General features: G+C 45.6%; 57 protein-coding genes (1 of these 57 running past the window's edge). 33 read left to right on the top strand and 24 right to left on the bottom strand.

Going from position 1 to position 56,403, the window contains the following annotated elements; all coding sequences use genetic code 11:
- Positions 1 to 158 precede the first annotated feature (158 nt).
- The gene (locus NDJ01_RS04955) at positions 159 to 404 is read left to right on the top strand and encodes a Rho-binding antiterminator (RefSeq protein ID WP_005460845.1); all 246 of its coding nucleotides are present in this window, start codon (positions 159 to 161) and stop codon (positions 402 to 404) included.
- A gap of 96 nt (positions 405 to 500) precedes the next feature.
- Here the strand turns inward: NDJ01_RS04955 and NDJ01_RS04950 are convergent, their stop codons facing one another.
- From NDJ01_RS04950 to ompW, 3 genes are all read right to left on the bottom strand, one after another.
- Positions 501 to 1,991 carry an MDR family MFS transporter gene (locus tag NDJ01_RS04950; protein WP_258586364.1) on the bottom strand — a complete coding sequence of 497 codons (1,491 nt, stop codon included), beginning with the start codon at positions 1,989 to 1,991 and terminating at the stop codon, positions 501 to 503.
- Positions 1,988 to 3,013: an HlyD family secretion protein gene (locus NDJ01_RS04945; protein WP_258586363.1), complete on the bottom strand. Its 1,026-nt coding sequence runs from the start codon at positions 3,011 to 3,013 to the stop codon at positions 1,988 to 1,990. The genes NDJ01_RS04950 and NDJ01_RS04945 overlap by 4 nt, the downstream gene beginning before the upstream one ends.
- A gap of 214 nt (positions 3,014 to 3,227) precedes the next feature.
- Positions 3,228 to 3,872, bottom strand: a complete 645-nt coding sequence (gene ompW / locus NDJ01_RS04940) for an outer membrane protein OmpW (protein WP_258586362.1) — start codon at positions 3,870 to 3,872, stop codon at positions 3,228 to 3,230.
- A 496-nt stretch (positions 3,873 to 4,368) separates the two neighbouring features.
- Between ompW and NDJ01_RS04935 the strand changes: the two genes are divergently transcribed.
- Genes NDJ01_RS04935 through NDJ01_RS04925 form a run of 3 tightly spaced genes read left to right on the top strand, consistent with a single transcriptional unit; the run spans position 4,369 to position 5,999 of the window.
- Positions 4,369 to 5,019, top strand: a complete 651-nt coding sequence (locus NDJ01_RS04935) for a Qnr family pentapeptide repeat protein (protein ID WP_005391967.1) — start codon at positions 4,369 to 4,371, stop codon at positions 5,017 to 5,019.
- Positions 5,020 to 5,028: 9 nt separating this feature from the next.
- On the top strand, positions 5,029 to 5,340 hold the full coding sequence (locus tag NDJ01_RS04930; RefSeq protein ID WP_029865421.1) for a cupin domain-containing protein: 312 nt from the start codon (positions 5,029 to 5,031) through the stop codon (positions 5,338 to 5,340).
- A 38-nt stretch (positions 5,341 to 5,378) separates the two neighbouring features.
- Positions 5,379 to 5,999: an HAD-IB family hydrolase gene (locus NDJ01_RS04925; RefSeq protein WP_046875594.1), complete on the top strand. Its 621-nt coding sequence runs from the start codon at positions 5,379 to 5,381 to the stop codon at positions 5,997 to 5,999.
- Positions 6,000 to 6,115: 116 nt separating this feature from the next.
- Here the strand turns inward: NDJ01_RS04925 and NDJ01_RS04920 are convergent, their stop codons facing one another.
- Both NDJ01_RS04920 and NDJ01_RS04915 read right to left on the bottom strand, forming a co-directional pair.
- Entirely contained in the window at positions 6,116 to 7,294 is a 1,179-nt protein-coding gene (locus NDJ01_RS04920) for a lytic polysaccharide monooxygenase (RefSeq protein WP_145534104.1), read from the bottom strand.
- 215 nt (positions 7,295 to 7,509) lie between these two features.
- Positions 7,510 to 7,950, bottom strand: a complete 441-nt coding sequence (locus NDJ01_RS04915; protein ID WP_031813570.1) for an Lrp/AsnC family transcriptional regulator — start codon at positions 7,948 to 7,950, stop codon at positions 7,510 to 7,512.
- A 114-nt stretch (positions 7,951 to 8,064) separates the two neighbouring features.
- Between NDJ01_RS04915 and NDJ01_RS04910 the strand changes: the two genes are divergently transcribed.
- From NDJ01_RS04910 to NDJ01_RS04900, 3 genes are all read left to right on the top strand, one after another.
- Positions 8,065 to 8,649: a LysE family translocator gene (locus NDJ01_RS04910; RefSeq protein ID WP_145534101.1), complete on the top strand. Its 585-nt coding sequence runs from the start codon at positions 8,065 to 8,067 to the stop codon at positions 8,647 to 8,649.
- 256 nt (positions 8,650 to 8,905) lie between these two features.
- Positions 8,906 to 10,828: a S9 family peptidase gene (locus NDJ01_RS04905; protein ID WP_150334805.1), complete on the top strand. Its 1,923-nt coding sequence runs from the start codon at positions 8,906 to 8,908 to the stop codon at positions 10,826 to 10,828.
- A 211-nt stretch (positions 10,829 to 11,039) separates the two neighbouring features.
- Positions 11,040 to 11,813 carry a siderophore-interacting protein gene (locus NDJ01_RS04900; protein ID WP_258586361.1) on the top strand — a complete coding sequence of 258 codons (774 nt, stop codon included), beginning with the start codon at positions 11,040 to 11,042 and terminating at the stop codon, positions 11,811 to 11,813.
- Positions 11,814 to 11,912: 99 nt separating this feature from the next.
- Here the strand turns inward: NDJ01_RS04900 and NDJ01_RS04895 are convergent, their stop codons facing one another.
- Both NDJ01_RS04895 and NDJ01_RS04890 read right to left on the bottom strand, forming a co-directional pair.
- The gene (locus tag NDJ01_RS04895) at positions 11,913 to 12,785 is read right to left on the bottom strand and encodes a LysR family transcriptional regulator (protein ID WP_005391982.1); all 873 of its coding nucleotides are present in this window, start codon (positions 12,783 to 12,785) and stop codon (positions 11,913 to 11,915) included.
- 80 nt (positions 12,786 to 12,865) lie between these two features.
- A complete protein-coding gene (locus tag NDJ01_RS04890; RefSeq protein ID WP_258586360.1) occupies positions 12,866 to 13,672 on the bottom strand; it encodes an arylamine N-acetyltransferase in 807 nt (268 codons plus the stop codon).
- Positions 13,673 to 13,965: 293 nt separating this feature from the next.
- Here NDJ01_RS04890 and NDJ01_RS04885 point away from each other — a divergent pair, with 293 nt between their 5' ends.
- From NDJ01_RS04885 to NDJ01_RS04865, 5 genes are all read left to right on the top strand, one after another.
- Positions 13,966 to 15,114, top strand: a complete 1,149-nt coding sequence (locus NDJ01_RS04885; protein ID WP_005391984.1) for an S-(hydroxymethyl)glutathione dehydrogenase/class III alcohol dehydrogenase — start codon at positions 13,966 to 13,968, stop codon at positions 15,112 to 15,114.
- A gap of 61 nt (positions 15,115 to 15,175) precedes the next feature.
- Positions 15,176 to 16,015 (top strand): S-formylglutathione hydrolase, encoded by an 840-nt coding sequence (gene fghA, locus NDJ01_RS04880; protein ID WP_258586359.1) that lies wholly within the window; start codon positions 15,176 to 15,178, stop codon positions 16,013 to 16,015.
- Positions 16,016 to 16,466: 451 nt separating this feature from the next.
- The gene (locus tag NDJ01_RS04875; RefSeq protein WP_005391987.1) at positions 16,467 to 16,922 is read left to right on the top strand and encodes a hypothetical protein; all 456 of its coding nucleotides are present in this window, start codon (positions 16,467 to 16,469) and stop codon (positions 16,920 to 16,922) included.
- Positions 16,923 to 16,927: 5 nt separating this feature from the next.
- Complete coding sequence (locus NDJ01_RS04870; RefSeq protein WP_258586358.1) at positions 16,928 to 18,025, top strand: GGDEF domain-containing protein; 1,098 nt, start codon at positions 16,928 to 16,930, stop codon at positions 18,023 to 18,025.
- 24 nt (positions 18,026 to 18,049) lie between these two features.
- Positions 18,050 to 18,439 carry a hypothetical protein gene (locus NDJ01_RS04865; protein WP_242446587.1) on the top strand — a complete coding sequence of 130 codons (390 nt, stop codon included), beginning with the start codon at positions 18,050 to 18,052 and terminating at the stop codon, positions 18,437 to 18,439.
- 105 nt (positions 18,440 to 18,544) lie between these two features.
- Here the strand turns inward: NDJ01_RS04865 and NDJ01_RS04860 are convergent, their stop codons facing one another.
- Entirely contained in the window at positions 18,545 to 19,348 is an 804-nt protein-coding gene (locus NDJ01_RS04860) for an HAD family hydrolase (protein WP_225461468.1), read from the bottom strand.
- Between the two features lie 95 nt (positions 19,349 to 19,443).
- Positions 19,444 to 20,331, bottom strand: coding sequence for a LysR family transcriptional regulator (locus tag NDJ01_RS04855; protein ID WP_258586357.1), 888 nt, complete (start codon positions 20,329 to 20,331; stop codon positions 19,444 to 19,446).
- A 126-nt stretch (positions 20,332 to 20,457) separates the two neighbouring features.
- Here NDJ01_RS04855 and NDJ01_RS04850 point away from each other — a divergent pair, with 126 nt between their 5' ends.
- The 3 genes from NDJ01_RS04850 to NDJ01_RS04840 all read left to right on the top strand — a co-directional run bounded on the left by NDJ01_RS04850 (position 20,458) and on the right by NDJ01_RS04840 (position 23,735).
- On the top strand, positions 20,458 to 21,324 hold the full coding sequence (locus NDJ01_RS04850) for an MBL fold metallo-hydrolase (RefSeq protein ID WP_006740944.1): 867 nt from the start codon (positions 20,458 to 20,460) through the stop codon (positions 21,322 to 21,324).
- Complete coding sequence (locus tag NDJ01_RS04845) at positions 21,318 to 21,938, top strand: DsbA family protein (protein ID WP_258586356.1); 621 nt, start codon at positions 21,318 to 21,320, stop codon at positions 21,936 to 21,938. The genes NDJ01_RS04850 and NDJ01_RS04845 overlap by 7 nt, the downstream gene beginning before the upstream one ends.
- A 117-nt stretch (positions 21,939 to 22,055) precedes the next feature.
- Entirely contained in the window at positions 22,056 to 23,735 is a 1,680-nt protein-coding gene (locus tag NDJ01_RS04840; RefSeq protein WP_258586355.1) for an RluA family pseudouridine synthase, read from the top strand.
- A gap of 97 nt (positions 23,736 to 23,832) precedes the next feature.
- Here NDJ01_RS04840 and NDJ01_RS04835 read toward each other — a convergent pair whose 3' ends face one another.
- Positions 23,833 to 25,173, bottom strand: coding sequence for an MATE family efflux transporter (locus NDJ01_RS04835; RefSeq protein ID WP_258586354.1), 1,341 nt, complete (start codon positions 25,171 to 25,173; stop codon positions 23,833 to 23,835).
- A gap of 533 nt (positions 25,174 to 25,706) precedes the next feature.
- On the opposite strand from NDJ01_RS04835, the gene NDJ01_RS04830 reads away from it, so the two are divergent.
- The gene (locus tag NDJ01_RS04830) at positions 25,707 to 26,855 is read left to right on the top strand and encodes a GGDEF domain-containing protein (protein ID WP_104973238.1); all 1,149 of its coding nucleotides are present in this window, start codon (positions 25,707 to 25,709) and stop codon (positions 26,853 to 26,855) included.
- Positions 26,856 to 26,858: 3 nt separating this feature from the next.
- Here NDJ01_RS04830 and NDJ01_RS04825 read toward each other — a convergent pair whose 3' ends face one another.
- A complete protein-coding gene (locus tag NDJ01_RS04825; RefSeq protein ID WP_005392005.1) occupies positions 26,859 to 27,140 on the bottom strand; it encodes a hypothetical protein in 282 nt (93 codons plus the stop codon).
- A gap of 132 nt (positions 27,141 to 27,272) precedes the next feature.
- On the bottom strand, positions 27,273 to 27,557 hold the full coding sequence (locus NDJ01_RS04820) for a pyrimidine/purine nucleoside phosphorylase (RefSeq protein WP_047009740.1): 285 nt from the start codon (positions 27,555 to 27,557) through the stop codon (positions 27,273 to 27,275).
- Positions 27,558 to 27,882: 325 nt separating this feature from the next.
- Here NDJ01_RS04820 and NDJ01_RS04815 point away from each other — a divergent pair, with 325 nt between their 5' ends.
- Together NDJ01_RS04815 and NDJ01_RS04810 are read left to right on the top strand one after the other, a co-directional pair.
- A complete protein-coding gene (locus NDJ01_RS04815) occupies positions 27,883 to 28,386 on the top strand; it encodes a DUF2850 domain-containing protein (protein ID WP_258586353.1) in 504 nt (167 codons plus the stop codon).
- 369 nt (positions 28,387 to 28,755) lie between these two features.
- The gene (locus tag NDJ01_RS04810) at positions 28,756 to 31,302 is read left to right on the top strand and encodes a glycosyl hydrolase family 18 protein (RefSeq protein WP_161444181.1); all 2,547 of its coding nucleotides are present in this window, start codon (positions 28,756 to 28,758) and stop codon (positions 31,300 to 31,302) included.
- Between the two features lie 174 nt (positions 31,303 to 31,476).
- On the opposite strand, the gene NDJ01_RS04805 is transcribed toward NDJ01_RS04810, so the two are convergent.
- Positions 31,477 to 32,334 carry an alpha/beta fold hydrolase gene (locus tag NDJ01_RS04805; RefSeq protein WP_258586352.1) on the bottom strand — a complete coding sequence of 286 codons (858 nt, stop codon included), beginning with the start codon at positions 32,332 to 32,334 and terminating at the stop codon, positions 31,477 to 31,479.
- Positions 32,335 to 32,464: 130 nt separating this feature from the next.
- Positions 32,465 to 33,055, bottom strand: coding sequence for a TetR/AcrR family transcriptional regulator (locus NDJ01_RS04800; RefSeq protein ID WP_005392013.1), 591 nt, complete (start codon positions 33,053 to 33,055; stop codon positions 32,465 to 32,467).
- A gap of 251 nt (positions 33,056 to 33,306) precedes the next feature.
- Between NDJ01_RS04800 and NDJ01_RS04795 the strand changes: the two genes are divergently transcribed.
- Both NDJ01_RS04795 and nhaD read left to right on the top strand, forming a co-directional pair.
- Complete coding sequence (locus NDJ01_RS04795) at positions 33,307 to 34,332, top strand: acyltransferase (protein ID WP_258586351.1); 1,026 nt, start codon at positions 33,307 to 33,309, stop codon at positions 34,330 to 34,332.
- A 420-nt stretch (positions 34,333 to 34,752) separates the two neighbouring features.
- Positions 34,753 to 36,183, top strand: a complete 1,431-nt coding sequence (nhaD, locus tag NDJ01_RS04790) for a sodium:proton antiporter NhaD (protein WP_005392020.1) — start codon at positions 34,753 to 34,755, stop codon at positions 36,181 to 36,183.
- 37 nt (positions 36,184 to 36,220) lie between these two features.
- Here nhaD and NDJ01_RS04785 read toward each other — a convergent pair whose 3' ends face one another.
- Positions 36,221 to 36,616 (bottom strand): GFA family protein, encoded by a 396-nt coding sequence (locus tag NDJ01_RS04785; protein WP_053809316.1) that lies wholly within the window; start codon positions 36,614 to 36,616, stop codon positions 36,221 to 36,223.
- Positions 36,617 to 36,817: 201 nt separating this feature from the next.
- Here NDJ01_RS04785 and NDJ01_RS04780 point away from each other — a divergent pair, with 201 nt between their 5' ends.
- Positions 36,818 to 37,426 carry a YitT family protein gene (locus NDJ01_RS04780; RefSeq protein ID WP_006740933.1) on the top strand — a complete coding sequence of 203 codons (609 nt, stop codon included), beginning with the start codon at positions 36,818 to 36,820 and terminating at the stop codon, positions 37,424 to 37,426.
- A gap of 79 nt (positions 37,427 to 37,505) precedes the next feature.
- On the opposite strand, the gene NDJ01_RS04775 is transcribed toward NDJ01_RS04780, so the two are convergent.
- The 3 genes from NDJ01_RS04775 to NDJ01_RS04765 all read right to left on the bottom strand — a co-directional run bounded on the left by NDJ01_RS04775 (position 37,506) and on the right by NDJ01_RS04765 (position 40,271).
- Complete coding sequence (locus NDJ01_RS04775) at positions 37,506 to 38,324, bottom strand: hypothetical protein (protein WP_258586350.1); 819 nt, start codon at positions 38,322 to 38,324, stop codon at positions 37,506 to 37,508.
- A 100-nt stretch (positions 38,325 to 38,424) separates the two neighbouring features.
- The gene (locus tag NDJ01_RS04770; RefSeq protein ID WP_005392035.1) at positions 38,425 to 38,907 is read right to left on the bottom strand and encodes a methylated-DNA--[protein]-cysteine S-methyltransferase; all 483 of its coding nucleotides are present in this window, start codon (positions 38,905 to 38,907) and stop codon (positions 38,425 to 38,427) included.
- Positions 38,904 to 40,271: an AlkA N-terminal domain-containing protein gene (locus tag NDJ01_RS04765; protein WP_258586349.1), complete on the bottom strand. Its 1,368-nt coding sequence runs from the start codon at positions 40,269 to 40,271 to the stop codon at positions 38,904 to 38,906. Before NDJ01_RS04765 ends, NDJ01_RS04770 begins: the two co-directional genes overlap by 4 nt.
- A 194-nt stretch (positions 40,272 to 40,465) precedes the next feature.
- Here NDJ01_RS04765 and NDJ01_RS04760 point away from each other — a divergent pair, with 194 nt between their 5' ends.
- From NDJ01_RS04760 to NDJ01_RS04750, 3 genes are all read left to right on the top strand, one after another.
- Positions 40,466 to 40,669 (top strand): hypothetical protein, encoded by a 204-nt coding sequence (locus tag NDJ01_RS04760; RefSeq protein WP_017633816.1) that lies wholly within the window; start codon positions 40,466 to 40,468, stop codon positions 40,667 to 40,669.
- Between the two features lie 325 nt (positions 40,670 to 40,994).
- Entirely contained in the window at positions 40,995 to 41,438 is a 444-nt protein-coding gene (locus NDJ01_RS04755) for a DoxX family protein (protein WP_006740929.1), read from the top strand.
- A 9-nt stretch (positions 41,439 to 41,447) separates the two neighbouring features.
- Positions 41,448 to 42,143 (top strand): pirin family protein, encoded by a 696-nt coding sequence (locus NDJ01_RS04750; protein WP_161445532.1) that lies wholly within the window; start codon positions 41,448 to 41,450, stop codon positions 42,141 to 42,143.
- Positions 42,144 to 42,224: 81 nt separating this feature from the next.
- Here NDJ01_RS04750 and NDJ01_RS04745 read toward each other — a convergent pair whose 3' ends face one another.
- Positions 42,225 to 43,118: a LysR family transcriptional regulator gene (locus NDJ01_RS04745; RefSeq protein ID WP_005374436.1), complete on the bottom strand. Its 894-nt coding sequence runs from the start codon at positions 43,116 to 43,118 to the stop codon at positions 42,225 to 42,227.
- A 148-nt stretch (positions 43,119 to 43,266) separates the two neighbouring features.
- Between NDJ01_RS04745 and NDJ01_RS04740 the strand changes: the two genes are divergently transcribed.
- The gene (locus tag NDJ01_RS04740) at positions 43,267 to 43,620 is read left to right on the top strand and encodes a DUF413 domain-containing protein (RefSeq protein WP_005392041.1); all 354 of its coding nucleotides are present in this window, start codon (positions 43,267 to 43,269) and stop codon (positions 43,618 to 43,620) included.
- A 152-nt stretch (positions 43,621 to 43,772) separates the two neighbouring features.
- On the opposite strand, the gene NDJ01_RS04735 is transcribed toward NDJ01_RS04740, so the two are convergent.
- On the bottom strand, positions 43,773 to 44,024 hold the full coding sequence (locus NDJ01_RS04735) for a DUF3081 domain-containing protein (protein WP_005392042.1): 252 nt from the start codon (positions 44,022 to 44,024) through the stop codon (positions 43,773 to 43,775).
- Between the two features lie 374 nt (positions 44,025 to 44,398).
- On the opposite strand from NDJ01_RS04735, the gene nagB reads away from it, so the two are divergent.
- Positions 44,399 to 45,199, top strand: coding sequence for a glucosamine-6-phosphate deaminase (nagB, locus tag NDJ01_RS04730; protein WP_006740926.1), 801 nt, complete (start codon positions 44,399 to 44,401; stop codon positions 45,197 to 45,199).
- 91 nt (positions 45,200 to 45,290) lie between these two features.
- On the opposite strand, the gene NDJ01_RS04725 is transcribed toward nagB, so the two are convergent.
- Complete coding sequence (locus NDJ01_RS04725) at positions 45,291 to 46,157, bottom strand: glycerol kinase (RefSeq protein WP_139059720.1); 867 nt, start codon at positions 46,155 to 46,157, stop codon at positions 45,291 to 45,293.
- Positions 46,158 to 46,314: 157 nt separating this feature from the next.
- Complete coding sequence (gltS, locus tag NDJ01_RS04720; protein ID WP_006740924.1) at positions 46,315 to 47,541, bottom strand: sodium/glutamate symporter; 1,227 nt, start codon at positions 47,539 to 47,541, stop codon at positions 46,315 to 46,317.
- Positions 47,542 to 47,956: 415 nt separating this feature from the next.
- Between gltS (NDJ01_RS04720) and NDJ01_RS04715 the strand changes: the two genes are divergently transcribed.
- The 3 genes from NDJ01_RS04715 to NDJ01_RS04705 are packed head-to-tail and all read left to right on the top strand — an operon-like array spanning position 47,957 to position 50,012.
- Positions 47,957 to 48,328, top strand: a complete 372-nt coding sequence (locus NDJ01_RS04715) for a GntR family transcriptional regulator (RefSeq protein ID WP_005392046.1) — start codon at positions 47,957 to 47,959, stop codon at positions 48,326 to 48,328.
- A complete protein-coding gene (locus NDJ01_RS04710) occupies positions 48,325 to 49,182 on the top strand; it encodes an ABC transporter ATP-binding protein (RefSeq protein WP_258586348.1) in 858 nt (285 codons plus the stop codon). The genes NDJ01_RS04715 and NDJ01_RS04710 overlap by 4 nt, the downstream gene beginning before the upstream one ends.
- Positions 49,182 to 50,012: a hypothetical protein gene (locus tag NDJ01_RS04705; protein WP_145472476.1), complete on the top strand. Its 831-nt coding sequence runs from the start codon at positions 49,182 to 49,184 to the stop codon at positions 50,010 to 50,012. The genes NDJ01_RS04710 and NDJ01_RS04705 overlap by 1 nt, the downstream gene beginning before the upstream one ends.
- A 100-nt stretch (positions 50,013 to 50,112) precedes the next feature.
- Here NDJ01_RS04705 and gltS (NDJ01_RS04700) read toward each other — a convergent pair whose 3' ends face one another.
- Entirely contained in the window at positions 50,113 to 51,348 is a 1,236-nt protein-coding gene (gene gltS, locus NDJ01_RS04700) for a sodium/glutamate symporter (protein WP_258586347.1), read from the bottom strand.
- 865 nt (positions 51,349 to 52,213) lie between these two features.
- On the opposite strand from gltS (NDJ01_RS04700), the gene NDJ01_RS04695 reads away from it, so the two are divergent.
- The 4 genes from NDJ01_RS04695 (at position 52,214) to NDJ01_RS04680 (ending at position 55,877) form a co-directional block, all read left to right on the top strand.
- Positions 52,214 to 53,008 carry a DUF4344 domain-containing metallopeptidase gene (locus tag NDJ01_RS04695; protein WP_258586346.1) on the top strand — a complete coding sequence of 265 codons (795 nt, stop codon included), beginning with the start codon at positions 52,214 to 52,216 and terminating at the stop codon, positions 53,006 to 53,008.
- 24 nt (positions 53,009 to 53,032) lie between these two features.
- Positions 53,033 to 53,419 (top strand): thiol-disulfide oxidoreductase DCC family protein, encoded by a 387-nt coding sequence (locus NDJ01_RS04690; RefSeq protein ID WP_258586345.1) that lies wholly within the window; start codon positions 53,033 to 53,035, stop codon positions 53,417 to 53,419.
- Between the two features lie 180 nt (positions 53,420 to 53,599).
- A complete protein-coding gene (locus NDJ01_RS04685; RefSeq protein WP_258586344.1) occupies positions 53,600 to 55,261 on the top strand; it encodes a methyl-accepting chemotaxis protein in 1,662 nt (553 codons plus the stop codon).
- Positions 55,262 to 55,382: 121 nt separating this feature from the next.
- Positions 55,383 to 55,877 carry a peptidylprolyl isomerase gene (locus NDJ01_RS04680; RefSeq protein WP_020195057.1) on the top strand — a complete coding sequence of 165 codons (495 nt, stop codon included), beginning with the start codon at positions 55,383 to 55,385 and terminating at the stop codon, positions 55,875 to 55,877.
- Positions 55,878 to 55,994: 117 nt separating this feature from the next.
- Here the strand turns inward: NDJ01_RS04680 and NDJ01_RS04675 are convergent, their stop codons facing one another.
- Positions 55,995 to 56,403, bottom strand: partial view of a DUF2268 domain-containing putative Zn-dependent protease gene (locus NDJ01_RS04675; RefSeq protein WP_046875626.1) — the 3' portion only. It continues 227 nt past the right edge of the window; only the last 409 of its 636 coding nucleotides appear in the window; its start codon lies off the right edge, out of view; its stop codon occupies positions 55,995 to 55,997.

The raw sequence follows: 56,403 nt of genomic DNA, 5'->3' as shown, positions 1-56,403 counted from the left end.
GAACGCTTAACAGTAGGTTTATTAAAACGTGCGTGTATGTCTATTTCGTGACCAAAATGAGGTGTAAGATGAAGATTCAGTTTCAATCAAACGTCTTCTATTTAAGGAAACGGTTCTCAAACCTTCTGAATACTGCGTCGGTTTGAAAGGAGAAAACTATGGTGACTTGCAGCCAATACGATTTTATTGAAATCGCCTGTATGTTTAAGCTCCCTATCGAGATCACACTAAAAAATGGTGAAACTCATCAGGGCAACGCGTTCGACACAGGCTACGACATGCAGCGACAAGAGTGCTTGTTTTTAGATATGGATGGTGAGCACACCGCCTTCCCGACTGAACAATTAGTCGCAATGCGCGCGCTCAAAGCCAATCCGCATTTTGATGAAGTGACGTTTGAGTAAACGTCCTTCTTTCACTGATACCGTCCAATAAAAAACGCCTCTCAAGCTGACACAACTTGAGAGGCGTTCTCTTACACGGTTCACCTGAACTTGTTGTTATTCACGCGACCGGATGAAAACCAGCATCGGCATCATGATCACGAACATCACTCCCACAAGCTGGAAGGTGTGCACAAACGCGACCATTTGCGATTGCTGCTGCAACATTTGTTGGTATTGGTCTAACGCAACCGGGTCGGTAATGGAAAGCCCCTGATTGGCCGCCCAGTCATGCAAGTTGGGGTTATAAGGATTAATACCCTCTCCCAGCGCATGCCATTGCTGCTGACTATCTCGATATTGGAACGTGGTGGCGATAGAGATACCAAACGAACTACCAATGGTACGGAACAGATTGTAAATACTCGCAGCCGCAACAGATTGCTCTTTCGGAATCGTTAAATACGCCAAGGTGGACAACGTCGAGAAGGTTAAGCCAAGCCCCATCCCCTGAATCATACTCGGCATCACAATCCAAAATGTATCGATCTGCAGTGAGTATTGCGTCATCAAATAACTACCAATCCCGATGCAGCTCAAGCCAAAGACTATTTTGATTCTGGGATCGAATTGCGGATTGAGCGTAATCACCAAAATCAACATCGCCGCTGACGCCAACCCACGCGGTGCCATTAATAAGCCAGTGGTTGAGACCGGATAATCCAGCAAGCTTTCCAACAGCATCGGTTGTTGAGTCGTCAGACCAAACATCGCCATCGACACCACGGCAATCATCAATGACGAGACCATAAGGTTTCGGTCTTTCAGTAGCCACAATGGCGCTATTGGACTTTTGGTTTTCCAGCTGCGATAGATCCACATCACCAATCCCATTACTGCGAGCAATATCGCCGTCTGAATCATGCGTGAGTCGAGCCAGTCGTCTTCATTCCCTTTATCCAACACAAACTGCAACGCGCCCACACCTAACGCCATGTAACCGATGATCCACCAGTCAAAGTTAGGTTTGGATTTGTTGTCGATGTGGATATAGCGATAAATCAAAGAGGTACAGATCAAACCGAATGGCAAGTTAATGTAAAAAATCCAGCGCCAATTGATATTGTCGGTGATCACGCCACCCACGACTGGGCCCAAAATAGGACCAAGCAAAATACCGATGGAGAAAATCGCCATCGCTTTGCCTTTTTGCTCATACGGATAAATCTGTACTAACGTCGACTGCGCCAATGGAATCACCGACGCGCCGAAAGCGCCTTGGATAATGCGAAATAGCACCATCTCTTCAAGAGACTGTGCTTGCCCACAAAGCGCACTGGCAATCACAAAACCGATCACAGCAACCAGCATGACTTTGCGTTCACCAAAGCGCGACACCCAGAAACTGGTCATCGGAATGAAGATCGCTTCCGCCATGCTGTAACCCGTCAGCACCCACGTAATTTGGTCTGCCGTTGCGCCCAACGCGCCCATCATGTGCGATAGCGACACGTTCGCAACGGTCATATCGATTAACACCATGATGGCAGAAAGCATCACGGCGACGGTGGCAATCCCCCGTTTGTCTGCCGTAATTTGATGGCTCATTGCACGCTACTTTGCAAATCAATGGTGACTTCTGAGCTCGCACCCACGCGAAGTTGCGGCGCATCGGCCGGTACTTCTAATGCCAAACGTACAGGGAAACGCTGTTTAATTTTAACCCAGTTACCCGTTGCGTTTTCTGGTGGCATCAAGGAGAACGATGTACCACTCGCTGGCGACAGCTGTTCTACCGTTGCTTTCCACACCACGTCTGGGTACATATCAATCACCACATCCGCATGCATGCCAGGTTTAATATGAGTAAGATCGGTTTCTTTAAAGTTCGCGCGTACCCAATAGCTGTCTTTTAAAATCACAGGGAACAGCGTTTGACCCACGCTAACGACCGAGCCTACGTGCGTATTGATTTCACCGGCAATGCCATCCACTGGTGACGTAATGTCGGTGTAGCTCAAGTTCAGCTCCGCTTGCGCTAACTGTGCGGCCGCTTGTTGAACAACCGCAGCCTCTGCGCCTTCTTCACCACGGTTCGCAATGGCTTTTTCTACCGTCGCACGCGCTTGCTCTAGGCTCGCTTGGGCATTGGCTAGTTTGTTTTTCGCCGTATCTAAATCTTGGTCCGACGCCAGTTTGCGTTTCACTAGAGAATCCGTACGTTTGTACTCCACTTGCGCTTCTGTCAGGTTAGAGCGCGCCGCATCTAAGCCCGCCACAGCTTCAGTTACCTGCTTATCGGCAACGTCATGTTGCTGGACCGCAAATTGGTATGCCGCTTTTGCTTGCTTCACTGCCAACAGATATGGGCGTGAATCTATCTTCAGCAGTAGGTCACCTTTGTTAACAGATTGGAAGTCTTTGACATCTACAGAAACCACTTGGCCTTTTACTTGAGGCGCTACCGACAAAATTTTTGCCCTAACGTAGGCATCTTCCGTGCTTGGATGACTGTCTGAATACTGCCAAGACCAATACATCGCACCAAATGCGATAACACAGAGAGTAAAGAAAAGAGTTTTTACCAGCTTAGATCTGGAGGAAGAATGCTTCGCGATGTCGCCGCTCATTTATATTGTCCACTTGTTCAATTATGTGATCAGTGTAGGACTTTTCGATCTTCCGACAATAAAATGATCTGCAAGGTAAAGATCCAATTTTGCATGTTGCTAAGTGGAGTAAATGATGTGCAATCAAAACGAGGATAAAAAAGAGGGGCAGTCCCCGTAACCGCCCCCAAAGTCATGCCAATAATAGTAATGTGCGTGTAACTACTGGTTTTTCTTAGAACTTGTAACCGCCGCTGATCATAAATACCCAAGGGTTAATTTTGACGTCGGTTTTTTGCTTCGCTCCACCTGCTTTGTAAGTTGCTTCTGTTTCAATGTTTGCGTACCACGCAGCAGCGTTGAGGAACCATTGATCGTTGATCATGTAGTCCACACCAATATTCGCTGCTAGACCGAATGAGTCATCCAACTTAAGATCTGAAAGACCAGCGCCTTTACCCGTGCTATTGAAACCCTCATCAAAGAACATGGTGTAGTTGAGACCTGCACCAACATATGGACGGAATTTACTTTGTGGCTCGCCAAAGTAGTACTGAACCATAAGCGTTGGTGGAAGATGTTTGGTGTCCGCGATATCACCAAGACCTAACAAATCTGTTGAGATATCGTGGCTGAATGGTGTTGCTGCTAGAAGCTCTAGGCTGATGTTATCTGTGAACATGTAGCCAAACGTCAAACCAAGCTGCGTATTTGAATCCACTTTCAATTCTTCTTGAGAACCAAGAATCTTATCGCTGCTGTCATTTGGAACGACAGACGCCGCACCAACACGAAGAACGAAGTCACCTTGTTTATGAGCGAAAACACTTGGTGACACGAGTGCAGCAACCACTGCTAGACTGCAGATTGCTTTTTTCATTTTTTATTTCCTTTTATAGGGCTTCGTTATGTCGTACCCAAAGGTGTGCCTGCTGACTGGCCTTAGATTTCAAGTAAACTCAGCGCCTTGAAGCACACGGGCATCTATATTTTTTTGAGCTGCGCGCAATCTAGCACATAGAAACCCTACTATTTTGATGGAAATCAATTTGTGAAAAATATAGGTTTTTTGTATAGAGAAACGCCATACCGATCAACAAATTATGCAAATCGGATACAATTCTGTAATGCAAACTGTGCGTGTGAGAAGCCATGCCTACTCAAAAACACGAATCCTCTCGCTAGGGCTCGTAGCCAGCAAAAACTTTTTTCTTCCTCTACGTCTTCTATTTTCAAAAAACAACCCACTTAAAACGCTCGTTTGACCCCTTAAAATCGCGATTTGAGGGGTTTGTAAAACACTGAAATACAAGAAGTTATTTTTCTGGAAAATCAGTCACTTGAAGTGCTAGTCTGCTCGCAGCTAAGGAGAAGACATGTTAAAAACCGATCTCATTTTTGAACGAGAAAACTTTTCTCACCACGATTTTCAGAATGCCACCTTTAAAAACTGCCACTTTTATATGTGCAGTTTCGACCATGCCGATCTGCGCGATGCTAAGTTCATCGACTGTCGCTTTATCGAATCCAAAGCGCTAGAAGGGTGTAGTTTTCGCTTCGCGAACTTAAAAGATGCCAGCTTCACGAACTGTATGTTGGCGATGAGCCTGTTTAACGGCGCAAATTGTATGGGCTTGGAGCTGCGTAAGTGCGATCTCAAAGGGGCAAACTTCCAAGGTGCGAACTTTGCTAATCGCGTCAGTAACACCATGTTTTTCTGTTCTGCTTTTATTACTGGCTGCAACCTCACCTACTGTAACTTCGAGCGAGTGTTACTAGAAAAATGTGACCTCTTTGAAAACCGTTGGAACGGAGCGAACCTCGCGGGGGCAACTCTTAAAGGCTCGGATTTATCTCGCTGCGAATTCTCGCCAGAACAATGGGGAACCTTTAACGTTGAGCAATGTGATCTGACTCATGTCGAACTAGACGGGCTGGATGTTCGCCGCGTTTCTCTGTTTGGTGTTAAAATTTGTGATTGGCAACAAGAGCAATTGCTTGCGCCTTTTGGACTGATCATTATCTAAGGAAAGGCCATGAACCTGTTTAAAGACTTACCGAATAACCTCGACGAGGAAGTGTTCGAAGACCTGCTGACCCACAAAAACCTGCGTATAGAACGCATTGTCTCAACAGGGCAAACCTCGCCCAAAAGTGGCTGGTACGATCAAGAAGAACATGAATGGGTATTGGTTCTTAAAGGAACTGGAGAGCTGACTTTTGAATCAGGTGTAGTGAAACGACTTGAGGCAGGCGATCACGTTACGATTCCAGCTCATACCAAACACAAAGTGAGCTGGACTGACCCAACGCAAGAAACCATTTGGTTGGCAGTGTTTTATCAATAAACACAAAACGATCTTAAATCGAAAAATAGGCGCTGAATTTGCTCGATACTACCAAGCCGTCACTGGCACTGTTTGATTTTGATGGCACCATTACCCGAGAGGATATGTTTAGCCTTTTCCTCCACTATTCTGCTTATGGCCTGCGCAAGCGAGTAGGAAAGGTCGCTATCATGCCATTTTATGCGCTGTACAAACTCGGAGTGTTACCCGCTCGTCTTATGCGTCCGCTCAGCAGTTTTATTGCATTTTCAGGGAAAGAAAAGCAGCAAATTGAAGCGATTGGCGCTCAGTTTGCCCATGAAGTGATCCCGCTGTACTTACGGCCAGAAGCGATGGAAAGGTTGGCGTGGCATCAACACAGAGGCGATACCATTGTGGTGGTGTCGGCATCACTCAATGCGTATCTCAAGCCTTGGTGTGAAGCGAACGGTTACCGCTTGCTGTGCAGTGAACTGATCTCAGAACAGCCAAAACTGAGTGGCTTTTACCAGCAAGGTGATTGCAGTTTAGAAAGAAAAGTCTCGCGCGTTAAGGCGGCGTTTTCGCTCGACGAGTTTGAGTCTATTTATGCCTACGGTGATACACACGAAGACATTCCGATGCTCAAACTGGCAGACTACGCGATGCTCAACTGGATCGAGTGGAGAGCAAGCGAATAACGATATGTGCTCTGATTTTCAAGACAACCACTCCACCAAAGTGGTCGTTTTAGACTGAAAAAACAAACCCTTCTCACATGAGAAGGGTTTTATTGATCAGGGCCCGAATAAATGGCTTAACGCCATACCCCCCATTGACCCGTTGTGCCTGGTTCCTCACCAGACGTCCACCACTGAGCGGTCCATTCTTTACCGTTGTGCGTCACCACATCACCTTGGTCGTAAACAGCCGTCTTGTCCCACAAGTTGGTTGGTTCAACTGGTGGCGGTACATCCGCTTTGATCAGTGACAACGCATAACTGAAGTCTGCGCTTGGCGCTAATACTTGGTTCGCATTCACGTTCTTACTATCAAACATGTAGTGGTTCATCTCTTGATGCCAAATGCCCACATACCAATCGCCCGTTTGCTGCGCGTTAAATTGATCCGCAATTTCTGCCGCCCAAGTAGCCGTATTGTTTGTGCTGATTGGTAGTGAAATATCAACAATTTCATTGCCTGTCGCATTAAACGTACGAAAACGGATGGTGTCACCCGCTTCTACTGGTCCAAAACCTTGCTGAACAAAGTAGCCCAGAGATGTCAGATTGTTGCCCGGTTCGGTTGGATCAACAGGGTCAGTCGGTGGCGTCGTGCCCGTTCCGTTTAACGTAATGTCACTACAGTTGTAGAAACCTTCACCAGCGACATCAATGCGCTGCCAACGAGTATAAAGCACCGCGTCGCCGGAACGATCAGCAGGGAAAGTCACCTGAATACGGTAGCGTTTTTCCGCATCAACATACACATCACCTGCGGTGTCGATCAGTTCTAAATCACTCCAAGTAAGCGGTTTTGAATCATCATAAGTCGGCTTGGTAAGATAGAATTCCCAGTACGATGGGTTGTGCGGCGCCTTGCCGTAAAACACCAATTCAATCTGGTTATTTGCATCTGGCGTAACATTGGTGCGCTGCCAGTTTGGAGAAGGAATGTTCAAACCTTTTTTAGCCGCGTCTCCAGCAGAACACAGTTCGCCATCTCGGACTACGGCTTTAACATGCTCCATATCTCGGTAATTTGGTACGTTTGCTGCAATTTCACTGCGCTGCACAAACGGGTAAGCACCAGATTCTTCAAAAGCCGCTTTACACGCTTGGTTGGGGATCTCATTAGTCCAAAAGCCACCGTCTAAATAACACGTATTTTGACGAGCGCTTGGAAATTCTACCCAGCCGTGGGCATTGACGTTAAATGAGCTCAATGCGGCAACAGCGCTTAAGCTCAAAAGAGGAAGTGTTACATGTGATTTCATCGTTCATCCTTAAATTTGCTGACTCGCCGCTCATGAACACAAGCGGTTTAAGCAAAACTAGCAGGATGAGATTATTTCGAAGGTGAGAATAAAGGTGGAAATTGTAAGAGTGCCATCTGCTTTCCAGCATTTGTTGTGTACTTATCTCATACTCGACTGACTCTTTCGAGTCACTTCAAATTCATGTGCCACAAAACCATGCCACTCTTGACCGACTAACGTTCGTCTTTCGGTGTGTCCATTACCACCATGGTTGTGATCGACTTAACGTGCTCACACTCACCCAGTACATCGGCATGGAACGCTTTATATGCGGCCAAATTTTGCGTTTCTACGCGTATTAAATATTCATTGGCTCCCGTAATATTGTGACATTCCACCACTTCATCTACAAAGCGCACGTGTTCTTCAAAACCAAGCTGTGCTTGCTTAGAGTGCGAGGCCAAACCAATAGACACGTAAGCGACAAAACCCACACCAAGTTGCTGATTATCCAGCACCGCTCGGTAGCCTTTTATCACGCCTTTACGCTCTAAATCTTGCACTCGACGTAAGGTTGCAGACGGAGATAAACCAACGCGTTCCGACAGCTCTACATTGGAGATTCTTCCGTCTCGCTTGAGCACTTGCAATATTCTTTCGTCAAATCTATCCATGATGATGTTTCATTGCTTATTTAGTTTCTAATCATCAAATAAAAGCACAATATTGACCTCAGTTCTACTTATAGTTGTTCTCAACTTATCGAGAACTGATTCAAGGAAAAATCTATGGAATATCATCAACTGGGCGCTTTGGCGTTGTTCGCTTTTGTCTCCACTTTTACGCCGGGTCCCAATAACATTATGTTGATGACCTCAGGGGCAAATGTTGGATTTAAACGCACCATTCCACACATGTTGGGCATTACCTTCGGTTTTGGTGCCATGCTGATTTTAGTAGGCATTGGTTTGATGAGTCTCTTCAACGCTTACCCGATTACTCACTCCATTTTGAAAGTATTGAGCTTGAGTTATTTGCTGTACTTGACGTACAAAATCGCCACGAGCGGCAAAACCGAAGCAAAACACGATTTTCGCCCGATGTCTTTTTTAGGGGCGGTGGCATTCCAGTGGGTGAACCCAAAAGGTTGGTCGATGGCGTTGACGGCCATTACGGTATACACCAGTGGCGGTTCTTGGCTTGAACTGACTTTTATCGCCGGTATCTTCTGTTTAGCCAACTTGCCATCGGTAACATTTTGGACCGCAGCAGGCATACAACTTCAACGCTGGTTGACCACATCTAGGCGTGTAAAAGGGTTTAACTATGGGATGGCAGCGCTTTTACTGCTGTCGACTATCCCAATGATATAGAAGACAAAATAGCCGTAAAACCGTGATCTAATACAAAGTTCAGGTAGATACTGAATCAATAATCACAATCTAACGCCACTTTTGGACAATGCCAGGGTCATAGTAGCGAAGCAATGCGCTATTTATTAAAGACACACTAATCATAAGTCACAGCTATTTTTAATGTTCGTTGCTTGCTCGCAGTAACTGCGATGAATCTATCACCCTAGCCAAAAGCTCATGAGCTTAAGGTCTTTTACACAAGGAGCGTTACACAATGCACACTCGCAAGCTTATTCTTGCTGCCACTTTTGGATTATTATTGGCGGGTTGCAGTCAAACATCCACCACAACCAATGCTGAAGTCATTCCACCCGAGTATCCAGTGGATTATTTCTTTAAAAACAGCGAAGTTTCTAGCTATCAAATCTCTCCTGCTGGTGACTACATCTCAATGATGAAGCCATGGCAAGACCGTAAGAACGTCTTTGTTTATCCCACAGATAACCCCGATCAGATAAAACGCGTCACATCCGTAACAGGGCGCGACATTGCATACTACTACTGGGTTGGCGAAGACACCGTAATTTACTCTCGTGATACGGGAGGAGATGAGAACTTTTATCTCGTGACGGTTAATGTCAAAACAGGCGAAGAGAAAACCATCACACCGACATCCGGTGTTGTGGCATACGTTATCGACACACTAGACAATCAACCCGATGACATTTTGATTTCGAGTAACGAGCGTAACCCGCAAGTTTTTGATGTCTATCGACATAATCTAAAAACAGGCGAAAATACTCTCGTCGCGCAAAACCCGGGCAATGTGCGCTCATGGGGTACCGATCACGATGGCAACATTCGTGTCATCACCACATCAGATGGTGTTAATACCTCCGTTTTATATCGCGATACGGTTGAAGATGAATTTAAGCCGCTAAAGAATCTCACTTTCAAAGAGAGCTTTAGCCCCATTTCATTCACGCCGGACAACAAAAACTTATATGTGGCATCACGAATTACGCGTGATAAATCAGCCATCGTTGAATACGATGTAAAAGCCAATAAAGAAATACGAGAAATCTTCTCTCACCCGGAAGTTGACGTGAATAGCGCTCACTACTCTGAAGCGCTTAATAAGCTGGTTTCAGTCTCTTACGTGACAGATAAAAACCACTATCACTTCTTAGATGATTCTTACCAACAAACCTTCGAGCGCCTCTCAGAGAAACTGCCAAATGTAGAAATTTCTGTAACTAGTGCGACGCGAGATGAAAGTAAAATGATTGTCGTCACCTACAGCGATGTCGATCGACCAAATTACTACTTCTACGATCGTAAAGCAGACAAATTGGAGAAATTGGCAGAAAACGCTCCATGGCATAAGCCAGAACATATGGCGAAGATGACGCCTATCCAATACACCGCTCGCGATGGAGAAACCATTCATGGGTACCTAACGCTGCCGAAGGGTCGAGAAGCCAAAGATCTGCCTTTGCTTGTGCTCCCACACGGTGGTCCATGGGCTCGTGATCACTGGGGATTTCAGCCTGAGGTACAATTATTCGCTAACCGCGGTATCGCGGTGCTGCAAATGAACTTCAGGGGCTCAACTGGTTATGGTCGCGAGTTTTGGGAGAAGTCGTTCAAGCAATGGGGACAATCCATGCAGGATGACATTACCGACGGTGTCAAATGGGCTACCGAACAAGGTTACGCACAAGATGGCAACGTATGTATTTATGGTGCCTCTTATGGCGGCTACGCAACTCTGGCGGGGGTGACATTCACTCCTGATTTATATAAGTGCGGAATCGACTACGTTGGCGTATCTAACTTATTTACCTTTATGGACTCCATTCCACCTTATTGGGCACCATTCCTTGCAATGTTACACGAGCAAGTAGGCAATCCGAATGATCCTGAAGATGCGAAAATGATGAAAGCCTACTCACCAGTGTTCCATGTCGACCAAATTAAGGCACCCTTATTGGTTCTACAGGGAGCACAAGATCCACGCGTGGTGAAGAGCGAGTCAGACCAAATCGTTGATGCACTGCGCGAACGAGGCGTCGAGGTCGAATACATCGTGAAGGAAAATGAGGGGCACGGATTCCGCTCTTTGGAGAACCGTCTTGATGGTTACCAAGCGATGGATAGATTCCTAAAAACACATTTACTTGAGCAGACTCAGTAAGCCTCTACATCGTTAAGTTCGAAAGGGCATGTTGGCGTGCCCTTTCTTATTTTTTCTACGTATTTTGCTCGCCCCAGTCCCCAGTACCACTGCAATACTCCAATAATCTAGCTCAATTCACAGTGTAAATTTATATAAAGACACTACCCTCTTATGAGAGATCTTGATAATCTTAAATGAGAAAGAGAATAATTATCGAGTAGAGTCAAAGATGAAGAAGAAGCCTCAACCTAAAACGATTGTTGTCACAGATACAGAGACAATTACCCCAAATATGCAGCGTATTACTTTGCAAGGTGAAGCGCTAAGCCAGTTCCCACACGACTGCGAAGGTAGCTACATCAAGCTATTGTTCAATGAGATGGGCGGTACCGATTTGAGCATGCTAAGCGACGATGACCGACCATTAATGCGAACCTATACTATTCGTCGTTTCCATCCGGAAACACACACCATCGAAGTCGATTTTGTCCGCCACACCACACAAGATTTACAGTGTGGCTTTGCCGCGCGTTGGGCGATGGCCGCACAAAAAGGCGATACGATTAATATCGTAGGTCCAGGCAGTATCTCTAATTTGAATACCGAGGCTGACTGGTTCTTTATGGCCGCCGATATGACAGCACTTCCTGCTCTTTCAGCGAAAATTCGTACGCTACCAGAAGATGCAAAAGGCTACGCCGTGATCAGTGTGATGTCTGCGGCCGACATCCAGCCTCTGCACGCGCCAGTTGGTATAGAGCTAATTTGGCTTACAGAAGGTCAAACCCTAGCAGAAGCGGTACGCGAACAAAAATGGCTAGATGGGGACGCCGCAGTATGGTGTGCCTGTGAGTTCGATTCAATGCGCGCGCTGCGCCAATATTTCCGCAATGAGAAAGAAGTCGAACGCGAAAATATCTACATCAGCAGCTATTGGAAACAAGGCGTGTCGGAAGACGGGCACAAAGTGATTAAACGTGAAGACGCGGAATCCAATCAATAGTGGTTCATGTCTTTTCGATTCCAGCTCTCATCCCAATAAAAACGCCCGGCATTACCGGGCGTTTTAGCAACATACCTTGTAATGAGGCACTTTAAACCGCTAATCAACAAGCTCTTGCGCCAAAAAGTCGATCAATAACCGCACTTTTGGCGACAAATTGCGACTTTGCGGATACAGCGCCCAAATGCCTTCGCGATCATCACGGTAATCGGTCAGCACCTCGACCAACTCACCACTGTCTAACGCTTCTTGAACGTAATAATCCGGCAGCTGCACTAAACCCAGACCGCGTTTCGCTGCGTCCACCAAAGCAAAACCGCTGTTGCATTTAATCCGTCCCGACACGCGCAAAGACTTATCGCGTTTATTTTCTTTAAAGTGCCAATAGTCGACAGAGCCAACCAAGCACTGATGCCGTCCCAATTCCGACAACGTATGTGGCTCACCAAAACGCTCCAAATACATCGGACTGGCACACACATAGTTTTGGCGCGACGAAAGACGTTTAGCAATCATGCTGGAATCTTGCAAGCGGCCAAGACGAATCGCCACGTCCACACCTTGCTCAATCAAATCCAGCTTTTGGTTGGTCAGCACTAAATCGAGATCCACACGCGGGTACTTTTCCAAAAACTGATGCAAAAGCGGCGCGAGGTTCATTTCCCCATACGTCACAGGAGCCGTCACGCGCAGTAAACCGCGCGGTTCGGTCTGCATTTGCGTTACGGCAAGCTCGGCCAGTTCTAACCCTTCCACCAAATGTTTACACTGCTGGTAATAGAGTTGTCCGGCTTCAGACAGGGAGACTTTTCGCGTCGTGCGATGCAGCAATTTCACCGCAAGTCGTTCTTCAAGTGCCGATACCCGACGACTGATTTGTGCCACCGATGTTTTCAGCTTAGCTGCTGCTCCGGTAAAACTGTTGGTTTCCGCCACAGCAACAAATTCGCTGACCCCTTCCCAATTCGCCATGCTGTATTCCTGTCGACCTCTTTTAGACAAATAGTGATGAAAATATTCTCGTCGCGCTACGCTTTGAAAACGGGAGAACTTTACGCGTCAGGCAACGGACGAAGATCGCCGTACTGCGCATCAAGCTCAATGCCGAAGTATTCTTTCAATGCATCCAGATAGGCTTGGCCCGGCTCTAACTCCAATTCTGTCTGCTCACCTTGGCTAGTGTATTTGAGTGTGTAGTTAAGCAATGTCACCAACCCACTTTCTGTTGCTTTCGCCGCGACTCTTGCGCTGGTAAAACGCGAGTGAGGAGAAGTGGAAGTAAAAAAGTTGCCACACGCGATATCACCGGCAAACACAAACTCTAAATCGAAGCTATAAAGGTTGTTCCATGTGTCCGTCCCATCCGTTGACAACACTTGAAGGAAGTAACCAAACTGAGCATCTTCGACAAAGCGGAAGGTTTGTAAATCCGTCTGAATCACTTGGTTGAGGATAAACGGCAATGGCGCGCGCGGCGTATTGGAGCCAAAGCCCACATCGACAATCCATGCTTGTTCATCCAGCGTCACCAACGTGATTTGATGACTACGGCCCGTTGGTGTGCCCGACACATGCACACGTCCTAGTAAACTGCGTGCTTCAAATCCGAGAGTATTGAGTACCTCAAGCATTAAGCCATTCAATTCAAAGCAGTAACCACCGCGAGAGTGATACACCGTTTTTTGAATGATGTCTTCAATCTCAACAGAGATGCCGCGCTGCAACGCAATATCAAAGTTCTCAAACGGTAGGCTGCGGTGCTGCGCCACGTGTATTTTATGTAATGTTTCTAAATCGGCAGGTAGCTCTCTTGGCAAACCGAGCTTGGTTAAATAGGCATTCAGATCCGTCTTGTTCATAATCACTCTTACTTCGCTGATGGGTTGATTGCGTTCTACTCTAGCCCCTCTACCTAACTTCAGGTCAACTGCCTTTTCCGCTTTCCCTTCCGCGTTGAGGAGGCATCACACTCTTATAATCTGCTTACCTTACCATTATTACGTATATGTAAAAATCATTTTCAAAATGGACGGATTATCATTTTTATTGAAACACCTAGAATGGATACCAGCAAAACGACGCAGCGCAGTAAGCAAACCTTAACTACGCTTATTACGTCACTCCATATACTGAGAATATAAAGGAAAATCCAATGACTGTTGAAATCAAACCTGGTCAAACTCACATCAAATCCAAGGCAATGGTTGCATGGGCCGCTGGCGAACCACTGAAAATGGAAGAAGTGGATGTACAGCTTCCTAAAGCGGGTGAAGTGCTAGTGCGCATCGTCGCAACAGGTGTTTGTCATACTGATGCGTTCACTCTGTCAGGCGACGATCCAGAAGGCATCTTCCCTTCTATTCTTGGTCACGAAGGTGGCGGTATTGTTGAAATGGTGGGCGAAGGCGTTACCAGCGTTGAGGTTGGCGACCACGTGATTCCTCTTTACACCGCAGAATGTGGCGAGTGTAAGTTCTGTAAATCGGGCAAAACCAACCTTTGTCAGGCCGTGCGTGAAACACAAGGTAAAGGTCTGATGCCCGATGGTACAAGTCGTTTTTCTATCAACGGTGAAACCATCTTCCACTACATGGGTTGTTCTACTTTCTCTGAGTACACGGTACTCCCTGAAATCTCGCTAGCGAAAGTAAACAAAGATGCACCACTTGAAGAAGTGTGTCTGTTAGGTTGTGGCGTAACAACCGGTATGGGCGCAGTTATGAATACGGCAAAAGTTGAAAAAGGCGACACGGTTGCGATCTTTGGTCTGGGCGGCATCGGTCTTTCAGCGATCATCGGTGCACGCATGGTGGGTGCAAGCCGCATCATCGGTATCGATATCAACGAAAGCAAATTCGATCTTGCAAAACAGCTAGGCGCAACCGATGTGATTAACCCACAGAAATTCGACAAGCCTATCCAAGAAGTGATTGTTGAAATGACTGACGGTGGTGTTGACTACTCATTCGAATGTATCGGTAACGTAAACGTGATGCGTCAGGCACTTGAGTGTTGTCACAAAGGTTGGGGTGAGTCGGTGATCATCGGTGTTGCGGGTGCAGGTCAGGAGATCTCAACTCGTCCATTCCAGCTCGTAACTGGTCGTGTATGGCGTGGCTCGGCTTTCGGTGGTGTTAAAGGCCGCTCTGAGCTTCCAGAAATCGTAAACCGTTACATGGCTGGTGAGTTTGGCTTGCAAGAGTTCATTACTCATACAATGGGATTGGCTGACGTAAACAAAGCGTTTGATCTGATGCACGAAGGTAAGAGCATCCGTACTGTTATTCATATGGATCAATAATGCTGCCTCAGGCTCTCCTTTTGGGGAGCCTGAATTCATTCTGTTGTTAGAGAGTTTATTCATGACCATTGAAAATGTAAGCCAAACCAAAGTGTTTGGCGGTTGGCACAAACAATATACACACGAATCCAAAGCCCTAAACTGCACGATGCGCTTTGCGATTTTCTTACCACCGAATGCCACTAAATCGAACCCCGTACCCGCTTTGTACTGGCTATCTGGTTTAACCTGCACCGATGAAAACTTTATGCAGAAAGCCGGCGCATTTCGTATGGCGGCAGAGCTTGGCATTGCGATCATTGCTCCGGACACGAGTCCAAGAGGCGAAGGTATCGCTGACGATGAAAACTATGACCTGGGTAAAGGAGCTGGCTTTTACCTTAATGCGACTCAAGCACCTTGGTCACTGCATTACTTCATGTACGATTACGTGACTAAAGAGTTACCAGAGATCATTGAAAGCAATTTCCCTGTCTCAGAAGTAAAATCCATTTCTGGGCACAGCATGGGAGGTCACGGAGCATTAACCATTGGTCTGAAAAACACAGAACAATATCGCTCAATATCGGCGTTTAGCCCTATCTGTAACCCAGTCCAATGCCCTTGGGGACAAAAAGCCTTTACTGCTTACTTAGGCAAAGATATTGAGAGCTGGAAGCAATACGATGCAAGTGAGCTTCTCAAGCAAAAACCATCACCACTTCCTATTTTGGTTGATCAAGGTGATGCTGATGGCTTCCTTAACGAGCAACTTAGGCCAGAAGCGCTGGTTGCTGCAGCAAAAGTGCATGATTCAAACCTGAACTTAAGAATGCAATCTGGTTACGACCATAGCTATTATTTCATCTCAAGCTTTATTGACGATCATCTCAACTTCCATGCGAAGTATTTGTTTGCCTAATTCATAGAAGTAACTTGATGAATTAAAAAATAAAGTCACCTACCTAGGTGGCTTTATTTTTGGTGCGTATTAACATACCAATCTTAAATAACATTGGAATAAAGATAGAGAACAATGTAAGGATGAAATCGGATTCGCTTATACCTCAATCATTAACCCTTCTAATTCTCATTCACAATACAATTCATCGGTTGAAAATAGGATTAATTTCCATTAAAAATCTGCGAACTGACACGAATTCGTTATAGAGAGAAATAATAACGCATATTTCTGACCTTTTAATTAAGAAGTCACTTAATAACCTTGACGTACAGTAAACCGACAGTTACTTTTCAAACATAACATATTATAAAATCTCATCCGGTTGGCTCTATTATTACAATTACAAATAAAGTACCGCTAGCACCTTTGTCCTAGCTCAGCAAAAAGAATAAAACTCAAAGGGCATATGATGAAAAAGATAGTCGCGCTAGGTCTGTTTTTTGTTGCGCCATTCTTATCTGCAAGTACGATCGTATTTAGCAGTAGCCAACAACCTAGTGTCACATTAAAACTGGAAGAGATTCAATCTTTACCAACCACCAGCTACACAACCACGCTGCCTTGGATCCCTGCTTCTTCTGAATTTCTTGGGGTCAAACTTAGCACGCTCCTCACCCACGTCTATGGCAAAGTGCCAGAACAAGTTGATGTCAGTAGCTTGAATGACTATCACTCGACACTGTCTCGACAAGACATTCTTAGATACCAACCAATACTGGCTTACCAACAAGATCAACACTATATAAAAGTCAGGAATAAGGGGCCATTTTGGGTAATATACTCTCTTAGTCTCTATCCTGAGCTCAACTACAATAAATATCACGCGCAAATGGTCTGGCAAGTAAATGAGATGAAAGCAAAATAATAAGAATGAAGTTATCAGAACCCACCTATCAAAAGCAGAGAGCACCACAATACTCTACAACCAGTAAAATGTTGCTTGTGGTGTTTGCCACTTCTTTGCTTCTCGCAAATGTATTGCTTCTGCAACAGACACGCGCACTGTCACAAAACTTTAATAATGAGCAAAAACAAGCAACCTGGTTTTTATTCCAACTCTCTAAAGAGCTTTCGGAGCTTGTCGGAGAAGCGAGACGAGTCGATGAAAATGTATTAAATATCGAAGGTGCAGAGCTGCAATATGAATTGGCCTGGAGTAGATTCGATTTATTAATTAGTAGTAATGAAGCCTACACTTTTTTCTCTCGAAATAATATGCATCAGTATTTCATTGATCTTTTTGAGGAATTTCAGGGGCTGGAAGCGCAATTAGTTGAAGCAAGAACTGGCGATAGCCAAGCTGCGGCTCAATTTTATCGATCCACTCAAACACTGTACTTAAGCTTGGTCGATTTCGTTAATCAGAACTTTCGCCTAAGCAGCAAAGTCTATGAGGCACAGAAAGGAGAAACGCAACGGTTAATGCAAGCGCAGTATATGCTGTTTGCTACATTCGTTTTGTCGATCCTGTCTCTGACTTATTTCTTTTATCGTGAATCCCATTTCCATAGAAAACTGGCGCTCAGCGACCCACTGACTCATCTTGGAAATCGCAATGCACTATTTATCAACCTGAATGAGCTCACTCAAGAGAAAAGGCCTTTTTCTCTGTGGATTTTAGATTTAAATGGTTTTAAAAGCATCAACGATACACACGGTCATCAAGTGGGAGACACCGTACTGCGTGAAATTGCTAGACGGCTTAAATCTATGGCGTTGAATGATTTTACCGTCTATCGCATGGGAGGCGATGAGTTCGCCGTCATCCTCGAAGGGGAGCATGTTGATGAAGAAGGCGTTCGTGAGCATATCAATGCGGTATTTGATGCGCCAATACTAAACTCCGACAACGTCGCAACACTATCAACCAGCATGGGCTTAGCGCAATACCCAAAAGACAGTAACAATGTTGACTTTCTTATCAGCATAGCGGATAAGCGCATGTACAAAATGAAATTTCAACGTTAAAAGGTATTTATGATGAGAAAGTTCATGCAAATACTGCTTCTACTGGCAGTCATTGCGGCAGGTGTGTTGGCTTGGGTATTTATTCCATCGCACGAAACCATCGGGCAAAAAACGCTTGAGCAGGCACTCAACGACGACTACAGCCTCGTTGGGCATCGAATCTACTCAACCGATCCGGATGCTGGCAACCGATTCGGCTACTTCGTATTGGCAACTGGCCAGAGCATTGAAGAGCAAGAGCCGTTTTTGGTCACTTCGGATCAGTTTATTCGCATGGAACAAACGGGTGATAACACCTTGTCTGTGACCGTCAATGGCCATATCTACCAATACCACAACGACTTGTGGGTACCAAAATCGGATGGAAAGTTGCAGCACTTTTTGGTCAGCGCAACTGCCAACTACGTGCGCTAAAAAACGGGAACATTACTACCCCCTCCCACCACACAAAAAAACAAAGCCCCGCATGCACTGCCGGGCTTTTTACGTTAACAAGAAAAGAACATCGAAAGGGGGGCGTTACTTCGCTAACACTTTCTCTTTAATCACTTTGAGTACCCCAGCCTCTTGGTTGCTTGGCGCAGAATAACGAGCGATTTTCTTAATCTCTTCATGCGCATTGGCAACCGCGTACGAATGCTCACTGACTTGCAGCATTTCGAGGTCATTGAGGTAATCACCAAACGTCATGGTTTCTGCCGGAGTAAAATTCATCGTCTCTTGAAGATGCTTAATGGCCGCGCCTTTAGACGCCTCGGCATTCATCACATCCAGCCAAATTTTTGCGCTCACCACAACTTTATGCGTTGCGCCAAACTTCGCGTTCATGGTCGGGAACAAGAGCTCTTCCGAACCGTCAAAGTGACAAATTGCTACCTTAATAAACTCGTCTTCGACCTCAAGTAAATCCGGCACGTATTCACAGCGGTGGTAATACTTTTGAAACTCTTCCAGTGATTGCTGATCATGCGTTTCGATGTACGCCGAGCGCTTGCCACACAATACGATGTTCGCCCCGTCAATTTCACGAGCCGCTTTCACAATCTCCGCCACTTCCGCTTTAGGAATGGTGCAACTGTAGAGCTCTTTGTCTTGGTACATCACCAAGGTGCCGTTTTCGGCCACATACAACACTCGATCTTTGATTGGCGCGAACGTGTCTCGCAGGCTGTAATACTGACGACCAGACGCAGCGGAGAACAAAATACCTTGCTCTTCCAATTGCAAAAACAGGTCGAAAAACTCTGGATCCAAACGACCATATTGGTCAAGCAAAGTGCCATCCATATCGGAAGCAATAAATTTGATGCGAACTTGTGACATTAACTAAAACTCTAAATGACGCTGCGAAAAATATATCCATGTAAGGTACAGGATCTTGTATGAATCTCAAGTCGGGATGACGAGGCCTTTCGCGATTACCAATGGTGCTGTTTAAAGTAATCTTCACTGTGATCGATGAAGGCTCTCACCGCCGGAGACAAGTGTTTACGCGATGAATATAGCGCGTAAATGTTGAGATCATTTGGCTTCCAATCCGGCAACACCGACTCAAGCTGACCCGATTGCAGATAGATATTGCTCAAATAGGTTGGCAGCATCGAAATACCCATGCCTTGCAAAGCACCATGCAATAACGCCGTGGCCTCATTGCTGGTTAGGCGACACTCAATTCCCACCGATTCGAACTGGTAGCCCTGAGACAAATGCCACACGTGACGCTCAAAGTTTTTGTAACCCAAACAGTCGTGTGAAGATAAATCTCGCGGATGCGCGATCGCGCGATGAGTTTGCAAGTATTGCGGTGATGCCACCAACACCGATTCACACACCGCAATCGGCTTACCAATCAAAGAAGGATCGGGATCTGACGCAATTCGGATTGCCAGATCGATGCGTTGCTCGGTTAGGTCACTCACTGAATCTTGCAGATCAATGTCGATATGCACTTTGGGGTGCTTTTGCATAAAGCTGTTTACTGCTGGGATCAACTGTGAGAACCCAAATGAAGTGCTAGACGCGAGACGGATTTTTCCGGACAGCTCACCATCAACGGCAATGTTCGACGTCAACGTATCGGCCTGTTTTAACCAGCGCTCAATCTGAGGCAAGCTGCGCTCCCCTGCGGTGGTGAGTGACACCTTGCGCGTAGTGCGGTGCAACAAACGAGTTTGTAGCCAGTTCTCCATCGCCTCTACATAACGAGTCACCATTGGCCGAGACATGTTTAACCGCTCGGCGGTAGCGGTAAAACTGCCAGAATACACCACATCCACAAATACTTTTGCTGCCGTTACTCTGTCCATACATTTGCTCGAAATAAGAAATAGTGATGCACATTATTGTGTATTTTTCCGAGCGTATCAATTTCCTAATATAGCTCCCGTTCCCAAGCCATGGTCGCTTGGCCCCAAATTCTTTAGGAGCTTATTATGAAAAAATTCACTTTGATTGCTGCATCCATTTTAATGGCAAGCCCTGTTCTAGCGGCAAACCACTCTCCCCTTACTCTTGAGGTTTACAACGCCGACGGTAACAGCTTCCACGTAAACTCAACCTTGGTATACGGTGAGACTGACGCCATGGTTATCGACACTGGCTTCACCAAAGCTGACGCGATGCGCATTGCCGCTAAAGTGCTGGACTCAGGCAAAACACTTAAAACCATTTTTATCAGCCAAGCGGACCCAGATTACTACTTTGGCGCAGAGGCCTTACACCAACAGTTCCCTGATGCGCAGATCATCACAACGCCTGCGGTTCAAAAAATTATTAAAGAGAAATTGGCTGGAAAGCTGGCGTACTGGGGGCCAAAGCTTGGCGCAAACGCACCGGTAAAACCAGTGATCCCTGTCGCGTACGATAAAGCATCATTAGAGCTAGAAGGTCATAAGATTGAAATCCGTGGTAACCATGGCACATCAGCACACCGCCCTTACCTATGGATTCCAGATAACAAAGCGATTCTAGGTAACGTAGCCGTGTACTCAAACGTACATTTGTGGATGGCAGATGCCGCTGACCAAACCGCCATCAATGCTTGGGAGCAGCAACTTAGCGAGATGCTTGCGCTTAAACCTCAAGTGGTCATTCCTGGTCACATGAAAGCAGGCACAAAGCTGAACGCAGACACCATTCGCTACTCGCAACAATACTTGCAGGATTTTCAGCAAGCGAAAAAACACAGCAATAACAGCGCTCAACTCATTGACACCATGTCTGCGAAATACCCAGAAGCTCAATTGCCAATCGCGCTAGAAATCGGTGCGAAAGTGCATACTGGTGAAATGTCATGGTGACCTTGCATTACTTCTTCGATCCCATGTGTGGTTGGTGCTACGGGGCATCACCACTCATCGAAGCCTTGATGGACACCTCTCAATTTAAGGTAGAGCTTCATCCCGGCGGTATGATTGAGAAACGCGCGATTGAATCTGAATTTCGTCAGCACATCATCAACAGTGACGCTCGTATCGCAACCGAAACCGGAGCAACGTTTGGTGAAGCATATCTGCAACGCGTGAAAAGCGAAGATGCGTTTGTTCTTGATTCTTATCTACCCACACAAGCGATCTTGAGTGCGGAGAAAATGGGGCTGAATCCATGGCACATGCTAAAGGCCATCCAATCTGCGCATTATCAGCTCGGGTTAAAAGTGAATGAAGCATCGACGCTCAAAGCCATTGCAGAATCGCTAGGTTTAGCAAGTGATGCGTGGGAGCAAAACATGACGTTAAGCGAAGCCGAACTAGATGAGAGAATTCACTCCAGCCGACAGTTGATGCGACAGTTACACGTTGGTGGTTATCCAACCCTGATTGCAGAAGTAAATGGCGAGTACTTGACCTTGCCGCACTCGACCTACTACGACAAACCGGCACAGTGGAAGCTTGCATTACGAAAACTGCAATAAACTCTTCCCCACTCGCTCTTGTCCTTAATCCAAGAGCGAGTGCCAACACCGACATGGCAATCCTGACTCAAACAGGTACAATCCTCGCTTGATTTTTTACTCGCGCGGATACCCACCATGCACTCGCCTGAACATTGTTTTACTCGTTTTACTGCTGATACTTCTGGTTATGAATTACCAACGCAGTTTACGTTTCCGTTCTACTACACGCCGCATCCTCTTTGCGTTATAGCCGCAAAGCAATTGCAACAGCATTTATTAGCGCAAACCGACTTCGAACACGATTTTGGTTTGGTTAATGAAGAAACGGGGCGAGGCAAAATGTTTGGCATATTGCTGGTAAAAAGCCCTCAAGGCGAGCTCGGCTTTTTAAGTGCATTTTCTGGCAAAATTGCTGACCAAAACTTGATTCCAGGATTTGTCCCTCCTGTGTACGACATGCTGACCGATGAAGGCTTCTTCCGCGCAGAAACGGATGCCATCAACGCCGCCAATGCGGAGTACAAAACCTGTGCCGCGAATCCGGAATTAGCGGATCTTAAAGCGCAAATACAAGCCGACCGAGCCGCTTATCAACAAGAAGAGCAAACACAGCGCCAAGTGATGATTGACGGCCGCGCCGCGCGCAAACGACAGCGTCAACAGGGCGAGCAAACACTCAATGCCGATGACCTCAAAATCTTATTGGATGAATTGGGTAAACAAAGTGTCGCCGAGAAAAACGTTCTCAAATACTTAAAGCAAGCGTGGGATGAAAAGCTTGCAATCAAAGAAGCGCGCTTGGCCGAGTTAGAGCAGCAACTTGCTCACCTTAAAGAGCAGCGCAAAACGCTCTCCAACGCTTTGCAGCACAAATTGCATAAACAATACCGCTTCCTAAACAACCATGGCGAAGCACGCGACTTGGTGGACATTTTTGCGGACACCACAAACCCAATCCCACCAGCAGGTGCGGGGGAATGTGCTGCGCCAAAACTGCTTCAATACGCGTTTAAACACGGATTCAAACCGCTGGCGCTGGCAGAGTTTTGGTGGGGTGTGTCGCCAAAGTCTGAAGTTCGCCAACACAAAAAATTCTACCCATCGTGCAACAGCAAATGTCAGCCGATTTTGGGCCATATGATGCAAGGGCTGGATGTCGAACCTAACCCATTGGCGGAGAATTGGGCAGAAGACAAAGAGCTAGAGATAATCTACCAAGACGACGCTATGGTCGTCGTCAACAAGCCCTCGGGCTTACTTTCAGTACCAGGTAAAACTATCAAGGACTCTGCTTATACGCGCCTACAAGCGATGTTCCCTGATGTGGAAGGGCCGTTTGTGATTCATCGCCTCGACATGGCGACCTCTGGCATTTTGGTGTTTGCCTTAACTAAGCGCGCGAACAAAAGTCTGCAAAAACAGTTTATGGCTCGCGGCGTACAAAAACGTTATATGGCACTGCTCGAAGGCGTATTGAACGAGCCGGAAGGGGAAATTTCACTGCCAATGCGTGGCGACCCAGACGACCGCCCACGTCAACTGGTGTGTTTTGAACACGGGAAACATGCAGAAACCTACTGGCAACTGATTGAAGTCAAAGATGGACGCAGCAAGGTATACATGTATCCGAAAACCGGGCGAACTCACCAACTACGTGTACACAGTGCTCATCACATGGGGTTAAATATGCCGATGGTTGGTGATGGTTTATACGGCGAAAAAGCGAATCGCTTACACCTGCATGCTGAGATGCTAGAGCTGGCTCATCCATACAGCAAAGAGCGCATGGTGTTCAAAGCTGAGTGCGAATTCTAACGTCTTCCAGATTTTAAATAACAAAAAGGCACTGACTAACAGTGCCTTTTGGGGCTTCTAACAACAGAATAAGCGTGATGCGTGATACAGCAAACTGTTAGCTCACCTTAAACTTGGTCCACACCTGAGAGCGCCAACGCCTTGCCATGATGATACCACGCACCCATTCATCGAGAGCGATTGCCATCCAAGCCCCTAAAACGCCATAACCCATGTGGATGCCAAAGATGTAAGAGAAAAGCACGCCTAGTCCCCACATACTCAAAATCCCCATTTGCACTGGGAACTTGATGTCACCCGCGCCTTTGAGCCCCGCGATAAAAATCAGGTTAAACACACGTCCGGCTTCGAGCAAAATTGAGCCCATGACTAACGAGCTTGCCAATGCGAGTATTTCCGGTTGATCGGTAAACACACGTAGAATCTCTTCTCTAAACAGGTAAATCAGTGTGGTTGCCGCCGTTGATGCCACAAACCCCACTAAGAAGTAGATTTGTACGCGTTTTAAAATGCTGCTCACCCAACCTTTACCGATGTAGTAACCAGTCTGAATTTGCGCAGCCTGACCAATTGCCAACGCGAAAGCAAACGAGAAACGGGCAATGTTTTGCGCATAAGTGAAAGCTGCCAACGATGCCGTCCCCATTTGCACCACAAAGTACACAATGCAGATTTGCGCCACGTTGTAAGACAGCACTTCACCCGCGTTCATACCGCCGATTTTTAAGATTTTTTTATAAATCTCTGCGGGTACTTGTTTCATGGTCGACATTGGTAGTTCAATGCTACTGCGTGCGAGAATAAACCATAACATTAACGTACCGATGACTTGGCTGACGACGGTTGCTATTGCTACACCCTGCACACCATACACAGGTAAACCGAATGGCTGGTAAAGCGCAATATAGTTACCAATGATGTTAAACACACCCGAGATCAAGTTCACCACCATTGGAGAGCGTGAATAGCCATGGCTACGCAGAATGGTCGTAAAAACAACGCCAATCGTAACGTTAAACGTCATCGCACCGCTGATCAGCAGATATTCACGTGCGTATTGCTCGACTTGTGCCTCCAAACCGTAATACGGGAGCAGGAATATCGCGCCAAGCACGGCAATCACACTCAAGAACGCACCGACAATCACGGACAGCGCAATACTTGCAACGCCGACGTTCACAAACTCTTGCTCGCGCCCTGCGCCATTGTATTGGGCAATCAAAATCCCCGTTCCGCTGCTGACAAACGTCGAAACGATGATTAAGAAAAAGGTAATCTGCGTGATCACACCAACAGCGGATACGGCTTTGTCCGAGTAGCCACTCAGCATGAACACGTCACTGGTTCCTAAAGCCGTCCGTAGCAAAATTTCGACAAGAATCGGCCAAGCTAACGCCACAATGGACATTCGCTGGTTGATGTTCTGGCTTTTAGGCATGTTTGTAACCTTTCCTACAACTATAAACTGCCTCACAAAATGTGTGAGGCAGTTTGGAAAAAGAGTAACTAGAACGAAGCTCGAGATGAGGTCGTGATTTAGCGCGGATTCTAGTCGCATATTGGTCACAACGACAACAATATTTCGCTCTGTTTCGGAAAAATATTTCTAATGCTTTTTCACAACGAAAAACTCATTGACGGAACTTAGAGATCATCGATTGACGAACAATGACCTCAATAGGTAGAAGGCGCAGTTCATGCTAGTCCCAACAGAGTTGAGTCAGGATAGATCCTGCAAATACGGCGGTGGAAATGCATTACTTGAAATTATTAATCGGACCATCTGAAACCATAAAGATCCGCCATGGAAAACTTTATAAGCCTTTGTTGTGCTTTGAGCACTCTCACCAAACCACACTTCTAGGCCCATACTAAAAATGACTGACATCACATTTGGAAACTTTGTTGTTCTATTCATCGCTAAAATACCGCCTAGAATAAGCGTACACGTTAATTAAGCAAGGATACGTAATGTCGACATTGGCTGGAGCACGCTTAGAGGAAATGGCGGATATCCGCTCAACAAGAAAAAAGAAAATTGTCTTTTTATGCTCCAGTATCGCCGCGGCATGTTTAACTTATGGCTCCATTGCTCAATTGTTTGAGGATAATTGGGGATTAAGCTTTTTCCATGCTCTGTGTGCCTTAGCCTGTTTAGGTATCAGTTATGTGATAAAGGTTCAACGACATCATCAATATGCCGACCTATGGCTGAGTGCAGTTTTGATGTTCGAAGGGTTATTGCTACTTCTGTATAACGATGCCCCCTCAGGCAAACTGCTATGGCTATACCCTATTGTCGCCACTCTGGTGCTGATCAATGAGTTTAAAGTCGGTCTGCTGTTTAGTGGCACCTATATCTTACTGATCTTTTTTGGCGTCGTTTTTTTAGATCGGCTACCAACAGCCAGTGACATCATAGAACGACGATTTATGCTGACCCTGATAGCAACTGCATTTGTGTGTCACACATTCTCGTACTACTACACAAAAGTCCTCAACTACATTCAAACACTTTATCGTGAAGGGATTGAAGAGTTGGCGTATTTTGACCAACTCACAGGGCTTGCCAACCGCTGGAGCTTTGAAACTTGGGCACGTGCAAAGCTCGATGAGATCAACCATTCATCTGATGACAGTATCACTGCTCTGGTCTTCCTAGATATTGATAACTTCAAACACATTAACGATACCTACGGACACGATATTGGTGACCAAGTGCTTCAAGCCTTTGCAACTCGATTAAAAAACAATGTTCGCCATAAAGACAGAAAAACCGACAAACACGACTACTCCATCGCTCGATTTGCGGGCGACGAGTTTGTGCTCATGCTGTACGACATAAACAGTAAAGATGACCTAGACAGCATTTTGAAACGTATTGTGAATCTATTCCCAAAAGGCTACCGAAGCTACGATATGATTAACGAGTTAACAATGAGTGTGGGCGCTGCTATCTACAAACAAGATGCGAAGGATTTATCTGAATTGACTCGGTGCGCAGATAAAGCAATGTATGCGGCTAAACACACAGGGAAAAACCAATACGCGTATTACGAGCACTGCAATACCGAAGAGAAGTCAGCCTCTGAAACACCGACTGTATCAGAAGCTTGCTAATGGTTAGGCGAATACATGCATCACCCATAGCCCCAGCACCAGAAATACGATTAGCCACACAGCTTGCAGCACTCTGCTCGGCTTATCTTGCTGGCGACTGAATTGGCCTTTAAACGCACGGTCCTTCACTTTGCCCATTAAGCCTTTCCCTAGGGCACGTCGATAGAATTCACGTCTCTTATGGGCTGCATTGGCGACCTCGGTAAAACGATGTCTTTGCTCATTGGTGAGATCTTTGTCCTCGTAACGAGGAGGGAGATCAGAATGCTTGCGTTGTACTGCCATCACTTCCTCCCTGGTCGATGGGTACATTTTTATTAAGTATATACCCAAATAACCAAAAAGATGCGTTATAAGTGAAGCACATAGCCGAAAAAACCACCCGAAGGTGGCTTTATCACAGGCAAAAAGTGCGCTTTAGAAGTACTCACATAAATACGCGGTCGCGTCTTTCACATGAAGCTCAAATGAGGAGTTCCCTTCCACTTCAAAAAACTCACCACTTTGGTAAGTCGTCCAATCACTTTCGCCGACACGCTTGACCACAAGCGCACCTTTTACAACCGTCATACGCTCAGGCGCTTGAGTGCCGAACGTGTATTCACCAGGAAGCATTACACCAACGCTAACGTCCTGATCATTCTGGTTAAAGCCTAGTGATTTTACACTACCTGCAAAATAGCTATTTTCCTTAATACTCATTATTGGTTTCCTTATCAAAAGTCCGCTCTTTTTTACCTTGTTTCTTCCTGTTACTCAAGCTCTGAAAGCCATTAAGCTCAACGTTATAAAGCACATCCTTTGCTACTGAGCGAGGCCACCTTTTTCTAGGCTTAACCAGACGACGTAATTAGTGAGATAAAGTCGGTGAATTAGTTAACGCTAGCAAACAATAAACCATCAATAAGAGTGTATCCGAATGTAAAAGTGGACATTAGATCATAATTTCTTAGTCTTAATGGCGGGATTGTTTGTTTTTGAGAAGGAAGGTTTCCACCATATTAAAAAAGGGAAGAAAAGTAGACCAATGACGGACTCAACTCGCCGAAGGCGGAAAACAAGACAGGAACCAAAACTTTCATTTTGGGCTCGCCACCAATCCAAAGTCCTCAAAAGCACATTTGCCGTTTTTGGGGTGGGTCTTTTGACGTTTTTCAGCTATCAAATCCACCTATCCTATCAAGACCATATTGACCCGGAAAAAGTCTACGGCGAGTGGATTGAGATCGGCGCGCCACCCTACCAAACAGAACGTCTGACTTTCACGGAGGATGGGGTATATCGAAACCATCGACTCATCACGACAGAATTTGAATTCGATGGAAAGGTCATCACGTTGAACACCGGATTAGGAAAAACCGCGTACCAGATCTCGGGCTCTCACCTTTCACCTCAGATTCGCCGTATTGAGCCTCTTATTCCAGACCAACGATTCATCCGTAAGGGATTTGAGCATACCGTTCAAGGCTCAGAAACCGGAGCGGCTTCAAAACGTCGTGCTGCATTAAGTGAACATTTTAGCCGTGACTAGCACGTCTTCACGGCTATTTCTCCTTTCAATTCTCTTTCTACTTCGATGAAACAAAACCTTAATAAACAATGAAATAAGGTATTCATCGCATTTATCCCACCCGATACTGAGTAAACAATAATTTTAGTTTCTGCTGAGATTTTATAAATTATTGACTCAGTCTGACACTTTCTGTGTAACAGAGTGCGAGTTTTAGTTAAGTTCTCTCAAGTGCCTCGAAAACCGTCTTAATTTTTTTTGACGAAAAAAAACTCTCTGAAATGCTGAGTGTGATGCTTTTGCACATGGAGTAAATCCAATCATCTTATCTGGTGCAAGAGCAGCCTATGTTCTAGGTAGAACATGAATCCAAGGATTGAGAGAGAAGTTATGATTCGATTTAACCTATGTGCAGCTGGCGTTGCTTTAGCACTATCAGGTGCTGCAGTTGCAGCTCCAACCGCACCAAGTATCGATATGTACGGTTCCAACAACCTTCAGTTTTCTAAAATTGAACTCGCGATGGAAACCACGTCAGGCTACTACGACATGGTGAAATACCATGAGCAAGCGAAGATCACTGTTAAGTTTAACCAGTGGAGTGGCACGCCAGGTGATACTTACAACGTCTATTTTGATGGTGCAAAAGTAGCAACCGGCCCAATCACTGGTAGCCAAACAACAGCGACATTTGAATATGGTCAGGGCGGCCTATACCAAATGGAAATCGAGGCGTGTGATGCGACAGGTTGTGCGAAAAGCGCACCATCTGAAATCACGATTGCAGATACCGATGGTTCTCACTTGAAGCCACTGACGATGAATGTTGATCCAAACAACAAAACGTACAATACCGATCCAAGTGTCGTGATGGGTACGTATTTTGTTGAGTGGGGCATCTATGGTCGTGACTACACGGTCGATAACATGCCAGTCGACAACTTGACTCACATCCTTTACGGTTTTATCCCAATTTGTGGCCCAAATGAGTCTGTGAAGTCTGTTGGCGGCAACAGCTTCAATGCACTACAAACCGCTTGTACAGGCGTGCCTGACTACGAAGTCGTGATCCACGACCCTTGGGCCGCTTATCAGAAGAGCTTCCCACAAGCTGGTCATGAATACAGCACACCTATCAAGGGTAACTACGCAATGCTAATGGCATTGAAACAACGTAACCCTGATCTAAAAATCATCCCATCTATCGGTGGCTGGACGCTGTCTGACCCATTCTTCGATTTCGTAGACAAGAAAAACCGAGACACATTCGTCGCATCGGTTAAGAAGTTCCTGAAAACTTGGAAATTCTACGACGGTGTTGATATCGACTGGGAATTCCCTGGTGGCGGCGGTGCAGCCGCGGATAAGGGCGACCCTGTAAACGATGGCCCAGCTTACATCGCACTGATGCGCGAACTGCGCGTAATGCTTGATGAATTAGAAGCTGAGACAGGCCGTACTTACGAGCTAACGTCAGCTATCGGTGTCGGTTACGATAAGATTGAAGACGTAGACTATGCAGATGCGGTTCAATACATGGACTACATCTTCGCGATGACTTACGACTTCTATGGCGGTTGGAACAACGTTCCTGGTCACCAAACTGCGCTTTACTGTGGTTCATTCATGCGCCCTGGTCAGTGTGACGGTAGTGGCGTTGATGAGAACGGCGAACCGTACAAAGGTCCTGCTTACACAGCAGATAACGGCATCCAGCTTCTTCTTGCTCAAGGCGTTCCTGCGAACAAGCTAGTACTTGGTACAGCAATGTACGGTCGTGGCTGGGAAGGCGTAACTCCAGATACGCTAACCGATCCAAATGACCCAATGACAGGTACTGCTACAGGTAAACTGAAGGGCAGTACAGCGCAAGGTGTTTGGGAAGATGGCGTAATCGACTACAAAGGCATTAAGTCATTCATGCTAGGTGCAAACAACACTGGCATTAACGGCTTCGAGTACGGCTATGATGCACAAGCAGAAGCACCATGGGTGTGGAACCGTACTACGGGCGAGTTGATCACATTTGATGACCATCGCTCAGTGCTAGCAAAAGGTAGCTACGCGAAGTCTCTAGGTCTTGCGGGTCTATTCTCTTGGGAAATCGACGCGGATAACGGCGACATTCTCAACGCAATGCACGAAGGTATGGCTGGTGGTGTAGTTCCTCAACCAAACCGTAAACCAACCGCAGCTGCTGGCGCAGATCAATCTGTAACTGGCCCAGCAAGTGTGGTTCTAGATGGTAGCCTATCGAAAGACTCTGACGGTACTATTGCGAGTTACGCGTGGGAACAAGTCTCTGGCACTGCAGTGGTACTAGCAGGCGCAGACACAGCGAAAGCAAGCTTTGATGCAGCAGAAGTTACTGTTGAGGAGCAATTAACTTTCAAGCTGACAGTGACTGACAACGAAGGTGCAACGGCATCTGACCTTGTTGTAGTAACTGTGAAGCCAGCAGGTGTGGTTGACCCAGCGAACAATGCGCCAGTAGCGCAAGTTGTTGCTCCAGCAACAGCAAACGCTGGTGACGTTGTGGTTGTAGATGCGTCAGCCTCTAGCGATGCAGACAACGATACTCTTACTTTCAACTGGACGCTGCCTCAAGGTTTGAACGCAACGGTTGAAGGTTCTAAAGTAACTTTCACTGCTGCTGAATATCCGCAAGACACTAGCCTAAGCTTTACCGTAAGTGTGAGCGACGGCAAAGCGTCTTCAACAGCAAGCGCAACTGTGGTTGTTGCACAGCATACCACCGATCCAAACCCAGGCACCTGTGACAACGCATGGGATGCAAGCGCGGTGTACACAGGCGGCAACCAAGTCACGCATGCGGGTAAAACTTGGGAAGCGAAATGGTGGACTCAGGGTGACGATCCTAGCCAATCTGGCGAATGGGGCGTTTGGAAAGAAGTTGGCGTAGCTAACTGTAACTAAGCCCAACCTTGCAGACTTTCTGTAAAGTTAACGATCAAAGGACAGCTTCGGCTGTCCTTTTTTGTTTTTATCTCATAATGAGAAAAGCGATACCACTGACGAAAAACAGTCCGAGGTATTGCTTTCAAATCGAATTAGCCCAAAACGGATCGAGCCGATTAGTAAGAATGAAGATTACCAAGAACGATCGAGTAAACGGTCAAAACTACTGAAGACTTGTCCACACTTCATCACTCGGCCATGGCCTTGACCTTGCGTTGTCACTAACTCAACATTTTCAATCTCTTCAGCGGCTTGTGCAGAGATACTGTACTTAGTGAACTTATCCTGCTCATCATGAACAATGATGGCTGGAGACGAGCGCTCAGCCAAACGCTTCAGCGGATCAATTGACTGTAATGGGTAACCAAATTGATCTTCAACTTCAGAAACTACGGCATTAAAAAGCTTCATCGAATAACCTGAACGCGCAATGCTACCGAATAGGTTCTCTACGTAATTCAATACCGGTGCAATAAGCAGTAAAGGCTTGTTTTCTAATTTGCTATGTCTGCACTCAAGAGCAGAAGCGGTGCCCATGCTGTGCCCAACTAGACCAACAATATCGTCTACCGTATCTAACACATCTTCTAACCCTTTGACAAAACCCGGAATGTGCCCATACTGCCCTTCACTCTCACCATGTGCTGGATGATCGTATGCCAAAGCGGTGAACCCTTTCGACGCAATATGTTCCATCAACGGATAAAACTGACTTGCGGTGCCAGACCAACCATGAGTTAGCACCCAAATAGGTCCAGAGCCCAAAGTGTAGGTTTTGATAATGCCTGCATGCCCTTTAATTTCACCCTTGGCAAGTCCTTGAGGTTCGGTGTTTTTAGGTGCTGTGCGAGCAGGTGTCAGGAGCAACTTACGCGCGGTATTCTTTGCATGGGAAGGGGCCAGCGTATGGTGTAAACGCGTACTGATGTTCACCAAACTGCGCTTAATACTGAAACGTTGCGATGTATTAAAGTAAATTTTTTCACTCATGATTATGTCCTTAACTATCAGCTTCGCACAAAAAATAGAACGGTCGTGCTTTTTATACTGATAAGAAAGAGCGAACTCAGCCGCTCTTTATGATTTTATGTCTACAAATCTGGAAAGCGAATAACTGGTATCAGCCTTTCCAGCGAGAAAATAAGTTGTCGATCCCTTGCCAAAACAGGCGCAAGCTTTCTTCCTCACCTTTAATTGAGTAAAAAACATGCGCACTCAAATAAAGACCGTATAAATCAAACGTTGCTTGGCGTGTATCTAAGTCTGCTGCAAATTCTTGCTTCTCTTTGCCTTTCGTTATTTGGATCTCCAAATAGCTCAGCCAAGTGTCTATGGATTTACGCAGTCCGGCCTGAAGTGGGCAATCTTTATCTGCCGTGTCATTCCAAGCGTCTAGAAACATACAACTTCCTTGAAATGCGTGGTTCCAAGTCATCCAAGAGTCGAGCAACCCTCGAATTTTACGTTCGATATTGCCATCCCCTGCTTCACGAACAGGCTCAATAACTCGGGCGGCGAACACTTTATTGGCGTGCTCCAATACCGATAGTTGTAAATTCAACTTCGAATTGAAGTGGGCAAACAGACCACTTTTCGACATACCGCATTGCTTGGCTAACTCACCAATCGTAAGACTTTCTAATCCGTCTTCGCTGGCGATCTCAAAAGCCCGTTGCAGAATAAACTCTTTTGTCACTTTTCCTTTTTGCATAATCTTATTTTTAGCACGATCGTTCTTTTTTGCAATCTAGAGTTAACTGGTCTAACCATACATTAGTGCTATTTTCGACTCGCTAATCACGTATTGAGTTGGTTAATGGGTTAATAATTAAGAAGTTTGAAGTAAGTCTTAAATTTAAACACAGCTTCAGTGTAAGCGCGAGTCTGTTGACTTTTTCACGCATTAATTCAGCCACAACCTGCTACTTTCACCTAAGTTTTTTTATTTAGGTAAGTAATGTAATGGCAAAGAAACAAAAAATAGCCAGCTTAGAGTTTGCGCGTATTATTGCGATGTTTGCAATTATAGGATTGCACTGCCAGATGGCCCTGACATACTGGCAATGGGATGGAATACCGTGGGTTGGCTATATGCTCAACCAATTGGCTCGTTTTGCTGTGCCACTGTTTTTTCTCATTTCTGGTTATCTTATCCAGCCCAAGCTAAGCCGCGCACCTATCGAAACACTAAAAAACTACGCCAAACCACTGATGAAGGTTTGGCTCATTTGGAGCGTGATCAGTTTATTGATGCCATTCCAGTGGCAAACTGTCGCTGAGGCGGGGTATCTCACCGAAAGGCAGGGCTACTGGGGCTACTTAATGTCGACCCCGTTCAATTCACTCGTCGAAGGCGGGCTCGTTCACCTGTGGTTTATTCCAGCTCTGGTCATTGCCGTTGCCTTAATTGCCTTCCTCGTGCATATCAATATGGCTCAATTGGTACTGCCAACCGCCGTATTGCTATACATATACGGCGTGTTTGCTGGCAGTTATTCGACCATTACCGATCTGCCAGCGCCTTTCTTTACTCGTAATGGGCCGTTTTTCAGTACTTTGCTGGTAACACTGGGTTATCTAGCACGAGAAGAACAGTGGCGATGGTCGCGAAACAATACGATTCGATGCATTCTTCTTGGTATGGCGCTGCATTTTGGTGAAGCTTATTGGCTAATGCAACACGAGGTCGCTTTTAATTCTCACGACTTCCTGTTTGGTACTGTTATCTGGGCCCTGGGTGTCTTCATGTGGCTCTTAGTCCACCCACATTTTGGCGATATGCCTTGGGTATTCAAACTATCTCCTAGCGTGTTAGGCATTTATGTTAGCCATCTGCTTGTGATAATTATTATGATGAATGTCGCTGGATTTATCGGGTTGCAACACCTCGCGAAAGACGCATTTATTTATCCTGCAACGATTGTCGCAACCATAATACTTGTGAAAGCAATTGAGGCTTCACCGTTGAGAAAATGGCTGCTGCGCTAAATCCATTCAGCGCTCGATATAGCTAGCTCTAACTCAAAAGGGTTAGAGCTAGCCAGTTAAAAATGAGATTTCTCTCTCACTGACCAATTTTTGACTTTCTAATCCTTCAGAATTTGCCGTCACTCACAAAAAACATTGTTCATTTCCTTTAAATTGGCTCGACTATTACAACATTGCTCATTAAACGGAGGCTGTATGTGGGCAGGTCAAGGACTCGTTCCTTTTTTAGAGATTAGCCATTGGTTAACTTACGGTTTGTATGCCGCTGTGGTTTTATTTGGCGCAGCAAGCATTGCGTCACTCAGAAAATAGTGGCGCACACTATCATTTCCTAACTCCTACTGTTAATTCGAGCTCTCTCACAACTAACTCATTAATTTGTGGCTAATATTTCTCCAACCAGACAAAGGAGAAATGTCTATGCCAATCTATCCAATTGTGGCTTTCTGCTGTTTGTTATTCTCTAGCGCCACCTTTGCTGCCCCCACCAATGAACTGAACCTTGTTAATTCTGGTGTCGGTTACGCGGCTCTGATTATCTTTTCGATTGCTTACATACTGGTTATGTTGGAAGAGTATCTGAAAATGAGAAAATCCAAGCCTGTGCTGCTCGCTGCAGGGTTAATTTGGATTCTAATTGGCTACACCTTTGCTCAACACAACCAGCCAGAAATCGCCAAATCCGCACTAGAGCACAACTTGTTGGAATACGCGGAACTGCTGCTGTTTTTGTTAGTAGCGATGACTTACATCAATGCTATGGAAGAGCGCAAACTCTTCGATGCCTTACAGGCGTGGATGGTCGGCAAAGGCTTTGGCTTCAAAAAGCTGTTTTGGCTGACGGGGTTTCTCGCCTTTATTATTTCACCGATTGCCGATAACTTAACCACAGCCCTCTTGATGTGCGCTGTAGTGATGAAAGTCTCTGGTGATAATCCTAGATTCGTGAATCTTGCTTGTATCAACATTGTTATCGCTGCCAACGCTGGCGGTGCATTCAGCCCATTTGGTGACATTACGACCCTGATGGTGTGGCAAGCCGGGCATGTCAGCTTTGCTGAATTCATCCCGTTATTCGTCCCGTCACTGGTGAACTACTTGGTTCCTGCATTTTTGATGTCACTCTTTGTTCCAAACACCAAACCGAATACGATTCACCAACACGTAGAACTGAAACGCGGCGCGAGACGCATTGTCGCACTATTCATTCTGACGATTGCCACCGCAGTCTCTTTCCACGCTTTGCTGCACTTCCCACCCGTTATGGGCATGATGATGGGCTTGGCCTACTTACAATTTTTCGGCTACTTCTTACGCCAAACACTCAAACATTCCTTGGCAAAAAAAGCGGCCATGGCAATTGCCAATGGCGACGATCACGCATTAAAACGCTTAGGTTCAGTCGTTCCGTTTGACGTGTTCCACCGTGTATCTCGCGCAGAATGGGATACCTTGCTGTTCTTCTACGGCGTAGTGATGTGTGTCGGCGGTTTGAGCTTACTTGGCTATCTCGAACTGGTTTCAAACGTCATGTACAACCAATGGAACCCTGTCTGGGCCAACGTGATGGTTGGTGTTCTATCTGCCATCGTCGATAACATTCCGGTTATGTTTGCTGTACTGACTATGGAACCAAGCATGTCGATGGGGAACTGGTTACTTGTCACATTGACTGCGGGTGTGGGGGGCAGCTTGCTTTCAATTGGCTCTGCGGCAGGTGTCGCATTAATGGGAGCCGCGCGTGGTCAATATACCTTCTTTGGCCACCTAAAATGGGCTCCCGTCATCGCCTTGGGTTATGCCGCCAGTATTGCAGTACACTTGTGGATGAATAGCGGTTTATTTACCTAAAAGCACCGTGAGTCAGGCGCTTAACTTGCGATATAACCTAACTGTCGGATGGATGGTTAACGCCATCCATCACTTCGATAGTTCCCAATTCATATGGGTTGACGCCCTCTAAACAGCCGACATTATAGCCGTACTCACTCGGGTCAGAGCGACGCTGATGGTGCGTATAAATACCACATTCGCCACAGAAAAAGTGCTTCGCTGTGCGAGTGTTAAATTGATACAGCTTCAAAACGTCTTCGCCTTGCACGATACGAATACCATTCAGAGGCACAGATGCCACAATCGCGCCGCGACGTCGACACATGGAGCAATCACATCGTCTCGGCTTCTCAATACCATTAGGTAATGCAAGTTCCAGCTCAACTTTTCCGCAGTGACAACTCAGTCGATGTAATGCGTTGATTTGGGTAGTGCCGACTTTCTTAATCATAACTTTTCCTTGTTGTTTTTCTACCTGTGTACATTATGTTAAACAGGCTAGCATCAGCACAATCTTGTCCAAAAACTCGACATTCATCACTTTTCGCGACATTTTATTGGCCGATTTGTTAGTTGCTGTTTTGGCAACTGTTTATCTCGCTGGATGGACGTGTTGTCTCCGGCGCGGTTTTTAAACCAAGGAAAAAATTTTATGGATAAAGATCATAGCCTAAGAGAGAACCTCTTGGCTCTGACGCTCGGCAGTGCGTTAGTGTCGCTTGGGGTAATATTTTTCAGCAAAGTAGGATTGCTCACCGGCGGTACGGCTGGTTTGGCGATCTTCCTTACCAAAGTGAGTGACTTCAGCTTTGGTCAGATATTTTTCGCTCTCAACCTCCCTTTTTATATTTTGTCTGTAATGCGCATGGGATGGCGCTTCACCATTAATACCTTCATTGCGGTCTCGATTGTTTCTTTTGCGGTCGATCATCTGCACCATGTGATTGAAATTTCACGAATCGAACCTTTCTATGCAGCACTTCTAGGTGGTGGGTTAATTGGAATAGGTATGTTGGTGATTTTCCGTCACAAGATGAGTTTAGGCGGTTTTAACATTCTAGCGTTGTACCTTCAGGAACGTTTTGGGATTCGAGCTGGTAAAGTTCAGATGGCGCTCGATTGTGCCATCGTAGTGATGTCGCTGTTCATTGTGGATGTGCACCTTATCGCTCTATCCGTCTTGGGTGCCGTGGCGACAAACTTGATTTTGGCGATGAACCATAAACCAGGACGATACCAGGCAAAAGCGCAAATAGCATAATCAACATCGTGTAATGAGTGAACTTACAAAATATGAGCCCCGAGCCATTCGCTCGGGGCTTTTTTATTCAACGTTGAGATCATGTCAACGAACTCGTTGTGCAGTATTGCTGCATCCCCACATCCACTCGAGCTTTATATTTCTGGCTAAGATGGAAGTGCACTTGCATCAGCAAATCATGCGCATGGAACAGCTCAAACGCGTCACCACCATTTTGCTGACAAATGGCTTCGCAGCGCTCGGCATGCTGCTTGGCTTGTCCGGCTTCACCCGCTTTGAGTAAACTCATCGCTAAGCGATACTCAGCACGTTCTTCTTGCATCCAACCACCCGCCACTTTCCAGTAATCCAACGCGAGCTTCGCCGCTTCTAGCATCCTCGATTTTTCCACATCCGTGCGCTCAGCCAGCGCTTCATACTGACACGCCAAGTTGTTTGCTGTGATTGCGATAGAGCGCGCTAGCGGCCCTTCAGCATCTTGTGGTGTCATACCTAGCGCGGCTTTCGCCAGCCATTGGCTCGCCAGCTCAAGCTGAGCAAGCGCAGACAGTTCATTCGAAATCAAAGCGTAAACTCGTCGTTGGTCTTGCTCTTCCAATAATTCCATATTGTCAGTGCCATCTACGAAGTAGCGCGCAACGGCAATATTGCGTTGCAATGCCGAACTCTCGGCAACCTTGCGTTCATCAAAGCGCTCTAAACAAGCAAGAAACGGTTCTGGACGCTGGAGGTGCCCAATCGCGGTGTGCAGCATCAATGCGAATATTCGCTCGATGTGGTTAACGTTTTCCACCTCACTCAGAGCCGTTTCCAATTGAGCATAAGTTTGTTCGGGCTGTGTTTCGTGATGCTGCCAACACTCACTCATGAATGCATCAAAATCCGTTTTGAAAGGCATGTCCTTATTATCCTTTTTCTATTCGTATAACGAATATGAAACTCTACACTATCGTTTCCCCTGTGTAGCACGCTTAATCACAATATGAGAATCGCCTCACTTAAAGTGGTGTACCTTGCTCCAACGCAAGTAAACGTTGCTTGCGCTCTACTCCACCAGCATACCCTGTCAATTTACCGCTTTTGCCAATAACGCGATGACAAGGCACCACGATAGAAATAGGGTTTTTTCCGTTTGCCAACCCAACAGCGCGCACAGCTTTAGGGTTGCCAATCGCGTTGGCGAGATCTTGATAGCTCCACGTCTCGCCGTATGGAATGGTCGTTAGTGCCTGCCAAACTTGATTTTGAAAATCCGTGCCTGTAGCCGCCAAAGGCAGCTCAAATTCATTACGTAGGCCAGAAAAATATTCATTCAACTGGGTAACAGCTTGGCGCAAAATCGGGTGTTGATCGTCTCGCGCTCCCAGTTCACTCGGCTTAGTGGTGCATGTTTCAAACCAAATGCCAAGCAAGCCCTCAGTGTTAGATTGGATGGTCACCGTTCCTAATGGGCTCGGCATTTCGGTATAAAATGTTTTCATGATTGATTCCATAAGTGAAACGTCGCGTAGCTTCCCCAAGGGGCCGCAGTGTGCGTATTCAGTGATGGGTAACGCTGCATCGCCTTTTTCACCACTAAGTCTTTATCTAAAAAGCAATCGGGTTGAGATTGCCCTCGCAGTTGAGCATAACTGACTGTCCAAGGTCCAATGCCTTTCAAAGCTAGCCACTGCTGGGGGTCGGCTTCTGAGTTGTCCTGCATGAACTGGGCGAAGCGCACTAGCGTCTCTTTACGGCTTTGCGGCATGCGCAAAAAGCTCACGTCGGTATTCGCTATCGCATCTGGTGTCGGGAAAAAGCGTTTTTCTGACTCTCCACTAAGTGTGGCCACCAATAAGTTAAGTTGACCAATCGCCGCTTTGACCGACACTTGTTGGCCTAAAATCGCTCGAACTCCAGCCTCCCATGCATTCCATACACCAGGAATCCGAATACCTTTACTCGACACAAGCCCCGGTGCAACATAATCCAAATGCTGCTCAACAGTACAAATATCGGCGTCAAGATCGAACATACGACGAATGTCAGACACCAAGTTTTGCAGCTTCGTTACGTCTTCAATTTCAAACGCTAGCTCTAGGTACCCTTCACCTTTGGTCGCTTTAAACCAGGCTTTGCTGTTATCCAAAAAAACGTTGCGCTGATAACTCTCATCACTCACCAGCTCAACCCCCTCAATCGCTCGTAAACGGTAGAAGTCCAACATGTGCTGCCAATTCAATTCACCTCGATAAGGCAAGGCAATTCGATTGCTACCCATACCGTCAAACTCTTTGCGACGGACTTGAGAAGGCGTCAGTTTGAGAAACTTTTGGAAAGCATCGTTAAAGCGGCGTGTACTATTAAAACCGGCGGCGAAGCCTACTTCCGTGACCGACATAGAACTGGAATGAAGTAACTGTTTGGCGAACATTAATTGTTGATATTGCGCATACTGCTTGGGTGACATGCCTAGATACTGCTCAAACAACATACGTAAGTAACGGTCAGAAATCCCAACACGCTCAGCCAACTCAGACACCGAATGGTGATGCAACTCCCCTCTATCAATTAACGAAATCGCTCGTTGAAAGGTCGTCTCGACACCTTTCCATGCCCAAGATCCAGGAGCGCTATCAGGTCGACAGCGTAAACACGGACGGTACCCTGCTTGAAGGGCTTGCGCTTTATCGGTGAAGTACTCTACATTTTCTTCTTTAGGTAAATTAGCCGGACAAATTGGGCGACAAAAGATCCCCGTTGTTTTCACAGCCACATAAAATCGCCCATCAAAGCGGCTGTCTCGCGCGACTCGAGCCTTATGACACTGCTCGAAAGTCAGTGAGGTATGGGGGTGAATAAACATAGTGCTTTCCTTGCTCATGCCTTTTGTCATTTATTGTTCATAGGCATAGTTCAATATAATGTTATTGTAGCTTGCTTAAGCGTCTACAATTAGCCATTTTCGGAACTCAATATTGAGATTTATTGGCATTAGCGCTTTTGTACACTAAAGTTAGATTCAGAACATCACAACAACGTCGGCTAAAGGGAATTGGCATGGACTTACACACTTGCGTAATTGTACTAAGAAACCAAAAGGTTATTACCAGTAAATCCGTAGATCATTCAATTGGAATTATCGAACGAGACTCAGATAACGAGATCTCAGAAATTCAAATTAATGCCACGGATGGGCGTAATATTCGAACCTATCACTACAACAATGTAGAGGAGTCACTAGAGAGCTTAATGAACCTCTGACGGTTTTCTTTAACACACCTTTCTCCCTTGTTAATAGCGAAAGCAATAGAGCACAGCAACCTGTGCTCTTTTTTTGTTTAACAGCAAAAATGTTTATCGAAAATAATGATGGAGCCTGATTTAAAACACGACAAAACTGGCATAAAAAACTCATAAAAAACACTCAAGCAACTGATTAAAAATAACAAAAAACCATTATTCAATTTTTTAGAACGAGTTTATCAAAATACTCCCGTTATTTTTATTCTCACCGCCACCTAAACTGTTCTCAACAGCACGGGAGCACACGCTTCCCACTCATTGAAAAGAGTCAGAGGACAGAATCATGAAAGCACTATTACAGAAAATCACCACTTCAAACGCAGGTTACAGCGCACTATCACTTCGCATTCCAATCGGCATTATCTTTATGGCGCACGGCGCACAAAAACTGTTTGGTTGGTTTGGTGGCTATGGGTTAGAAGGTACAGGTCAGTGGATGGCATCCATCGGTTTAGGTCCTGGCGTGCTAATGGCATTCCTTGCTGGCAGCGCAGAGTTCTTTGGCGGCTTGTTCATCTTGCTTGGCCTACTAACTCGCCCGGCAGCCGTTGCTTTAGCGTTCACGATGGTGGTAGCGATATTCTCCGTCCACTTTGAAAACGGCTTGTTCATGGCAAACAACGGTTACGAGTTTGGCTTAGCTTTACTGGCAGCAAGTGTTTCACTGGCGTTTTCTGGCGCAGGTAAGGCCGCGCTAGATAACTTCTTGAACAAAAAACTCTCTTAGGGAGGCTCTATGATTACGGTAAGACATGCAGCAGACCGAGGTCGAGCAAACTTTGGCTGGCTTGATAGCAGACATACGTTTTCTTTCGGTAGCTATTACGATCCTCAACATATGGGCTTTTCTGAGCTGAGAGTCATTAATGACGATGTAGTCCAACCTGGCGCAGGTTTTGATACACATGGCCATCGTGATATGGAGATCATCAGCTATGTGCTGGAAGGTGTTATCGCGCACAAAGACAGCGAAGGTAACGTGAAAACATTACCTGCCGGGGAATTCCAACTCATGTCGGCAGGGAAAGGGATTTACCACAGTGAGTACAATGCGTCGAACCGCGACACGCTGCGCTTTCTACAAATTTGGATTCAGCCAAATACATTTGGAACCAAACCAGGTTATCAGCAAAAAGACTTTGGTCGCACGCCGGGATTAACAACTATCGCGACTCCAACAGGAGAAAACGGTACGCTACTTATTAAGCAAGATGCCACATTACATCAGTTAATTCTTGAACCAAATAGCGAACTTAACTTTGAGATAGAATCGGGTAGAAACTTATTCGTTCACCAAGTAACGGGGAGCCTTAGCATCGACAATACCACCTTGACGGCAGGCGACGGCGCGAAGATCGAACAGCAAAGTAAGGTTGTTTTACGCAATACATCAAACGAGAGCACAACCGCCCTACTATTTGACTTGCCATAACTATCGATTCATCGAGATAAAAAGAAAGCCGCCTGGATTTGCCAAGGCGGCTTTTTAATTTCTCTGACTTTTCACTCAACGCTATTCGTCGGAAGTTCCGGAACCAATTTGCTGAAAACTGTAAGCCGTCAGTGGATCAATCTCTTTGACAATTTCTTCCACTTGCTTAATCGCGTCTACAGACGAGCTAGCTTTACGATAGCTCAAATAGATAGGGCGACACCAATCTTCTACGCCAGACACCTTGTGAAGCTGCCCATTGGCGATAAAGGGCTCTACCAGAGAGATGGGTAAGTAAGCGGCACCGCCCTTCTCCAAAATAAAGTCCAATGCTATACGCGCTGTTGAGGTGCGCAGATACGGAGCCGGGATCTTAGGGTGACGTTCAGAATGTTCTGATGAGAAGCGTGTTCCCCAATCCACATACACGTATTTGTTTTCAAAAACGGTGTCTAAAGAGTCTTTCTCAGTCGATACCAGAACGAGAACAACATCCGCCACTTTTTTACAGTTAAGCTCATCAGCTTTGATCTGATCGAACGCAAATGCCATATCTAACGTGCGCTCTAGCAAGCTACGACTGAGCATCTCACGTCCCATCACTTCTGCCATGAAGCCATAACCACCAAACGAATCTGTGACGACACTTAAACAATTCTGTAAATAAGCGTCCCAAATGTTTGGCGTGCCACCTAACGTTAGTTGCAGCGCTTTGCCATCTTCAAGCGATAACTCTAGCTTCGCTTGTTGCAATGTAGTGACCATTACCTCGGCATAGCTGATTAAGCGCTCACCTGCAGAGGTCAACTTTATGTTATTTCGATCACGAATAAACAATTGCGTATCGAAGTAACTTTCCAATTGTTTGATACGTGCGCTCACTGCAGCTTGGGTAATATAAAGATTCTCAGCGGCGCGTCCGAAGTGACGAACCCTTGCCAGCTCTAAAAATGTTCGAAAGACTTTTACATCCATAAACCATCTCCTGGTTAATATAAAACCAGATTAACAACTAATTAAAATCATGACGACAAAAAAGTTTTGTTTTTCTTTTGTTAGCTTTACGCCTAATTTTCGCCGTAGTTCACTACATTCATCAATAACGGTTACAGAGGCTGTTGACATGTCTGACACTGAATTCCGTCATGGCAAAAAACGTTTTTACGACAACGTAAAATTCCCACGCGGCTTTGCAAAGTCTGGCGATTTTACTCTCTCGGAAGAGGAAATCCTAACAATTTATGGGGATACTATGCTTGGCTTAGAGTCAGGCGAATTAACACCTGAAAATAGCGAAGAGAAACACTTCATCAAGGTGCTAGAAAACCCAGGCAAAGCAAAAACAAAACTTGAGCGTACGTGGCTAAAGTACACCCAACTTGCTCGTGGTCGCAAGCGCTTCCACACGCTAAATGGTCGTAATAAGCCTGACGCGACAGAAGATTACATTGAAGAGAGTTTGGTCGAAGACGATTAATAACCAAATAAACTAATTCTCGCCTTTTTCTAGCAGTAGGCAGTAGGCGAAAGCTCGTTTGGTTTGACTGAGCGAGCAAAAACAAGCTCATTTCTTCTCCTAAAGCCCAAGGGCGCGTTCTCCCAAGGGCTTTTTTAGTATTTAGTGCTAGTCTACTTTGCAAGCATCGCGATCTTTTTCAAAAAGCTCTCTTTCAAGTGCTCTTGGTCGTACTCCAATTGATAGGTATTGTGGAAGCCAACCTTTAGCTCAACACCATTCCCTCGTAAGAAAACGTTGTACCCGTCGTAATCGGAAAACGCTTCTACACCTTCATACATTTTGCCAAATTCGGTTGGTGTACCGTTGTTCATCACACATTCGTAAGCCTGTAGTACTTTGCTCGGATCTAACTCATTTTTCATACCGAATTCCTCACTGGTTTACACATTTCAATTATGGTTAAGGAATGAGCGTCGTGCCATGTCCATCCCATAATATTTGAAGTTCGTGTGCGGTTTCACACTCTGTAGGTTATTAAAAAACAAGGTTAAGTGCGAAGACAGAACTTAATTTAGATCATAAATTTTATCTATCAATTCGTCAGTTTCATAATGCAATTTCTTTGTAAAAAATCGGCTTATAAAAGCATTTAGATATAAAAACAGTCGATAAAATCAACACTGGTTAAAGAAAAAGCAAAATTTTGACCTAAAACAATAGCAGTTCGTCATTACTTATTTTATAATGCGAATTAATGTTTCGGTACATCGTAAATTCTAATAACTAGGGGCACAAAATGAGACTTATCCCGTTAACTCGAGCAGCACAAGTAGGTAAGTGGGCAGCTGCGCATATCGCTAAGCGTATCAACGACTTTAAACCTACTGCTGAGCGTCCATTCGTTCTGGGTCTACCAACTGGTGGCACTCCTCTAGCAACCTACAAAGCCCTAATCGAGCTTTACCAAGCCGGCGAAGTGAGCTTCAAAAACGTCGTGACTTTCAACATGGATGAGTACATTGGCATCCCTGCAGATCACCCAGAGTCTTACCGCTCGTTCATGTACAACAACTTCTTTAATCACATTGATATCCAAGAAGAAAACATCAACCTACTGAACGGCAACACTGACGATCACGACGCAGAATGTAAACGTTACGAAGACAAAATTAAGTCTTACGGCAAGATCAACCTGTTCATGGGCGGCGTGGGTAACGACGGTCACATCGCGTTCAACGAGCCAGCGTCATCTCTGTCTTCTCGTACTCGCATCAAGACACTGACTGAAGACACTCGCATTGCGAACTCTCGCTTCTTTGACGGCGATATCAACCAAGTACCTAAATACGCACTGACTATCGGTGTGGGTACACTGCTAGACGCAGAAGAAGTGATGATTCTGGTAACAGGTCATAACAAAGCTCAAGCACTTGAAGCAGCAGTAGAGGGTTGTGTAAACCACCTATGGACGGTTTCTGCACTTCAACTTCACCCTAAAGCAGTGATCGTATGTGACGAGCCAGCTCAACAAGAACTGAAAGTGAAGACAGTGAAGTACTTCTCGGAGCTAGAAGCGGAAAACATCAAAGGTTTTTAATCCATAGGATGACAGCCTAGATGCACGCTAAAAATACGAAACCCGTGATTGATCACGGGTTTTTTCTTATCTGAACAGCGGGCTTAAGTCGTTAATAAGCTTTAATACCAAACTGACGAAGACGCTTAGGCAGCACTTCATCTAACTTGTCTAGTTCACTCGGTTCGACTTCGATAAGGTTAAAATGATGCTGCTCATAAACAGTACGAATGGTCTCACGGTCAGCCTCAGCCATCTCCCCAGTATCACTTCCCCAAAACTGTAAATAGACTTTACCGCCTGGCAAATAAAAATCACTGGTGACATCTTGGTCAATCGGCAGCTGACGTTCATAAGCGTGCACCACACCAGCCAAGTACAGCCAGTTGTCGATGAGCAACTCCCCCTTAGAGCGCACGTAATGCCCATCTAATGTTCGGTGTTTGGCTTCAAACTTTTGGCGAAAGCTTGAGTAAGATTTATCCGTGGAGTGTGACTCCGCATCTTGCCCTAAAAATTCAATGACAGACTGCTTAAGACGCTTATTACGCAGCACCACATCGTGCCATACGACAAAGGTATTTTGTGTCTCTTTATCGGTTCTTTGCTGTCCACCAGCGCGTATACCAGCTTCAGTGACACTCCAACCTTCTTCAGATTTGGCGATCCACCCCAACTCACTCAACAGTTGGTTCATGCGCTTCGCATTCAGTTTCAGCTTTTCACCCAGCTGCGTGGCGCTTAATGTTTTCCCTGAGCTGGAAGTCAGCTCAATATGTAAATTGGTCGGCCAGACGATGAACTGGCCAAATTTAGGGTGATCCACATACTCGCCGCCAAACTTGGCGCCTTCTTCCGTCAGAATCCATTTTTCGTCTTGGCGAACAATGTAGCCAGCACGTTTGAGATCGGCAAACAACAGCTTGGCTTCAACCTTACGCATTTTCGCTAATGCCGACGTCGATATTTTTTCAGACATGTGGGTACCTCATGCTGCTGTAAAACTGAACACTATGTCATCATAGTAACGTATTGATTTCACGGCTTGAAGTCGGAGAAACAAGATTTCGTGTTACAAATAACAAAGCCAGCCTCAAGGGACTGGCTTTGTTATGTTAAGTTGAAAGAAGCGGGTGTTATTTAATAAAAGCGATGCAGCCTTGTAAAATCACTAAGTTCACAATGTCGATGAAGAATGCACCGACAATTGGTACCACCATAAATGCTTGTGGTGATGGACCATAACGACTCACGATAGAGCCCATATTCATGACCGCAGTCGGTGTGGCACCTAAACCGAAACCACAATGTCCACTGGCGATCACCGCGGCATCGTAATTACTGCCCATCATGCGGAATGTTACGTAATAAGTGAACACCGCGAGTACGGCAGACTGAATAGCAAGAATAATAAGGAATGGGATCGCAAGATCAAAGATATTCCACAATTTCAAGCTCATCAGAGCCATGGCAAGGAACAGCGATAGCGAAACCGTACCAAGAATATCAACGGTTTCTAAATCAACCTTGCGCACCTTGGTCACTTCCATGATGTTGGTGATGACAACACCAATAAACAGCGCATAAACAAAATCTGGGATCATCAACCACTTGATGCCAAAACTGCTCACCCAACTCTCCAGATAGCTCGCGCCTGTCACGCAAAGCAAAATAATGGATAAGCTTTCTACAACTCTTTTCGCCGTGACACGATCTTCTTCATGTTCGTTATAGGTCACCAATTCAGGGAAACTCTGATGACTTTGGTTGGTGCGTCCGTATTCCGATTCTAAGTTGTGTTTGTTGAGTAACTTTTGCGCGACAGGGCTGCCAATAATCCCGCCCATGACCAAGCCAAACGTAGCAGAAGCCATCGCCACTTCTAGGACATTGTGCAAACCATACATTTCTTGAAAAGTTTGCGACCACGCCGCACCAGTTCCATGTCCGCCAGAAAGCGTAATAGAGCCGGCGATCAACCCCATGAGTGGATCTAACCCCAATGCGGTTGCTAAGGATACGCCGACCGCATTTTGGATAAGAATGTAGACCGATGCCACAACAAGGAAGATGAAAACCTTCGCACCGCCTTTAATCAGTTGGGTGTAATTCGCGGCTAAGCCAACCGTCGCAAAAAACATCAGCATAAAGGTGTTTTGCAGTGGCAAATCAAATGATACATCCACACCATTTAAGTGCATCGTCGTGATCACGCAAGCCACAACTAGGCCACCAACAATTGGCTCTGGGATATTGAATTTCTTTAAGGTTGGTAATTTGGTGTTAATGAACTGCCCTAAAAATAACACGCAAATTGCGACGAGAAACGACTCTTGTGGGCCGATAGATATTACCTGATTCATGAGACCTCTTTACTCTCCTCTTTCTCATTCATTGAGCAAGCGCTCAACGTGAGATAGGTGCCTAAGTCAATCAGATTGCCTCTCGAACCTTTTGTTTTCTAGGGGGTATTTTGCACAAATTCTCATCAAGTAAGAAATTGATGTACCCAAAATCCCACTGATTATCATTATATGAGAATACTAATGCCAAGTTGGTGGTAAATACCTTGATTGGATTAGAAAAATAACACTTCTCAACTTATGAGAAGTGTCTAATTTATGTTCACAATAAAGTCTTCAAAATAGCTATCACATAGGTAGATAGTTAGGGAAAGCGAAGGCTGGAACATACGCTTAATTTTAAATTATTACTTTCTCTCCGGCACACTAGGTGTTATACCTATATATAACACCATTTCAGCCAAGAGATTCACTCATGACCAATTGGCATGATCGCCAACCGATTTTTCGACAGTTGGCTGACCAGATCACTCAACAAATACTGCAAGGTATCTGGCAAGAAGGCGATGCTCTGCCCTCTGTTCGTAGCATCTCTGCGGATATGAAAATTAACCACCTCACCGTCATGAAAGGCTATCAATTGCTTGTTGATGAGGGGTTAGTGGAGAAAAAACGCGGTCAAGGTATGTTTGTCGCTTCAGGGGCAAAACTCAAATTGCTTGCAGACGAGAAGGCACGTTTTCTTCAACAACAAATTCCGCAGATAGCCGACACAATACAGCGTCTGGATATGTCACTCGACGAATTCATTCAACAACTAAAACCACACTTGAAAGGTGACCAATGAGCGCATTAGTCAGTGTAAAAAACGTCTCCAAGCAATATCAGCAACAAGGAGAAGCACTGCATGAAGTGAGTTTCGACCTACATGCAGGACAAGTACTTGGCTTACTCGGCCATAATGGCGCAGGTAAATCAACGCTTATTAATGCCCTACTCGGCGCACATGAATATCAAGGCACTGTTCGTATCAACGGATTTGAACCCATTATGCAACGCGACAAAATAATGCAGAGCTTGTCCTACATCTCGGATGTGAACGTTCTGCCAGATTGGATGACTGTCGCTCAACTGCTTAACTATACCGAAGGCGTGCATCCAGGGTTCAATCGCGCTCAAGCAGATACGCTGCTTCGTCAAACGGACATCAAACCTCGTGCGCGCATCAAATCTTTATCCAAAGGGATGAAGGTGCAATTGCACCTCGCGATTGTGATCGCGACCAACACCCAAATCCTCATATTGGATGAACCGACACTCGGGTTAGATCTCGTGTATCGTGATACGTTTTATCGTCACTTATTGGAATGGTTTCACGACGGCGAGCGCGTGTTGATCATCGCCAGTCATGAAGTATCAGAGATTGAGCACTTGCTGACAGATGTTCTGATTCTCAAGCATGGTCGCCCCGTTCTGCAAACCTCGATGGACAGTATTAGTGAAGACTATTTCATTCTTGAAGCCAACGACGAGCACCGCACACAAATTGAAGCGATGAACCCACTCTCGTCACAAAAAGGCCTCGGTTCAACGAAATGGTTACTCAAAGCCCAGTATACCCAACAAGCAGAAACAATGGGTTCCATCCATGGGGTGAAGTTAGCGGATCTATTTTTAGCATTGCAGAAGGAGGCAGCGTAATGCGTTCAGTTGTCGCGATGTTGCAAAAAGAGTGGTTGGAAAACCCTCTTGTTTTACGTATTCCACTGTTTGTGTTGGCATGTGGACTTATTCTCTTTGTCAGTTTAATGAGCAACGACACTCTACAACACAATATGTTTTTCCAAATGAGCTTTGGTGGCGATGTCAGTGACATTCACAAAGAGCTTGGTGACGATGTAAACATGTTGATCACCGGCGGGGCGGGACTACTGTCTATCTTGTTAGCCGTTCAATACTTCCCGAGAACACTGCGCAAAGAGCGCGCAGAGGGCAGTATTATGTTTTGGCGTAGTATGCCGGTCAGCGATATAAAAACTCACTTAGTGAAGCTAGGGTTTGGTTTATTGGTGATTCCGCTCGTTTGCTCGGCGCTTGTGCTCGCAGCAGATTTGATGTTGTGGTTGCTGAACATCTCTACTGATCACCAATTGGCTTTGTTGTACCGCCAAGCCTCGTTAGGTTACGTGCTGCTGCATTGGGGAGAGTTTTTAATCAGAATGTTATTCGCCGGTATTCTACTATTACCGCTGGCATTAACCGCAATGGCTATTTCTCAGAAAGTGAACTCACCACTGGTCATTTTGTTTATCGCCATTTATGCGCTGCGCTGGATGCCAATCGCACTATTTGGCTATTACGGCCTAGATCAGTTCTTCTCCGAAGTGCTTTACCTTCCACTGCACGCCATTGTTGCACCAAGCCCATTGAATGCAATTCCTCAAGCGGGTTGGTTAAACGTTGGCATTTACGCTTTCATCGGCGTTCTTGGTTGGACAGCTAGTCTCAAGTTCAGCCGAACCATTCAATAATCCGTCGTTCGATAAACGGCCAAAATCGAGCCATAAAAAACGGTCACAACCTGTGTTGTGACCGTTTTTATTTCGACCTTAGGAGATCATGAACTTAAATTTAACCAAGGAATGAAATGTAACCTTGTAAAATGATTAAGTTAACGATGTCGATAAAGAAAGCCCCCACTATTGGCACCACCATAAATGCCTGCGGCGACGGGCCAAATCGGTTAACGATAGAGCCCATGTTCATCACGGCTGTTGGGGTTGCCCCCAAGCCAAAACCACAGTGACCACCCGCAATAACCGCAGCGTCATAGTTGCGTCCCATCACTTTGAACGTAACGTAGTAAGTGAAGATAGCTAAGACCACAGACTGCACAGCCAAAATGACCAAGAATGGAATCGCTAAGTCAAAGATATTCCATAATTTCAAGCTCATCAGAGCCATCGCTAGGAACAGAGATAGCGATACCGTACCTAACATATCGACCGTTTCGGCATCTAACTTACGAATTTTGGTCACTTCCAAGAAATTCGTAATGATCACACCAATAAATAGCGCATATACGAAGTCTGGAATCATCAGCCATGAGATTTCATACGTGCTTACCCATTGCTCGACATACTTGGCCCCAGTAACACAGATCAGTAGGAAGAAGAGTTTCTCCACCACTTTTTTCGCCGTTACTTTATCTTCTTCGTATTCGTTGTAGGTCACCAACTCAGGGAATTTTTCATGAGTTTTGGCATCTCGACCACCACGACCATACTCCGATTCAATGCTGTTTTTTTCTACGAGGCGCTGTGCCACTGGGCTACCAATGATACCGCCGATGATCAAACCAAAAGTGGCTGATGCCATCGCAATTTCCAAAACGTTATCCAATCCATACACGTCTTGGAAGGTTTGTGACCACGCTGCACCTGTACCATGGCCACCAGAAAGAGTAATCGAGCCAGCAATTAACCCCATCAAAGGATCTAAACCGAGCGCCGCCGCGAGTGAAACGCCAACGCCGTTTTGTATGATGATGTAAAACGATGCGACAGCTAAGAAGATAAAAACCTTCGCACCTCCTTTCATCAACTGAGTGTAATTTGCGGCCAAACCAACCGTCGCAAAAAACATTAACATAAACGTATTTTGTAACGGCAAATCGAACTCCAAGTCGATGCCGTTGAAATGAAGAGCAGTAATCATGCAGGCCACAATAAGGCCACCTACAATCGGCTCAGGTATGTTGAACTTCTTTAAAATCGGTAGCTTAGCATTAATAAAATGCCCCAGGAAAAGCACACTGATTGCGACCAAGAAGGACTCCAGTGCACCTACAGATATTAAATGATTCATATCGCCTCTTATTATTGTTCTCTTCATCCTCCGTAATGATCGAGTGTTAATTTAACCTTCATTCAATAGCAAATGTTCTCGCTTTACTGTTTCGAAAATACTCAAAAGTTGGTGTAGATGCGCCTTAGGCTAGTTTAAGGGACGCTCCTTTAGCGATGTGTCAGTTTTCCGCTGTTAGCAAGCCCTTAAATGTGAAAGGAGCCGATATAGCTCCTTCAAATGCCCCCTCGCAATACCTGTGCGTTACTGCTTGGGGTATAGTGTTGTGAGTAAATTCTGGGTGACACTTTCTGAACCACATTGGGCTCCCTTACTTAAACAGAATGTGTCAATTACTATCAAACAAAGTTCCTTCCCGTTGTAACCTCTAAACGCCGAGATCGCGTTCAAAACAATTGGGTTTGCTTGTTCCTGTCGTAGTTTTTTAACTCTGGCTCATGATGTGTAAACGAGCCGAATCCAAGGAAACTCTCAAGCTGCAACAAACGTTTTCGTCACAACGGAGCCGGATTATAACATATTGCTGATAATTTTCTTCAATTCAGTGACATTCACCAACCCTATGGTTTCTTTCCATAATGATTAACTGCTGAATAGCATTTTTACAGACAAAAGAGCGAAGCGAATTCAGCTTAGCCTCACCAAGAAATAAACCTTAAAAGCCAATCACTTATCTATCGTCTCCTGAGTAAAACGTGTTTTGATAGGCTTTCTTGAGGGCCCAGCAACCAAAATGTACGGTGTTGTCATGGTAGTCTTTCGAGGCTAACTACCCGGTTCTGGGTGATAAAAACAATCCCAATTATGCATCACACAAAAACATGTATAATTTTTATGTAAGTTATTAAAATAACAAGAGCCCTACATGAAAATTCATTCGCTTTTCCCTGTGCTATTACTCTGTGCCATCTCATCTGCCACTGCAGCGGAAAATATCCGTATTGAATATTCTCCCGTGGAAACAACCCATGAAAACATCGCCCTGCAATCTATCCAAAACAGCGATGTAAACCCAATTTTTGTTGAGCTATCTCAGATCCACTTTCCATTTCGCAAACCACTCACACTGATTTACGGCGGAGAAGATGGCCCAATGTACGATCCCGACACGCACACGATACACATTCCTTACACTTTTTATTTGGAATCACTCAATTACTTCTCCAATAACCAGTATGAAGAACGCCTTGGAAAATCCCCAAAAACAGGGGCGTTAGATACGTTATTACACACCTTGCTGCATGAAGCAGGGCATGCTTACATCGAAGATCAAAACATCCCTGTTCTCGGAAAAGAAGAAGATGCCGTCGATAATTTTGCCACGATCTTAATTATTGACTTCCTAGAAGATGGCGCAGAGATGGCCATTAGCGCCGCCGACATGTTCGCATTTGAGTCCGATGACAGACCGGACTACTACGACTTCGGTGAGTACATTGATGAGCACAGTTTTGATTTGCAACGCTACTTCTCTACCTTATGTTTGGTGTACGGCAGTGATCCGGAACAGTACAAGTCGCTTCTCGATGAAGTTGAAAAAGACTACCTACGAGATCGCAAAGACTTTTGCCAATACAACTATGAGAACATACGCACGAATTGGAACCACTACCTGCAACATAATGAACCAAAAGAAAAATCGCCACGTAGAATTCAGTAAGACAAATCAAGTAAGACGATCGCAATGACAAAACTCACCATATTTTATGACGGAACTTGCCCACTGTGCGCCAAAGAAATGCACGCACTTAAGCGACGAGATGTAAAACAAGCGATAAAAATCGTCGATATCTACAGCGATGAATTTTCTGATTACCCACAGATAGACGCGCAAAAAGCCAACACGATTTTGCATGCGCTGAATGACAACAATGAACTGATACTTGGTCTTGATGTGACTCACCGAGCATGGCAGTTGGTCGGACGAGGTTGGCTATATGCACCACTACGTTGGCCATTACTCAAGCCAATTGCAGACTGGCTTTACCTGCGCTTTGCCAACAATAGGTATCGTGTCTCATACTGGCTTACTGATAACTCCCGCTGCAACTCGGGCCAATGCTCTCGCTAATTGTGATCCTGCTTAAAAATGTGAGTCTCTCTCGTCCACGATCACCAACTTCCTGTACTTCTCACCCGCCAACTCGGTTAATCTGCAATCAGTACAAAAATAATTATTAATACTTTTATTTGGTAAAGCTATTGAAGTTTACCAGTTTGTAACGCTGCGCCGAGACGTAAGGAAGTACCTATGAATCTAACGATAAGAAAGCGACTTTATATTCTTTCCATCATTCCCGTGTTAACGATTGCTTTGGGTATGATGTGGTTTACCTACCTCCAAACCAGTACCTACAACCAACAACAAATCAATCATACGCACACGACGATGATGGCGATGAAGAAAGCGGAACTGAAAAACTATGTGCAGATGGCTCATTCCGCACTCAAACCATTATTGGATCGTAATGCCTCATTGCAAGAAGCTATTCCAGTGCTCAAAGAGCTAGAGTTCGGCCAATCAGGTTATATTTTTGCGTACGACTCAAAAGGCGTGCGTGTTGTTGTCGGAAAAAACAACAAAGGGGTTGGAGAAAACTTCTATAACCTTCAAGACAAAAAAGGCAACTACCTGATCCAAGACCTGTTGAAAAACGCCAAAACGGGTGACTTCACAACCTACTACTTCCCTAAGTTAGGGCAAACCGAAGCATTACCTAAACTCAGCTACTCCATGTTCATTCCCAAGTGGGATATTATGATTGGCACAGGTTTTTATACTGATGATATCGATGCGATCATTACAGAGATGGAAAACACAGCAAACGATGAGCTAAACAATACCTTAGCCGCTATTGCTATGTTTTGTGTCTCTATTGTCGTTGTCGTGGCCATTTTTGCCGTACTCGTCAACCGTAGCATTATGCGCCCTATCGAACAGTTTGACAGCTCAATCCAATCTTTCGCGCAAGGTGACGCCGACTTAACCGCGCGTATGGAAGAATCTAGCGTGCCAGAATTTAAGCAGCTCGCGCATAACTTCAATATCTTCGTTGAGAGCTTGCAAGGAATTATTAAGAGCGTCAGCCATGTCGGACAAGAGGTAGTATCAGAAACTAACAACATGTCTCAACGCGCCTCACAAGTGGATGAATTGGCTTCAGGTCAACGTGAGGAAACGGAACAAGTCGCGACCGCAATGACAGAAATGACGGCCACCGCTCACGAGATCTCTGGCAATGCAAACCAAGCCGCCGATTCCGCTAAAAACGCCGATGACAACGCACAACAAGCGAAGCACATCGTGGACTCCGCCGCTAACTCCGTTGAAGCCCTAGCGAATGAGGTCTCTGAAGCAAGCACTGTAATTTCACGTCTAGAGAGTGACGTGCAGAACATCTCATCCTCACTTGAAGTCATCCAAGATATTGCTGAACAAACCAACTTGCTTGCGCTAAATGCCGCCATTGAAGCGGCACGAGCGGGCGACCAAGGACGCGGATTCGCAGTTGTCGCGGATGAAGTGCGTAAGCTTGCAAGCCGCACTCAGGACAGCACAGGTGACATTCACAAGATGATCGATCAACTTAAAGCAGGATCGGATGCCGCAGTAAAAGCGATGGAATCTAGCCAAGCACGTGGCGAAGCGACAGTAGAAGAAGCACGTGCTGCATCGGTTGCGCTGCAAGATATTCAAGCAGCGATTGCGAATATCATGGACATGAACACGCTGATCGCTACCGCGACCGAAGAGCAAAGCCAAGTTGGACAAGAGATTTCACAACGCATCGAAGTCATTTCTCAGCAAAGTAGTCAATCGGCGCACCTTGCCAATCAAAATCGCTCGGGCAGCCAAAACCTCAATCACAAAGCCAACGAGCTGTACGACTTGGTGGGACGCTTCACGGTTTAACTTCCTTAACCATACTTAATAGTAGAAACAGCGATGCCAAAACGTCGCTGTTTTTATTTCTGCTATCCTCAAGCGACTTAGCTATAATGCCGCCAAAATAGCACCCACAGGGGCAAACAAGATGATTATTATGACCACCAATTTCGGTGATATCGAGATTGAACTGAACCTAGAACGAGCGCCAGTTAGCTCAAAGAACTTTAAAAAATACTGTGAAGATGGCTTCTACAACGGCACCATTTTCCACCGCGTTATCGACGGCTTTATGATCCAAGGTGGCGGTCACACCGAAGACATGGCAGAAAAGCCAACGCGTGCCCCAATCGCAAACGAAGCAAACCGTGGTCTAAAGAACCTTGTTGGCACTATCGCAATGGCGCGTACCGATGCACCGCACTCTGCAACGGCACAGTTTTTCATTAACTTGGAAGACAACGATTTCCTAGACCACACCGCAACCACCAACCTAGGCTGGGGTTACGCGGTATTTGGTAAAGTGACCGCGGGTATGGATGTCGTAAATCGCATCGCGAAAGTGAAAACAACTTCTAAGCTTGGTCATGATGATGTGCCATGCGATCCAATCATTATTGAGAAGGTGACGATCAGCGAATAAGCACACTCGCCTCTTCGAAGAAGTCGTCACTATAAAACGATAAAAGCGCCTAACGTCTTATGACTTAGGCGCTTTTTGTTTTTACAACTCAGCCTATTAGTTTGGCTTGTGCCGGAGTTATTGATAGAAAAGCTCGGCTTTTGCTCCGACTAAATCAAGCTCAGAGCCTTGAAAGTCCACCAGATATTCAGCGACAAGGTTGTACCCAACCCAATACCCCATGTATTTCGGCCAGCGACTTTCATCACTGCCAAGAAAGTAAGCGTCGAAGTTGTAATCTAAGCTGGTCAACTTGTCTTTCATCTCAGCATAGAAAGGGCGCCAATCTTGATCTTTGATTTGCTCAAACAAGCTCGGTGTGATGCCGCCATTCACCTTACGTTCGAAATGACAAGCTAACCCTTCCATAATCAGTACATCACCAAGCGCAGCGCCATTCTCTCCCGCTCGCATACGGAACAGGTGATGCAACTCATGCGCTAACACCGCAGCCAGTTCTTTCTCAATAACATTTTTAATATCAGCA

It is taken from the genome of Vibrio sp. HS-50-1, assembly GCF_024747315.1.
Classification (GTDB): Bacteria; Pseudomonadota; Gammaproteobacteria; order Enterobacterales; family Vibrionaceae; genus Vibrio; species Vibrio diabolicus.
Note: the sequence above shows the minus strand (reverse complement) of the source record. Positions and strands in the feature narration are given on the sequence as shown.

Excerpts from the sequence above, each read along its gene's own strand:
- NDJ01_RS04800 (WP_005392013.1), bottom strand. The coding sequence starts at position 33,055 with ATGCAAAAAGGAAAAGTGACAAAAGAGTTTATTCTGCAACGGGCTTTT.
- NDJ01_RS04900 (WP_258586361.1), top strand. The coding sequence starts at position 11,040 with ATGAAGAAGAAGCCTCAACCTAAAACGATTGTTGTCACAGATACAGAG.
- NDJ01_RS04810 (WP_161444181.1), top strand. The coding sequence starts at position 28,756 with ATGATTCGATTTAACCTATGTGCAGCTGGCGTTGCTTTAGCACTATCA.
- NDJ01_RS04820 (WP_047009740.1), bottom strand. The coding sequence starts at position 27,557 with ATGAGTATTAAGGAAAATAGCTATTTTGCAGGTAGTGTAAAATCACTA.
- fghA (WP_258586359.1), top strand. The coding sequence starts at position 15,176 with ATGACCATTGAAAATGTAAGCCAAACCAAAGTGTTTGGCGGTTGGCAC.
- NDJ01_RS04715 (WP_005392046.1), top strand. The coding sequence starts at position 47,957 with ATGACCAATTGGCATGATCGCCAACCGATTTTTCGACAGTTGGCTGAC.
- NDJ01_RS04765 (WP_258586349.1), bottom strand. The coding sequence starts at position 40,271 with ATGTTTATTCACCCCCATACCTCACTGACTTTCGAGCAGTGTCATAAG.
- NDJ01_RS04680 (WP_020195057.1), top strand. The coding sequence starts at position 55,383 with ATGATTATTATGACCACCAATTTCGGTGATATCGAGATTGAACTGAAC.
- NDJ01_RS04870 (WP_258586358.1), top strand. The coding sequence starts at position 16,928 with ATGAAGTTATCAGAACCCACCTATCAAAAGCAGAGAGCACCACAATAC.
- NDJ01_RS04775 (WP_258586350.1), bottom strand. The coding sequence starts at position 38,324 with ATGCCTTTCAAAACGGATTTTGATGCATTCATGAGTGAGTGTTGGCAG.
- NDJ01_RS04840 (WP_258586355.1), top strand. The coding sequence starts at position 22,056 with ATGCACTCGCCTGAACATTGTTTTACTCGTTTTACTGCTGATACTTCT.
- NDJ01_RS04685 (WP_258586344.1), top strand. The coding sequence starts at position 53,600 with ATGAATCTAACGATAAGAAAGCGACTTTATATTCTTTCCATCATTCCC.
- NDJ01_RS04875 (WP_005391987.1), top strand. The coding sequence starts at position 16,467 with ATGAAAAAGATAGTCGCGCTAGGTCTGTTTTTTGTTGCGCCATTCTTA.
- NDJ01_RS04855 (WP_258586357.1), bottom strand. The coding sequence starts at position 20,331 with ATGGACAGAGTAACGGCAGCAAAAGTATTTGTGGATGTGGTGTATTCT.
- NDJ01_RS04930 (WP_029865421.1), top strand. The coding sequence starts at position 5,029 with ATGAACCTGTTTAAAGACTTACCGAATAACCTCGACGAGGAAGTGTTC.
- NDJ01_RS04885 (WP_005391984.1), top strand. The coding sequence starts at position 13,966 with ATGACTGTTGAAATCAAACCTGGTCAAACTCACATCAAATCCAAGGCA.
- NDJ01_RS04865 (WP_242446587.1), top strand. The coding sequence starts at position 18,050 with ATGCAAATACTGCTTCTACTGGCAGTCATTGCGGCAGGTGTGTTGGCT.
- NDJ01_RS04805 (WP_258586352.1), bottom strand. The coding sequence starts at position 32,334 with ATGAGTGAAAAAATTTACTTTAATACATCGCAACGTTTCAGTATTAAG.
- NDJ01_RS04710 (WP_258586348.1), top strand. The coding sequence starts at position 48,325 with ATGAGCGCATTAGTCAGTGTAAAAAACGTCTCCAAGCAATATCAGCAA.
- NDJ01_RS04955 (WP_005460845.1), top strand. The coding sequence starts at position 159 with ATGGTGACTTGCAGCCAATACGATTTTATTGAAATCGCCTGTATGTTT.
- NDJ01_RS04860 (WP_225461468.1), bottom strand. The coding sequence starts at position 19,348 with ATGTCACAAGTTCGCATCAAATTTATTGCTTCCGATATGGATGGCACT.
- NDJ01_RS04705 (WP_145472476.1), top strand. The coding sequence starts at position 49,182 with ATGCGTTCAGTTGTCGCGATGTTGCAAAAAGAGTGGTTGGAAAACCCT.
- NDJ01_RS04890 (WP_258586360.1), bottom strand. The coding sequence starts at position 13,672 with ATGAACAAGACGGATCTGAATGCCTATTTAACCAAGCTCGGTTTGCCA.
- NDJ01_RS04830 (WP_104973238.1), top strand. The coding sequence starts at position 25,707 with ATGTCGACATTGGCTGGAGCACGCTTAGAGGAAATGGCGGATATCCGC.
- NDJ01_RS04695 (WP_258586346.1), top strand. The coding sequence starts at position 52,214 with ATGAAAATTCATTCGCTTTTCCCTGTGCTATTACTCTGTGCCATCTCA.
- gltS (WP_006740924.1), bottom strand. The coding sequence starts at position 47,541 with ATGAATCAGGTAATATCTATCGGCCCACAAGAGTCGTTTCTCGTCGCA.
- ompW (WP_258586362.1), bottom strand. The coding sequence starts at position 3,872 with ATGAAAAAAGCAATCTGCAGTCTAGCAGTGGTTGCTGCACTCGTGTCA.
- NDJ01_RS04935 (WP_005391967.1), top strand. The coding sequence starts at position 4,369 with ATGTTAAAAACCGATCTCATTTTTGAACGAGAAAACTTTTCTCACCAC.
- NDJ01_RS04780 (WP_006740933.1), top strand. The coding sequence starts at position 36,818 with ATGGATAAAGATCATAGCCTAAGAGAGAACCTCTTGGCTCTGACGCTC.
- NDJ01_RS04910 (WP_145534101.1), top strand. The coding sequence starts at position 8,065 with ATGGAATATCATCAACTGGGCGCTTTGGCGTTGTTCGCTTTTGTCTCC.
- NDJ01_RS04850 (WP_006740944.1), top strand. The coding sequence starts at position 20,458 with ATGAAAAAATTCACTTTGATTGCTGCATCCATTTTAATGGCAAGCCCT.
- NDJ01_RS04750 (WP_161445532.1), top strand. The coding sequence starts at position 41,448 with ATGATTACGGTAAGACATGCAGCAGACCGAGGTCGAGCAAACTTTGGC.
- NDJ01_RS04690 (WP_258586345.1), top strand. The coding sequence starts at position 53,033 with ATGACAAAACTCACCATATTTTATGACGGAACTTGCCCACTGTGCGCC.
- NDJ01_RS04785 (WP_053809316.1), bottom strand. The coding sequence starts at position 36,616 with ATGATTAAGAAAGTCGGCACTACCCAAATCAACGCATTACATCGACTG.
- NDJ01_RS04835 (WP_258586354.1), bottom strand. The coding sequence starts at position 25,173 with ATGCCTAAAAGCCAGAACATCAACCAGCGAATGTCCATTGTGGCGTTA.
- NDJ01_RS04815 (WP_258586353.1), top strand. The coding sequence starts at position 27,883 with ATGACGGACTCAACTCGCCGAAGGCGGAAAACAAGACAGGAACCAAAA.
- NDJ01_RS04735 (WP_005392042.1), bottom strand. The coding sequence starts at position 44,024 with ATGAAAAATGAGTTAGATCCGAGCAAAGTACTACAGGCTTACGAATGT.
- NDJ01_RS04745 (WP_005374436.1), bottom strand. The coding sequence starts at position 43,118 with ATGGATGTAAAAGTCTTTCGAACATTTTTAGAGCTGGCAAGGGTTCGT.
- gltS (WP_258586347.1), bottom strand. The coding sequence starts at position 51,348 with ATGAATCATTTAATATCTGTAGGTGCACTGGAGTCCTTCTTGGTCGCA.
- NDJ01_RS04760 (WP_017633816.1), top strand. The coding sequence starts at position 40,466 with ATGGACTTACACACTTGCGTAATTGTACTAAGAAACCAAAAGGTTATT.
- NDJ01_RS04915 (WP_031813570.1), bottom strand. The coding sequence starts at position 7,950 with ATGGATAGATTTGACGAAAGAATATTGCAAGTGCTCAAGCGAGACGGA.
- NDJ01_RS04725 (WP_139059720.1), bottom strand. The coding sequence starts at position 46,157 with ATGTCTGAAAAAATATCGACGTCGGCATTAGCGAAAATGCGTAAGGTT.
- NDJ01_RS04825 (WP_005392005.1), bottom strand. The coding sequence starts at position 27,140 with ATGGCAGTACAACGCAAGCATTCTGATCTCCCTCCTCGTTACGAGGAC.
- NDJ01_RS04905 (WP_150334805.1), top strand. The coding sequence starts at position 8,906 with ATGCACACTCGCAAGCTTATTCTTGCTGCCACTTTTGGATTATTATTG.
- NDJ01_RS04945 (WP_258586363.1), bottom strand. The coding sequence starts at position 3,013 with ATGAGCGGCGACATCGCGAAGCATTCTTCCTCCAGATCTAAGCTGGTA.
- NDJ01_RS04740 (WP_005392041.1), top strand. The coding sequence starts at position 43,267 with ATGTCTGACACTGAATTCCGTCATGGCAAAAAACGTTTTTACGACAAC.
- NDJ01_RS04845 (WP_258586356.1), top strand. The coding sequence starts at position 21,318 with ATGGTGACCTTGCATTACTTCTTCGATCCCATGTGTGGTTGGTGCTAC.
- NDJ01_RS04920 (WP_145534104.1), bottom strand. The coding sequence starts at position 7,294 with ATGAAATCACATGTAACACTTCCTCTTTTGAGCTTAAGCGCTGTTGCC.
- nhaD (WP_005392020.1), top strand. The coding sequence starts at position 34,753 with ATGCCAATCTATCCAATTGTGGCTTTCTGCTGTTTGTTATTCTCTAGC.
- NDJ01_RS04795 (WP_258586351.1), top strand. The coding sequence starts at position 33,307 with ATGGCAAAGAAACAAAAAATAGCCAGCTTAGAGTTTGCGCGTATTATT.
- NDJ01_RS04755 (WP_006740929.1), top strand. The coding sequence starts at position 40,995 with ATGAAAGCACTATTACAGAAAATCACCACTTCAAACGCAGGTTACAGC.
- nagB (WP_006740926.1), top strand. The coding sequence starts at position 44,399 with ATGAGACTTATCCCGTTAACTCGAGCAGCACAAGTAGGTAAGTGGGCA.
- NDJ01_RS04770 (WP_005392035.1), bottom strand. The coding sequence starts at position 38,907 with ATGAAAACATTTTATACCGAAATGCCGAGCCCATTAGGAACGGTGACC.
- NDJ01_RS04950 (WP_258586364.1), bottom strand. The coding sequence starts at position 1,991 with ATGAGCCATCAAATTACGGCAGACAAACGGGGGATTGCCACCGTCGCC.
- NDJ01_RS04895 (WP_005391982.1), bottom strand. The coding sequence starts at position 12,785 with ATGGCGAATTGGGAAGGGGTCAGCGAATTTGTTGCTGTGGCGGAAACC.